Here is a 56,758-nt window from a genome sequence, read left to right as displayed (position 1 = left end):
GGTCGACCGCGCCGGGTCGCGCCGCACGGGCCGGCTCTCCGGCGCGGACCTGGACCGGCTGCGCCGGCTCGTCGCCGACCCCGCGCTCGCCGCCGAGGCCGGCCGCCCGTCGGCCCCCACGGCCTGCCACGACGCCTTCGACTACCGGCTGACCGTCGGGGCGGTCGAGACCGGCTACGTGGACTGCCCGTCCGACGCCGCCCCACCGCCGACGACCCGGGCGGTGGTGGAACTGCTGCTAGCGGCCACCGGCTGAGCCGAGCCCTCGCCGACCGGGCCCGCCCTTACCCCGCCCCGCATCGTCGATCATGCAATCGTGGTGGCCATTTCGGGGCGTTACGAGGCTCTTGCACCACACCACAACTGCATGATCGACGCGCACAAGGACGGGCGGAGCCCTCGCCCTCAGAACCGGTGGTCCGCCGGCAGGCCGGTGCCGCGCAGCTCGGGCGGCAGGTGGGCGGTGTCGTTGACGGCGATCAGGGCGGGCGGCCCGCCCGGTCCGTAGCGGATCACCGTCAGCCCGCAGTGATGCGCGTTGAACCCCAGCCAGCGCCGCTCCGGCGCGTCGAGCGCGTGCCGGACGAACCAGGCGATCAGGAACGTGTGCGTGACGACCAGGTCCCGCCGGTCCCCGTCCACCGGCACGGTGGCGAAGCGCCGCAGGGCCGCCGCCGTCAGCCGCGGCCCGTCGGCCCGCTCCGCCGGGGAGAAACCCGCCAGCAGCCGGGCGTACGCGGGCGGCAGGCCGGCCGGATCGGTGTCGTGCGGCAGGTGGTCGCCGACCTCCTCGGCGGCGTACACGCCGGGCCCGGGCAGCGACGCCGCGACCAGCTCGGCGGTCTCGACGGCACGCCGCAGCGGGCCGTGGTGGACGGCGTCGAGGGGCACGCCGCGCAGCCGCTCGCCGAGCAGGGTCGCCTGCCGTCGGCCCCGGTCGGACAGGCCGGTCTCCGGCGGGTCGACGCCCGCCGGGGTTCCCGGCGGGCGGTCCTGCTCGCCGTGCCGGGCCAGGTAGAGCAGGCGGGTCCCCACGTCGTCCCCTCCTACGCGATCGAAAGGCGTGCCACCGGCGGCACGCCTCCCGATCATGGCTACCCGCCGCCAGGTCAGCCCCTGGGGAACATCTGGCCGATGCGGATCTTGTTGCCGAACGGGTCGCGGATGCCGAAGTCGATCCCGTACGGGCGCTCCATCGGCTCGTCGGTGATCTCGACGCCCTTGACCACGAGGTCCTCGTACGTCTTCTGCGCGTCGTCGGTGGTCATGAAGAGGTACCCGCCCAGCGCCCCCTTGGTGAGCAGCTCACGGACCTGCTCGGCGGTGGCCGGGTCCAGCGCCGGCGGGCCCGGCTTCTCCAGCAGGATCTCGCGCTCCGGGTCGCCGGGCAGGTTCACCGTCAACCAGCGCATGAAGCCGAGGTCCTGGTCGGTGTTGACCTCCAGGCCGAGCTTGCCCACATAGAAGTCGAGGGCCTCGTCCTGGTCGAGCACGTAGATCTGGGAGCGGCTGATCGCGTTCATCGTCATGCCGGGAACGCTACGGGGCTCCCCTGACCTGCTGCTTATCCAAAACTGACCTCTGCTGCCCGAAGCTGCTGGGCCGGGTCCAGGCCTTGGTGAAGCACACCGGCACGGCGGCGGTCGGCGCCTTGCGCCTGCGGTACTCCGACGGCGACTCCCCGACGATCTGCCGGAACGTACGGCTGAACGTGCCAAGGCTGGCGAAGCCGACCGCGTAGCAGACGTCGGTGACGTCCCGGTCGGTGTGCAGCAGCAGGTACATGGCCCGCTCCACCCGCCGCCGCTGGAGGTAGCGGTGCGGGGTCTCGCCGAAGGTCGCCCGGAAGGTGCGGATGAAGTGCGCCTCGGAGACGTACGCGATCCGGGCCAGGGCGGGAATGTCGAGCGGCTGGTCGTACGCGCGGTCCATCGCGTCCCGGGCGCGCAGCATGGCCCGGTTCGACTCCTCCGTCGCCCTGCTCACGCAGCCCAGCATAGGCGCGCCGGTTACCGGCCCGCCGCATCCTGCCGGTCGGCGACCTCCCGCGCTCGCAGCGAGTCGATCACCCGTGTCGCCTTGGACGGGAGTCGCGCGGTGGAGCGGATCAAAAGCCGATGCCGATCGCCCACGCTGTCCTCCGCCAGGATCTCGACGTCCAGGTGGCCGATGGCAGCCAGGGCGCGATAGGAGAATTCGCCGATCTTGAGGCCGTCGACCCCCCGCTGCTGCGGAACGACCGGGGTGCGCCCGATCCACGTCAACTCGGCGTCCGCTTCTTCGATGCCACGACGCCGGAGCCGAGCGTCCAGATCGGGAAACCTGATCCACTCCGACGCGCCCGTCCGCTCCTCCCCGTGAAAGGCGATCCGGTAGAGGATCTGCGTCACCGTCGCGTGACCCGGCCCCGCGTTGAAGAAATAGAGGATCCAACGCCCACCGTCGCCCTCCTTCTGCATCCAGCCGTAACCGAAGTGGGGCCGGACCGTCTTGGCGAACTGCGCACGGGCGAGCATGAGCCCGCCGAACACGGCGAGCAGGTTCGCAGTGGTGGGAAGGTCCAGGACGGAAAGTCGCCACGGCAGTTCGCCCACGGGCACCTTCACGTTCGCCCGCACGGCTTCCCAGAGGAAGTTGCCCGCCAGAATCGACACGAGCGCGGCGGGGAGCGCCGTGAACATCTTGGATCGCCGCACCTGGTGCCAGTGCCTGTCATGCTCCGTCACGCCCTGACGCCAGCGCCGAACCCGCCCCGCACCAAGAGACTCCACCAGATCGGCTCCCGATCATCCTCGACGACAGGCGTATCGACCATCCTCGGAGGGAAAGCGTATCGACCCGAGGCAACCGGATGCGTAGTCGTCCGCTGCACGATGAGTTCGTCGATCGGCCGCCACGCATCCACCGGGCGATCTTGCATGATGACTGCGGGACCGTGGAACAATCGAGCCGTGAGCCAACCGGACGAATTAGACGAAAACTGGCTCAACGGTGAGGAAGTCGTCTGCCCGGAGTGTCAGGAGCGCCTCTACCGCGTCGACCACTCGCCGCTGTTGGACTGCTACTTTCTCTACTGCGACGGCTGCCCGATGCGGGTGGATGTCAGTTACTACGACAGCACGGCCATGGCCATCGCGGACGCGCTCCCTGCCCGGGACGAGACCCACCCCACGCTGATGGCGGCACTCGAGGCGCGGCTACGGCGATGCGACTGCGGCGGGCGGTTCCGGGACTCGGCCCCTCGGCGCTGCCACCGGTGCGCCACCGTCCTCGCGACCATCAGCGCGCCTTCCGGTGTCGATGTCTGGCCTGGCTGGTGGACGGACGAGACGGACACGGACTCCCTGGAAGAGGAGTTCACCGCCCGGTACTTCCGGGCGGAGGGCCTCTGGAAGCACTGACGCCGGGCGGTCGGGCGGTCGGGCGGTCGGCCGCGTGCGACAGCGCCCGGCGAAGGATGCCTGATGGAATTGGAGCCCCCGGCCGGGATCGAACCGGCGACATCTCGCTTACAAGGCGAGTGCTCTGGCCAGCTGAGCTACAGGGGCGTGTGGTGCCGACGCCAGCATAGCGACTGACGTCCGGATTTCCGCCGCGGCAGGCCTCCCGACCACCGGAAACGTCTCCGCCCCCCTGCGGCGGACCGACATTGACGGTCGATTGATGTCCGCCCGTGCCTGAGTGACCGGAATGTCTATGCGGTCCGTCCCATCCCGTGCGCCCCGCCTTGGCAGGTGGCGGAAAGCCGTTTACCGTGCAGTGACACGGACGACATCTCGATCACCGAGAGGCCGCCCGTGGGCCGGCGCGTCCCGTGCCGGCCGCTCCTTCACTCGGATCGTCCGGCACGTTCCTGCCGGTGAAAGGAAGCACCCCACCATGGCTACGGTCACCTACTCCAAGGCGTCCCGGATCTACCCGGGCACGGAGCGTCCCGCCGTCAACCAGCTCGACCTGGAGATCGGCGACGGCGAGTTCCTCGTCCTGGTCGGCCCCTCCGGTTGCGGCAAGTCCACCAGCCTGCGCATGCTCGCCGGCCTGGAGGACGTCGACCAGGGCTCGATCCACATCGACGACCGGGACGTCACCCACCTGCCGCCGAAGGCCCGCGACATCGCGATGGTCTTCCAGAACTACGCCCTGTACCCGCACATGACGGTGTACGAGAACATGGCGTTCGCGCTCAAGCTGCGCAAGACCTCGAAGGCCGAGATCGACCGGCGGGTCAAGGAGGCGGCGGCGCTGCTCCAGCTGGAGGAGTACCTGGGCCGCAAGCCGAAGGCCCTCTCCGGCGGTCAGCGCCAGCGGGTGGCCATGGGCCGGGCGATCGTCCGCGAGCCGCAGGTCTTCCTCATGGACGAGCCGCTGTCGAACCTCGACGCGAAGCTGCGTGTGCAGACCCGTACCCAGATCGCGTCGCTCCAGGCGAAGCTGGGCGTCACCACCGTCTACGTCACCCACGACCAGGTCGAGGCCATGACCATGGGTCACCGGGTGGCGGTCATGCTCGACGGCGAGCTCCAGCAGGTGGACACCCCGCGGGCGCTCTACGACACCCCGGCCAACGTCTTCGTCGCCGGCTTCATGGGCTCCCCCGCCATGAACATCAAGACCGTGCCGCTGAACGAGCGGGGCGCCGCCTTCGCCGACCTCCACATCCCGCTCACCCGTGAGCAGGTCGAGGCGGCCCGCGCCGACGGCGGCGACAACAAGGTGACCGTCGGCTTCCGCCCCGAGGACTGCGACCTGGTCAGCCCGACCGAGGGCGGCATGCCCGTCGTCGTCGAGCTGGTCGAGGACCTCGGCTCGGACGCCAACATCTACGGCCACGCCGCGCTCGAGGGCAGCAACGAGCGCTTCGTGGTCCGTACCGACCGGCGCACCATGCCGAACATGGGCGACACCGTGTTCGTCAAGCCGCGCGAGGGCCGCAGCCACGTCTTCAACGCGAGCACCGGCCACCGCATCTGACGTACGACGAGATGGGGGTGCCCGCCGACCGGCGGGCACCCCCATCGTCGTCTCTGGGCTGATTGCCCCCGGACAGGCGAGGGGGCGGCCCGCCATCGGCGGACCGCCCCCTCTCCGTGTCTGCGGATCAGCCCTCGGCGGCCCGGCGGCGCGCCACCTCGGCGAGGGTGACGGCCGCGGCGACGCTGGCGTTGAGCGACTCGACGTCGGAGACCATCGGGATGCTGACCGTCAGGTCGCAGGTCTCGCCGACCAGCCGGGAGAGTCCCCGGCCCTCGGAGCCGACCACCACGACCAGCGGGCCGACGGCGGCCTCCAGGTCGTAGAGGTCGGTCTCGCCGTCGGCGTCCAGGCCCACCACCAGGAAGCCGGCGTCCTGACAGGCCTTCAGCGACCGGGTCAGGTTGGTCACCTGGGCGACCGGTACCCGCGCCGCCGCACCGGCACTGGTCCGCCAAGCGGTCGCGGTGATCCCGGCCGCCCGCCGCTCCGGTACGAAGACACCCTGCGCGCCGAAGGCGGCGGCGGACCGGATCACCGCGCCGAGGTTGCGCGGGTCGGTCACCCCGTCCAGCGCCACCAGCAGCGGGGCGGTCTGCTCCAGCGCCGCCGCGACGAGGTCCTCGAAGGGCTCGTACGCGAACGCCGGCACCTGGAGCCCGATGCCCTGGTGCAGCACGCCGCCGGTCATCCGGTCCAGCTCGGCCCTGCTGACCTCCAGGATCGCGATGCCCCGGTCGGCGGCCGTCCGGACGATCTCGTTGATCCGGTCGTCGGCGTCGATGCCCTGGGCGGTGTAGAGCGCGGTCGCCGGCACCTGGGCGCGCAGTGACTCCAGCACCGGGTTGCGCCCGACCAGCAGCTCCGGCGTGTCCTTGGACGGGTTGGACTTGCGGCCCGGCGCGACCCGGGGGCCGCCACGACCGGTGGGCCTGGCGCCCCGGCCGCCCGAGCCGCGCCCGCCGCCGGTCGGCACGCCCCGGCCACCGCCCTTGCCCCAGGTGGTGTCCTTGCTGCCCGGCTGACCGATCTTGGGGGCACGCCCCTCCTCGGCCGCCGCCCGGCGCTCCTTGTCCTGCTTCCAGGCGGTGCGCTGGGGCAGCTTCTCGGTGCCCGAGTAGGCCTTGTGCCAGGGCCGCTCGTCGGCGGGCAGGGTCTTGCCCCGACCGGCGAGGGAGTCCTTGTTCTTGCCACCGGAGCCCTTCGGGGCTCCCGCCTTCGGCGTCAGACGCCGGCCACGGCGCTGCGAGTTGCCGGCCATCAGTCCTGCTCTCCAATAGTCCAACGGGGGCCCTGGGGGGTGTCCTCGACCACCACGCCGGCCTGCTTGAGCTGGTCGCGTACGGCGTCGGCGGCGGCCCAGTCCTTGCGACCGCGGGCCTGTGCGCGCTGCTCCAGGGCCAGCGCGACCAGCGAGTCCACCACGCCGCGCAGGTCGTCCGTGCGGCCGCCACCGGTCCACGCCGGGTCGAGGGGGTCGACCCCGAGGATATCCAGCATGGCGCGCGCGGAGGCCAGCGCCGTGCGGACGGTCACATCGTCGCCGCCGGTCAGCGCGGTGTTGCCGTCGCGGACCACCTCGTGCAGGACGGCGAACGCGGCGGAGGTGTTCAGGTCGTCGTCCATGGCCGCCGCGAACGCGCCCGGCAGCTCGCCGAGCTGGCCGGCGCCGACGCGCTCGACGGCCCGCTGCACGAAGCCCTCGATCCGGCGGTACGCGACGGCGGCCTCGCGCAGCGCGTCCTCGGAGTAGTCGATCCGGGACCGGTAGTGCGCGGCGGCGTAGTAGTAGCGCAGCTCCACCGGGCGCACCCCGAGCGAGTCGACGTACGTCAGGTCGAGGGCGTTGCCGAGCGACTTGCCCATCTTGGCGCCGCCGATGCTGAGCAGCCCGTGGTGCACCCAGTAGCGGGCGAACGGCAGCCCGGCGGCCTGCGACTGGGCGATCTCGTTCTCGTGGTGCGGGAAGGTGAGGTCCAGTCCTCCGCCGTGGATGTCGAACTCGGCGCCGAGGTAGCGCCGGCACATCGCCGAGCACTCGATGTGCCAGCCGGGCCGGCCCCGCCCCCACGGCGACGGCCAGTAGGCGTCCGCCGGCTCGTCGGGCTTGGCGCCCTTCCACAGCGCGAAGTCGCGCGGGTCGCGCTTGCCCCGGTCGGGGGCGTCCCCGGCCGACTGCATCGCGTCCGGCGACTGCCCCGAGAGGGAGCCGTACGCCGGCCACGAGCAGACGTCGAAGTAGACGTCGCCGGAGTCGTCGGTGGCCGGGTAGGCGTGCCCGTCGGCGATGAGCTTGGCGATCAGCTCGTGCATCTCCGGGATGTGCCCGGTGGCCCGCGGCTCGTACGTCGGGGGCAGCACGTTGAGCGCCCGGTAGGACTCGGCCAGGATCAGCTCGTTGGCGTACGCGATCGACCAGAAGGGCTGGCCCCGCTCCATCGCCTTGACCAGGATCTTGTCGTCGATGTCGGTCACGTTGCGGATGAAGGTGACCTCGTAGCCGGCGGCGAGCAGCCAGCGGCGCAGCACGTCGTAGTTGACGCCGGAGCGAAGGTGACCGATGTGCGGCGGGGCCTGGAGGGTGAGACCACACAGGTAGACCCCCACCTTGCCGGCTTCCCGCGGGACGAAGTCCCGCACCGATCGGGTGGCGGTGTCATACAGGCGTAGCGTCACCGTACAAGGGTAGCCGTCCCCGCATTCCTGGGTTGTCCGGAGCCGGGTCGTACGCTGCTGGGCGTGGAGACGACGGCGCGGGGCGGGGAGACGGCGCAGACGCTGGACCGAGGGCTGCGACTGCTGCACCTGGTCGCCGACGCGCCGGGCGGGCTGACCGTCACCGAGGCGGCGAACCGGTTGGGCGTCGGCCGGGCGGCGGTGTACCGGCTGGTCGGCGCGCTCGCCGCGCACGGCATGCTGCGCCGCGACGGCGAGGGCCGGCTGCGCCTCGGCGCCGGGGTGCTGCACCTGGCCCGGCGGGCCCAGCCGCTGCTCGCCGAGGGGGCACTGCCCGCGTTGCGCCGCCTCGCGGAGCAGGCCGGCGCGACCGCCCACCTGACGGTGGTCGAGGGCGGCGAGGGGGTCGCGCTCGTCGTGGTCGAGCCGAGCTGGACGTCGTTCCACGTCGCGTACCGGACGGGAGCGCGGCACCCGCTGGAGCGCGGGGCGGCAGGGCGGGCCATCCTCGCCGGCCGGGCGGGCGCCGCCGGCCCGGTGAGCACCGCCGGGGAGCTGCAATCCGGGGCGTACGGGGTGGCCGCCCCGGTGCTCGGCGTGCCGGGCCTGGAGGCGAGCGTCGGGGTGGTGGCGCTGGCCCCGCTGGACGCCGAGTTGGTCGGCGCGCAGGTCCTCACCGCCGCCACCGCCATCGCCGCCGCCCTCTCCTGAGCCGCCGCCCGTCCTCGGGTGCGGACGGGTGCTCTACCACATCCGCGCCCTGCCGTGCTGGTTGTCCACAGTCGGCATTCCTCGGGGCGGCCCCGGTTGTCCACAGGGCTGTCGGGCGGGACCGGACGGCGGGCACGCTGCCCACATGCCACCTCCACCGCACCGGCCCGGCGTACTGGCCTGGCAGGTCTTCCGCGGCTCAGACGCGATCCGACAGGGACTGGTCACCGAGCACCAGCTGCGCAGCTCGGCCTGGCTGCGCCTGCGCCACGACGTCTACGCCGACGCCCGGCTGGACCGGGACCACGCCCTGGCCTGTCGGGCCGCCGCCCTGCGGCTGCCGCCCGAGGCGGTCGTCGCCGGCCCTTCGGCGGCCTACCTGCACGGCGTCGAGCACGCCGCCTCCTTCGCCGACGACGTGCACGTCCTCGTTCCCAGGACGATGCGCCTCGGCCCGCAGCGGGGCCTGCGCGTGCACTCCATGGGCCCGGCCACGTCGCCGTCGTACGCGTCCGCCCGGTTTCGGAAGACGGGCGGCGGTCCGGGCACAGCGGTCGGCCAGCCTGACGGCGGTCCGTGCCCGGCGGTCCGCCCGCCCTCGGACGGCCGGCGCGCCGCGGTCCGCCCGCCCTCGGACGGCCTGCGGGTGGCGGACCTGCGGACCGCCGGCGTGCCGGTCGCCACGGACCCGACCTCGGCGGCGTGGGAGACGGCGGTCTGGTTGGAACCGCTCCGTGCGGTCGGCATCGTCGACTCGCTGCTCCGACAGGGGGCGACCAGCCGCGAGGCCCTCGCCGACGTCGCCGACCGCAACGCCGACCGGCCGGGCGGCCGCCGGGCGCGCTGGGTGTTCGGGTTGGCGGATCCGGGCGCCCGGTCGCCGGCCGAGTCCGAGTTGCGGGTGCGGCTGGTGCTGTCCGGGCTGCCACGCCCCGCCGCCCGGCACCCCGTCCGGGTCGCCTCCGGGCTGGTGCTGCACACCGACCTGGCGTGGCCGGCGTACCGCGTCGCCGTCGCCCAGGACGGGCAGCACGCCGAGGCCGGCGGCGGGCACCTCGACCGGATCGCCAGTTTGGCCGGTGCCGGCTGGCTCGTGCTGCCCGTGACCGGCAGGCGACTGCGCCAGGACTTCCCCGGTGTCCTGCGCGAGGTTCGCGCCGCGCTCGGGGCCCGGGGCTGGCGCCAGTGACCGGGGCTCTCCCGCCGCCGTCCGGCGGGTCGACCGCCACCGCCGGACATGCGAGGGGCCCGGCCGAACGAGTCGGCCGGGCCCCTGTCGTCCTGCCCTACGGGCGGGCGTTGGGCCTGAGCGGGGTCTTCACCGCCGCGTACGCGTCGACGATGCCGTAACCGTAGAAGCCGTTGAAGTTCAGCCCTCCGGCGCAGTAGGCGTCGAACTCCGCGTCCCGGCCCTCGTTGGCGTACGACTGCAGGCGCGGCTCCGGGCAGGCGTGCTCGGCCGCCGTCCGGTAGAGGTGCTGCTCCACCAGCTTCGGCGCCATGCCGAAGCCGCCGTGCCGCTCCTTCTTGCCGTGCTTGCTGACGATCAGCGCGGCGACGCCGGAGGCGTGCGGGGCCGCCATGGAGGTGCCCTGCAGGTAGGTGTAGTACCCGCACTCACCGTTGGCCTTGCACTGCTTGAAGACCGTCTCCTCGAACCCGGCGACGATGTTGCCGTTCGCGTCGACCGAGCCCTCCTCCTGGAGCACCTTCTTCGGGTACGTCGAGAGGATCATGTTGGCGTCGGTGCGGAAGGTGTCCGTGCCGAAGCCGTCACGGAACCAGCCGCCGGGGGCCGCCACGGCGGTCTGCTCGGTGCCGTAGTTCGAGAAGTCCGACTTCTTGCCCGACGGCCCGACCGCGGACACGCTGATCACGTTGGGGCCCTCGGTGGGCAGGTCCCAGCAGCTGTCGTTGTCGATCTCGCGCGGGTAGGGCGCGGTGTCGCCGTAGTCCGGGCTCGACACGTCGGTGCGCGGGGCGCCCAGGTCCTCGTGGTTGTTGCCCAGCGCGCCGACCAGCGTGACGCCCCGGTCGTGGGCGAAGTTCAACGCCCGCTTCATGGCCTTGATGGTGGCCCGCTGCTCGGCCTGGTCCTCCGGGGAGTCGGCCGGGTTGGCGGTGCAGTTGTAGAGCCAGGGGTCGACGTAGAAGGACATGTTGACCACGTCCAGGCCGACCTTGCCGGCGTGCAGCAGGCTGTTGACCACCGGCTCCAGGAAGAAGTAGCCGGAGTCCTGGCCGCCCTTGAGCTCGACCAGGGAGATGTTCGGGGCGACGCCGGAGAGGCCGAAGCCGTTGGCGGCGGCGCCGATCGTGCCGGCCACGTGGGTGCCGTGCCCGCCATCGTCGGTGCCGACCGGGTCGAGGCAGCTCGCCACCTCGCACGGGCCGTCGACGTCCACCATGTCCGGGGCGAAGTTGCGGGACAGCGCCCAGTTGAAGTTCGGCGCGATGTCGGGGTTGCTGGCGTCGACGCCGGTGTCCAGCACGCCGACGGTGACCCGGCGGTCGCCCGGCTCGACCTTGCGGGCCTTGTCCGCCCGGATCATCTCCAGGCCCCAGAGCTTGTCGTCGAGCGGATCCATCTTCTTGCCACGCTTGGCGCCCGCACCCTTGGCCGCGGCGGCGGCCAGCAGGTGCTCCTGCTCGACGCGGTCCAGCTTGGGCTTACGGCCGATGGCCTTCTGCTCGGTGGCGCCGATCAGCGCGGTCGCGGCGGTGGCCTTCGCCGCGAAGTCGGCCCGGTCGCTGGTCACCCGGAACATGCCGACGTCGTCGGAGCGGGAGACCACCGTGCCGCCGGCCGACCGGATGGCGGCGATCGCGGCGTCCGCCGAGACGCCGTCCTCGGCGACGACGGTGAAGGTACGGGCACTGCTCGGCTCGGCGCTGGCCGGCACGCTCATGCCTGTCACCGCAAGTGCCAGCGCCGTCGCGGACGCGACGGCACCGGCGGTGAAGCGCTTGCTCACCACATCGGATCCTCTCGTTGAGGGACGTGGCAGCCATCAGACAACACCGCGGCAGTTTCCGCCATAGCAACGTCGGCTATCGCGCGAATCTGGCTTTCATCCGTGGTGGGTGTCGCCGGACGGCCCGTTCGAGTCACGGCACTGCGGGCTCGGTGACCTGCGGCCGCGGGTCGTCGGCACGGGGAGCGCGCAGCTCGTCGACGCGTACCAGGGCGACACCGGCGACGATCAGAGCGCCGCCGATCAGTTGCACCACGGTGGGCAGTTCACCCAGCACCAGCCAGGCGATAAGCACGGCGAACATCACCTCGGTCAGCCCGACGAACGACGACAGCCGGGCGCCGAGGATCCGGGTGCCGGCGATCCCGGCGAGGTACGCGACGACGGCGGCGACCAGCGACAGGCCGACCACCGGCACCAGCCAACTGGTGCGCTGCCCGGCGAAGGTGACCTCGCCGAGGGACACGCGCAGCGGCAGCGCGCCGACCGCGCCGAGCAGCAGCAGGACGGCGGCCCCGACGGCCATGCCGCCGCTGGCCATGGCCACCGAGGGCAACTCCTCGTCGACCCGCCCCGCGAGCACGAAGTAGCCGGCGAGGCCGACCGCCGCCCCCAGCCCCCAGAGCACGCCCACCGGGTCGAGTCCGCCGGCGCCGGTCAGGTCCAGGACGAAGAACAGGCCGGCGAGGGCCGCCATCGAGCCGACGACGGTCAGCCGGCGGGGACGCTGCCGGTGGACCAGCCACATCCAGCCCACCACCAGCACGATCCCGAGGTACTCCAGCAGCAGCGCGACGCCGACCGGCAGGTAGCGGACCGCGTTGAAGAAGCAGACCTGGGCCGTGGCGACCCCGAGCAGCCCGAACACACCGATCGCGGCGAGGTTGCGGCGCAGCACGCCCCACCTGCCGCGCAGGGACAGCACGGCCGGGACCGCCACGACCAGCGCGGCGACGCCGACCCGGGCGGCCACGGCGGCTTCGGCCGACCAGCCGGCGTCGATGAGGGACCGGGCGAACGTGCCGGACGTGGCGAAGGTGACGGCGGAGAGCAGGGCGAGGCCGAGACCGAGCCCGGCGGCGGGTGGTTGACGCATCGATCCACTCCCACTGTCATGAGTAAACTGCCACTATGCTCATGACGCTAGGCGGGCGCCACGACAGGAGTCAAGTTGCTCTTCACCCATGACACGGAATGCTCCCTGACTGCCATGGCCGCGCTGGTCAACACCGACGGCCGCGCCGGTGAGGGCCTGCCCGACGTCGCCGCCCTGGACGCGTTCTTCGTCGCCCACACCTACAGCGGGCGGCACGAGCACAGCGAGGACGAACTGCGGGCGGTACGCGACCTCCGGCCCCGGCTGCGCCGCGTCTGGTACGCCGACACCGAGGGGATCGTCGCCATCGTCAACGGGCTGCTACGCGAGAACGACGCGCTGCCCCAGCTCATCACGCACGACGACGAGCCGTACCACATCCACGCCGTGCCGCGTGACGCGCCGCTGGCGACCCGGATGGCCGTCGAGGCGGCGATGGCGCTGGCGGATCTCGTACGCACCGGCGAGCTGCGCCGGCTGCGGATCTGCGACCATCCGGACTGCGAGAACGTGCTGGTCGACCTGTCGAAGAACCGGTCCCGACGGTTCTGCGACGCGGGCTGCGGCAACCGCGCCGCCGTCACCGCCTACCGCGCCCGCAAGACCGCCAGCCGGCACTGAGCCGACCACGCGCACCGCCGGCACTGCGCCGACGCGCCCTGCGGACCTCCGTCACCGGCACCGCCACCGGCACAGCACCAGCACCAGCACCAGCACCGATGGCACCCAGCCCTCGGCACGCACCCACCGGCACTCAGCCCCCGACGCACACCCGCCGGCACTGAGCCCCGGCGCCCACCGGAAGTGTTTCCACGCCCTGTCGAGCTGCCCCATCTGTGCGACCGGGCGGACCTGACACCACTGGCCGGTGCGGACACGGGCCGTCGTGCGTCGCGCGTCACCAAGGCGCAAGACGGACACCGACGGGCACACCGTCGAGAGACGCGCACGGCGCACGCGCACCACAACAGCAGTCCGAGCAGCCGCCACTGGCAGAAGCCGCGTCGGCATCATCAGGGATGACCGATTTCGCTGGACGAAGCCGCGTCGGCAACGCCAGGACCACCGGCGCCGCCAGGCGTAGGCGTATCCAACAGGTTCGGCAGGCGGAACGCGTCCAGCACAGCCAACGGCCACCGCTCGCCGAACGACCGTGCAGCCGTGACGACGATGAGATCCGGGGCCGTCGGCTCGACGAAGACCGCCAGTCACCCCACGCCTAGCCTGGCTCGGGAGCCAGCCCCGATCTGGCGAGCTGCCGCTCTGGTCCTATGCACGGGGCAGCTCGACAGTGAGGCGACACCCAGCCGCAGGCCGAGCCGAGCCGAGGCCCAGGCCAAGCCGAGCCAGGCAAAGCAAAGCAAAGCAAAGCAAGGCCGGGCCAGGCCAGGCCGAGCCAGGCCGAGCCAGGCCGAGCCAGGCCGAGCCAGGCCGAGCCAGGTCCAGCCGAGCCAGGTTTAGGGGTGGGTCATCCGGAGCAGGTCGAGTGCCTCGTCGAGCTGGGTCTCGCTCAGCTTGCCCGAGTCGACGTGCCCCCGGGAGACGATCACCTCGCGGATCGAGACCTGCTTGGCCAGCGCCTCCTTGGCGATCGAGGCGGCCTCGTCGTACCCGAGGTAACGGTTGAGCGGGGTGACGATCGACGGCGAGCCCTCCGCGTACGCCAGACAGACCTCGGCGTCCGCGACCAGGCCGACCACCAGTCGGTCGGCGAAGAGCCGGCTCGACGCGGCGAGCAGGCGGACCGACTCCAGCAGGTTGCGGCCCATCACGGGGAGCATGACGTTCAGCTCGAAGTCGCCCTGGGAGCCGGCGAACCCGACGGCGGCGTCGTTGCCGATCACCTGGGCGCAGACCTGCCGCACCGCCTCGGCGACCACCGGGTTGACCTTGCCCGGCATGATCGACGAGCCGGGCTGGAGGTCGGGGATGCGCAGCTCGCGCAGGCCGGCGCGGGGGCCGGAGCCCATCCAGCGGATGTCGTTGGCGATCTTGTAGAGACCGACGGCGACCGTACGCAGCTGCCCGGAGGTCTCCACCAGCGCGTCCCGGGCGCCCTGCGCCTCGAAGTGGTTGCGCGCCTCGGTCAGCGGCAGCCCGGTCGAGCCACGCAGCTTCTCGATGACCTTCGCGGCGAAGCCGAGCGGGGTGTTGATGCCGGTGCCCACCGCCGTGCCGCCCAGCGGCAGCTCGGCCAGCCGGGGCAGCGCCCCCTCCAGCCGCTCGATGCCGTAGCGGACCTGGGCGGCGTACCCGCCGAACTCCTGCCCGAGGGTGACCGGGGTGGCGTCCATCAGGTGCGTACGCCCGGCCTTCACCACGGTCTCGAACTCCGCCGCCTTGCCCTCCAGCGCCTCCGCCAGGTGGGCCAGCGCGGGCAACAGGTCCCGCGCCACCGCCTCGGTGGCGGCCAGATGGATCGAGGACGGGAAGACGTCGTTGCTGGACTGCGAGGCGTTCACGTCGTCGTTCGGGTGCACGTCCCGGCCCAGCTCCCGGCTGGCCAGGGTGGCGATGACCTCGTTGGTGTTCATGTTCGACGACGTGCCGGAACCGGTCTGGAACACGTCGATCGGGAACTGGTCGTCGTAGCCGCCCTCGGCCACGTGCGCGGCGGCGGCGGCGATGGCCGCGGCCACGTTCGCGTCGATCACGCCCAACTCGCCGTTGACCTCGGCCGCCGCCCCCTTGATCTGGGCCAGCGCCCGGATCTGGGCCGGCTCGATGCCCCGGCCCGAGATCGGGAAGTTCTGCACCGCGCGCTGGGTCTGCGCCCGCCACAGCGCCTCGGCGGGCACCTCCACCTCGCCCATCGAGTCGCGTTCGATCCGGTAACCCGTCGCCTCTGGAGTCGTCACGCGTACCATCCTGCCGCGCCGCGCGCCGACGTGCAGATGATCGCTCAGTGCGGTCAGCGGCGACCGACCGTCAGCACCGGCTTGGTGACCTCGGCGAAGAAGTCGTTGCCCTTGTCGTCGACCACGATGAAGGCCGGGAAGTCCTCCACCTCGATCTTCCAGACCGCCTCCATGCCCAGCTCCGCGTATTCCAGGACCTCGACGTGCTTGATGCAGTCCTGCGCGAGGCGGGCGGCCGGGCCGCCGATCGAGCCGAGGTAGAAGCCGCCGTGCTGCTGGCAGGAGCGGGTGACCTGGGCGGAACGGTTGCCCTTGGCGAGCATGACCTGCGAGCCGCCCGCGGCCTGGAACTTCTCCACGTACGCGTCCATCCGGCCGGCGGTGGTCGGGCCGAACGAGCCGGACGCGTAGCCCTCCGGCGTCTTGGCCGGGCCGGCGTAGTAGACCGCGTGGTCGCGCAGGTACTGCGGCATCGGCTCGCCGGCGTCCAGCCGCTCCGCGATCTTGGCGTGCGCGATGTCGCGGGCCACCACGAGCGGGCCGGTCAGCGACAGCCGGGTCTTCACCGGGTACTTCGACAGCTCGGCGCGGATCTCGTCCATCGGCCGGTTGAGGTCGACGCGGACCACCTCGGACGCGTCGAGCGTCTCGTCGGTGACGTCGGGCAGGAAGCGCGCCGGGTCGGTCTCGAGTCGCTCCAGCCACACGCCCGACGGGGTGATCTTGGCGACCGCCTGCCGGTCGGCGGAGCAGGAGACGGCGATCGCCACCGGGCACGAGGCGCCGTGCCGGGGCAGCCGGACCACCCGCACGTCGTGGCAGAAGTAGCGCCCGCCGAACTGCGCGCCGATGCCGAAGTTGCGGGTCAGCTCCAGCACCTCCGCCTCCAGCTCCAGGTCCCGGAAGCCGTGCGCGGTCATCGAGCCGGAGGTGGGCAGCGCGTCGAGGTACTTGGCGCTGGCGTACTTGGCGGTCTTCAGCGCGTACTCGGCGGAGGTGCCGCCGATGACGATGGCGAGGTGGTACGGCGGGCAGGCGGCGGTGCCGATCAGCCGCAGCTTCTCCTCCAGGAACTGCATCATCCGCGTGGGGTTCAGCAGCGCCTTGGTCTCCTGGTAGAGGTACGACTTGTTGGCCGAGCCGCCGCCCTTGGCCATGAAGAGGAACTTGTACGCGTCGGGCTGCCCGTCGGGGTCCTCCGCGTAGAGCTCGACCTGGGCCGGCAGGTTGCTGCCGGTGTTGCGCTCCTCCCACATGGTCAGCGGGGCGAGCTGCGAGTAGCGCAGGTTGAGCCGGGTGTAGGCCTGGTAGACGCCGCGCGAGACGGCCTCGGCGTCGCTGCCGTCGGTGAGCACGTGCCGGCCGCGCTTGCCCATCACGATGGCGGTGCCGGTGTCCTGGCACATCGGCAGCACCCCGCCGGCCGCGATGTTGGCGTTGCGCAGCAGGTCGAGCGCGACGAACCGGTCGTTCGGCGAGGCCGCCGGATCGTCGATGATCGCCCGCAGCTGGGCCAGGTGCGCGGGGCGCAGGTAGTGCGCGATGTCGTGCATCGCCTCGGCGGTCAGCGCGGTGAGCGCGGTCGGCTCCACGGTGAGGAACCGGCGACCCCCCGGCCCGTTGACGACGTCGACGCCCTCGTCGGTGACCAGGCGGTATTCCGTCTGGTCCGGGCCGGTCGGCAGCAAGGGGGCGTACGAGAACGCGGCGGCACTGCTCATGAGCGGAAAGCCTAGGGCAGAAGGGTCGATCAGTCCCACCCGCCGGGTGGGTCCTGGGACGACGCTCTCACCCGGGGCAGAGCTCCCGCTTCGGGCCGCAGCTGTCCTCCGGCCCGGGTACGCCCGCCGTGCCGCCGGGACCGGGTACGCCGCCGTCGCGCGGCGGGACGGGGGCGCCCGGCACCCCGCCGAAGCGGACGTAGCCGATCTCCCGCCCCTCGCCGATGATCATGCCCCTCGGGCCGACCGCGAGGGCGTTCGCGGAGGTGCGCAGGCTCACCAGTTCCCGCCCGGTACGCGGGTCCAGCGCCACCAGCCGGGACGGCTTCTCGTCGGCGATCACGGCCGCGTACGGGGTGAGCGCGGCGCCGGCCTTCGGCCCGGTCGGACGGGTCCACCGGACGCGCCCGGCGCCCAGCTCCCGGCCGACCACCGCGCGCTTGTCGGCCGGCCGGACCAGGGCGTACCGGTCGTCGACCGCGAGCAGCTTCTCCCCGGCGGAGGTGACCAGCAGCAGCCGCCCGTCGTAGCCGTCGAGGACCGCCTCGCGGGCGTCCGGGGCCACCCCGATCAGCACGTTGCGCGCGCCGTGCGGGTCCCTCCGCTGGACGCAGCCGGCGTTGTCGGCGGTCCGCAGGTTGATCCCGGCCCGCTGCCACGTCTCCTGGCCGGTCGCCGCGTCCCGGCCGGAGATGGCGAAGTAGCAGGTGCCGTCCTGGGAACGGGCCGTGATCCGCAGCAGCCGGCCACCGACCACCGACAGCCGTTCGTCCCGGCCGGGCTCGACGTCCTGGAGCACCCGCCCGGTGGCGGTGTCGAGGACGTGCACCCGGCCGTCGAGGGGGAAGCCGAGCAGCGGCGGTACGGGTTCCGGGCCGGCCACCCCGTCGTCGATGCGGACGGCGTCGAGCCGGCGGGTGTCGAGCAGCCCCGGGTTGTCGCCGAGCAGCCCGCTGCGCACCCCGGGCACGAAGGCCGTCCAGAGCGGGGCGGTGCCGCGCGCGTCCCAGGCGCTCACCGTGCAGTCGGTGGCCTCGACGCAGCGGGCGTCGAGCAGCATGTTGCGGTACGTCCAGACGGCCACCGCGTCGCCGTTGCGCCGCCGGGTGGCGCCGGTCGTCGGGTCCAGTACCTCGTAGCCCTTGACCAGCAGCTTGCCCACGACGACGACGGAGTCCCGGTCGCCGCCGGCCACCGCGGCCCAGTCGGCCTTGCGCTCCCACAGCTGGGCGCCGGTGGCCAGGCTGCGCGCCTCCACGCGGGTGCGCTGCTCGACCACGACGGTCTCGCCGGCGATGGTCACGCTGCGCGGGGTGCCGCCGACGCGCTGCTGCCAGACCACGTCCGGCTCGGAGATGGGCTGGCTCCGGTTCACCCAGTCCCACATCCCGGGGAACGGGTTCCACACTCCGGTCGCGGCGAGCGCGACGACGACGACGAGCGCGAGCAGCAGCCCGCCACGCCACCCCCCGAGGCCGCCCGCCTTCGCCACACGCACACGGTAGCGACGACCGCCGCGCCGCCGCCGTCCCGCGCCGCCGTGTCGCCACCCTTTCTCGCGCGCCCCGGGTGTAAGGAAGGGCCCCTTCCTATCCAAAAAACGATAGGAAGGGGCCCTTCCTTACACCCGCACCTGCTCAGCGTTGGGCGGCGGAGCGGATCAGGGGGAGGGTGCGGTAGGTGATCTGTTCGGCCAGGGCGATGATCGTCGAGGCGCGGCGGATGCCCTCGTACGAGACGATCTGGTCGATCACCCGCTGGAGGTCGGTGTTCGAGCGGGCCACGATCCGGCAGAGCAGGTCGCTGGAGCCGGTGATGGTGTGCGCCTCCAGCACCTCCGGGATCGCGGCCAGGTGCGCGGCGACCAGGTCGTGCCCGTCCCGCTGGCTGATCTCCAGGGTGACGAAGCTGGTCACCCCGAACCCGATCGCCGCCGGGGAGATCTCCGGCCCGAAGCCCGAGATGACTCCCCGCTCGACGAGCTTGTCCAGCCGGGCCTGCACGGTGCCCCGGGCGACCCCGAGGCGCCGGGAGCACTCCAGCACCCCGATCCGCGGTTCCTCGGCGAGCAGTTCGATCAACCGCGCGTCGAGGGCGTCGAGCTGTACACCCTGACCAGCACTCATGGCAGATCACCCTACTGAATGCGCAACCTGACCAGGCGTCGGCGTGACAGTTGCCCAGTGCGGCACTTCCCCGCGATCCTCGCCACAGCACCACCACCGCACAACAGCACACCGCACAGCAGCACCACCGCACACGACCGACGGCGGCGGCCACGGGGCCGACCGGAACTTGAGGGAGACCGCGATGACCCAGGCGATCGACCGACCCCAGACGTCCGAGGACGTCGACGTCGACGTGCTCGTCGGCGCCGTCGACCACGACATCAGCCGCGACCCGTTCCCGGTCAAGGGCCTCGACCACGTGCACTTCCTGGTGGGCAACGCCAAGCAGGCCGCGCACTACTACTCCACCGCGTTCGGCATGACCTGCGTGGCGTACCGGGGCCCCGAGCAGGGCTACCGGGACCACGCCCAGTACGTGCTGACCAGCGGCTCGGCGCGGTTCGTGCTGACCGGCGCGGTCCGCCCGGACGCCGAGGGCGCCGAGCACGTCGCGAAGCACAGCGACGGTGTCTCCGACATCGCGCTGGAGGTGCCGGACGTCGACGCCGCGTACGCGCACGCCACCGCGCAGGGCGCCACCGGCCTGACCGAGCCGCACGACGTCAGCGACGAGCACGGCATCGTCCGGATGGCGGCCATCGCCGCGTACGGCGACACCCGGCACACGCTCGTCGACCGCTCCCGCTACACCGGCCCGTTCCTGCCCGGCTTCGTGGCCCGCAAGCCGATCGTGGACCGGCAGCCGATGATCGACGCCGGCCTCCAGCCGAAGCGCTTCTTCCAGGCCGTCGACCACGTGGTCGGCAACGTCGAGCTCGGCCGGATGGACGAGTGGGTCGAGTTCTACAAGCGCGTCATGGGCTTCTCGAACATGGCCGAGTTCATCGGCGACGACATCGCCACCGACTACTCGGCGCTGATGAGCAAGGTCGTCGCGAACGGCACCCGCAAGGTGAAGTTCCCGCTCAACGAGCCGGCGATCGCCCGCAAGAAGTCGCAGATCGACGAGTACCTGGAGTTCTACCAGGGCCCGGGCGCCCAGCACATCGCCGTGGCCACCAACGACATCCTGGCCAGCGTCGACGCCATGCGCGCCGCCGGCGTCGAGTTCCTCGACACCCCGGACTCGTACTACGACGACCCGGAGCTGCGCGCCCGGATCGGCCAGGTGCGGGTGCCGATCGAGGAGCTGAAGGCCCGCAAGATCCTGGTGGACCGGGACGAGGACGGCTACCTGCTCCAGATCTTCACCAAGCCGGTGCAGGACCGCCCGACGGTCTTCTTCGAGCTGATCGAGCGGCACGGCTCGCTCGGCTTCGGCAAGGGCAACTTCAAGGCGCTCTTCGAGGCCATCGAGCGGGAGCAGGAAGCGCGCGGCAACCTGTAACACTGACGAGCGTGACGCAGCCTCCGACGTACCCGACGCCGCCGGCCGGTGGGCCTCCGCCCGCCGCCGGCGGCTTCGCGCCGCCTTCCGGTCCCTCCAGTCAGGGGTACGCGGTGCCACCGCAACACGCCCCGCCCGGTCAGGTCCCGCCCCCGGGCTGGACGCCGCCGCCCCCGGGCTGGGCCGGGCCGCCCCGTCCGGCCCCGGCGCTCGGGCCGGGCGGCCAGCCGCTCGCCAGCTTCGGGGACCGGCTGCTCGCCGCGCTGATCGACGGCGCGGTGAGCACGGCGGTGGCGATGGTCCTCTTCCTGCCGCCGATGCTGCTCCTGTTCTGGAACCTGATGGACGACCTGACCCGGACCAACCCGGACGGCACCCTCGCCGAGCCCGACCCCTCGTCGTTCCTGACCGACTTCATGCTGCCGATCCTGCTGCTCGAACTGGGCCTGATGGTGGTGATGCTCGGGCTCTACTGGCTCTACCACGTGGAGTACATGAAGCGCACCGGGCAGACGCTCGGCAAGCGGGTGATGAAGCTGCGGATCGTGCCGCTCGACCCGGCCGCCACGCTCGACCGGCGGATGGCCGGCAAGCGGTACGCCGTGCAGTACGTCGCCGCCATGTTCCTGCCCGGCCTCAGCTACCTCGACGGGCTCTGGCAGTTGTGGGACAAGCCCTGGCAGCAGTGCCTCCACGACAAGTTCGCCGGCACCGTCGTCGTTAAGGTGTCTGCGTGAGCGAGCGCAGCGAGGCCAGGCCATGAGTGTCGGACCGGGATGGTACGTCGACCCGGCCGATCCGGAGACCCGACGTTACTGGGACGGCGAGGGCTGGATCGGCGCACCGATCCCCGTCGACGCCACCCCGCCCGAGGGGCCGCCGCCGGCCGAGCCGCCACCCGCACCCGCCCCGACGTCGCCCGCCGCCCCGGCGCCCGCGTCGGGCGCCCCCACGGGCGGGCAGCCGCACCCGGGACAGGCACACCCCGGGCAGCCGCACCCCGGGCAGCCGCACCCCGGGCAGCCGCACCCCGGGCAGCCGCAGCCGGGGCAGCCCTATCCCTGGCAGCCGCCGCAGGGGCACGGCCACCCGCAGGGGCACGGCCACCCGCAGGGCCCTCCGCCCGGCTGGCCGCCCGGTGGCGGTCCGCCGCCCGGCTGGCCGCCCGGTGGCTGGCCCGGACGGCCGCCGGAGCCGCGCCCGCACGGGCTCCCGCTGGCCGGGTTCGGTGCCCGGCTGGTCGCCCGGCTGATCGACTTCACGGTCGTCTTCGCTCTGAACGCCGTGGTGAACGGCTGGTTCGTCTGGCGGCTGGTCGAGGAAACCACGCCGTACTGGCGGGAGGTGTTCCGGCGGGCGATGGCGGGCGACAGCTCCACCGACAACCTGCCGCAGCCCAGCGAGCAGGCCGGCGGCCTCCAGGTCGTCATCTTGCTGATCGCCACCGCCCTCTGGCTCGCGTACGAGGTGCCGACGACGGCCTCGGGCGGGCAGACCTTCGGCAAGCGGCTGGTGGGCGTCAAGGTGCTGCCGATGAGCGCGGACGAGCCGCTCGGCTTCGGCCGGGCGCTGCGCCGGTGGAACACCCTCGGCCTGCCCACCCTGCTCTGGTACTGCTGCGGCCTGGGCCTGCTGCTCCAGCTCGTCGACGCGCTCTCCCCGCTCTTCGACCACCCGCTGCGCCAGGCGCTGCACGACAAGCGGGCGCAGACCGTGGTGGTCCAGCTCCCCCGCGGCAACCGCGGCACCACGGGCGAGCGCGGCACGCCGGACGACCGCACCAGCACGCGCGAGCCCACCACCACGGACGACCGCACCCCCGACGACCGCACCGACCCCTCGGGAGACACCCCATGACCGACCCCGGACGTCACCAGCCGGAGCTGCGGCTGACCCGCCCCGACCTGGACGCGCTGCCCAACTACGTGCCCGGCCGCAGCCCGGCCGACCTGGCCCGCGAGCTCGGCCTCCCCGAGGCGATCAAGCTGGCCAGCAACGAGGTGCCGTACGGGCCGCTGCCCGGCGTGGTCGAGGCCGTCGCCGGGGCCGCCGCCGGGGTGCACCGCTACCCGGACATGGGCGCGCTCGCGCTACGCGAGGCGCTGTCCGAGCGGTACGGCGTGCACGTCGACCAGATCGCCACCGGCTGCGGGTCGGTGGCGCTGGCCGAGCACCTCGTCCGGACCACCTGCCTGCCCGGCGACGAGTTCCTCTACGCGTGGCGCTCCTTCGAGGCGTACCCGATCATCGCGGCGACCAGCGGCGCGACCAGCGTGCGGGTGCCCAACGACGCCGGGCACGGGCACGACCTGGCGGCGATGGCGGCGGCGGTGACCGACCGGACCCGGCTGATCGTGGTCTGCAACCCGAACAACCCCACCGGGACGTCGGTGCGCCGGGCGGAGCTGGACCGGTTCCTGGACACGGTCGGCGAGGACGTGCTGGTCGTGATCGACGAGGCGTACCGCGAGTTCGTCACCGACCCGGACGTGCCGGACGGCCTCACCTACCTCGACCGGCCGAACGTGGTCGTGCTGCGCACGCTCTCCAAGGCCTGGGGCCTGGCCGGCCTGCGGATCGGCTTCCTGGTCGCCCAGCCGGCGGTGGCGGCGGCGATCCGCAAGGTCGTCACGCCGTTCTCCAGCAACATGGCCGCGCAGGCGGGCGCGCTGGCCGCGCTGGCCCAGGAGGACGAGGTACGGCGGCGGTGCGCCCTCGTCGTCACCGAGCGCGACCGCGTGACGGAGGCGCTGCGCAAGCTCGTGCCGGACGTGCCAGACAGCCAGGCGAACTTCGTCTGGCTGCCGCTGGGCGACCGGGCGGTGGACTTCGGCAAGGCGTGCGAGGCGCGGGGCGTGATCGTCCGCCCGTTCGCGGGCGACGGGGTCCGGGTCACCATCGGCACCCCGGCCGAGAACGACGCCTTCCTGGCCGCGGCGGAGACCGCGCTGGCCTGAGGCAGGCGCCGGTCCGGTCCGCCATCCCCTCGCGGACCGGACCGGACTCTCAGGCGGCCTCCACCGGTTGCCGGATCCGGGCCCGACGGCGGTACGCGTAGACCGCGAACAGCAGCAGGACCAGTCCCGAGGTGGTCAGCCCTCCGGTGAGCACCTGTCCGGAGCGGTCGACGGCGCTGGTGGCCGCCACCGGTACGGGCCCGAAGCTGACCCGGCCGGTGGCGGAACGCTTCGTCCAGCCGCTGGCCAGGTCGAGCTTCGCCGCCCAGGGTCCGTCCGGCAGCCGGCGGTCCAGGGCGACCCGGACGGTGGTGCTGCCGTCCAGCGCGAGGGTGCCCGCCTCCACCTTCACCGGTCCCGCCGAGAGCCCGCCGGGCCCCTCGGCCAGCCGCAGCTCGCCTGCCAGGTCGAGCGCCCGCCTGCCGGTGTTGCGCACCTGCGCGGTGAGTACGGGGGTACCGTCCTTTTCCCGCTCGCCGGTCAACGGACCGATCTCGAAGCCGGAGGGCGGCTCGCCACCCGGCCCGACGGAGAGGTACACCCGGATCCCGGCCCGGCCGACGTTGCGCACGTTCTGCCCGTCCACGCCGGCGACCTCGGCCCAGATCACCGCGTACCGCTCGCCGGCCTCTGCCCTGCGCGGCACGGCGATGGTGACCAGGGCCTCCACCTCCTCGTCGGGGGCCAGCACCTCCTGCGCCGGCTCGACGTCGATCCAGCTGCTCAGCTCGTTCTCGGTACGGTCCGGGGCGAGGACGAACCCCTTGTTGGTGACGTCGGCGGCGGCGGAGTAGAGGGCGACCGTCCGGCGGATCTCCGAACTGTTCTGCACCATGATCCGCCTCTTGATCGTGGTGCCGGGGCGGACGTGGTCGACGATGTACTTGTGCGCCCGGGTGTCGTCGCGTCGCTCGACGGGGGCGTCGAGCAGGCGTATCCCGACCGTGGTCGACGGTGCGGCCGGGCTCGGCTGCGCCGAGGGCCTGGCGGAGGGTCTGGGCGAGCCCTTGCGTCCGTCCGGCTCGACGGCCGGCACATCCGCCTCGGGAACCTGCGGCTCGGCGAGCACCGGCGGGCGGCCGGCGAACGCCGGCCCGGGCTGCGCGGCCGACGCCGGTGCCCCGGCCGCGACCACGACGGTCACGGCCAGGGCGAGGGCGCGGGCCCGGTCATGCCACCGAATGGGTGATCACCCCCGTGTAGGTGCCGCCGACGGCGGTGTCCGGAACGGCGACCCGGATGTCCGGCGCCCAGCTGGCGGAGTTGTTGCCGCTGCCCGAGGTCTTCGAGAAGGCGATGCGGGGCACGCTCAGGCTGACCGCGTCGCTCTGGGTGGGCTGCCCTGGCACGAACACGCCGGTGCCGGTGGTGTTGCTCGCTCCGCCGGACCAGTACTCCACCAGCGCCGGCGAGATGGTCTCCTCGGGCGTGCCGCCGCCGGTGGCGAAGGAGCTGGCCGACACCGTGACGGTCCAGGTGGCGTTCAGGGCGGCCCGGCTGTCGGTGACCGTGACGGTGCCGAGTTCGCCGGTGATGACGCCGCCGGAGAAGACGGAACCGAGGTTCACCGACGCGGGGACGCTGATGTTGAGGTCGGCCGTGGCCACCGTGAAGGTCACGATGGTGTCGCCGGTCGGCGCGGCCGCGGCGGGCGCCGCCATGGCCACCACGGCGGCCGCGGCGGCGGTCAGGGCAAGAAGTGGCTTCTTCATGAGACGCACGCTAGGAGTCGTGTTGGGGACGACGATGCGAGTTTCGGGCAAATCACCCATCAGGTAACAGAATGGGTGATCGTGCCGCGGTAGGTTCCACCGACGACGCCGGCCGGGATGGCGATTCGAATGGTGGGCACCCAGGCCACCGTGTTGTTGCCATTGCCGGCGGTCTTGCGGAACGCCTCGCGGACGACGTTCAGGGTCACCGCCTGGGCGGAGGTGGGCTGTCCGGGGACCAGCGTGCCGCCGCCCGTGCTCCGCGTCACCGGCCCGGACCAGTAGGAGACCCGGTCGTTCGCGATCGTCCGCTGCGCTCCGCCCGCGCCGGTGACGAAGACGGTGGCGGCGACCGTGGCGACCCACACGTTGGGGTTGACCTGGCCGCGCGAGTCACGCACCTCGACCGTGCCCAACTGTCGGGTGAGCGTGCCGCCGGTGAAGCCGCTGCCGAGGTTGACGGAGGCGGGCACCGTGATGTCCACCCCCACCGTCCGGGCCAGCCGGACCGTCCGGCCCGACGGCGCGGCGTCGACCGGCGAGGCGGTGACGAGGATCAGGATCGCGCCCAACAGGGCTGCCAGGAGACGCACAGTGGGACTATAAATAACTTATGTCCGTTTTGTCGAGTAGCTGGACCGGGCCGGCGTTTCGCGGCGCGGCCCGGGTCGCCGCTCACGTCGCCGCGAGGATCAGCGCCTCCGAGGTCAGGTAGTAGCGCCGGTCGTCCGCCGTCGGGTCGACCGGCTTGCGGAGCCGCTCCACGGCCACGAACCCGCCGGCCGCGTAGACCGCGCCGGGCGCCCAGCCGATCCCGTCCGAGCCCACATTGAGCGCGAAGAAGGACCGCTGCGCCCCCGTCGCCGGGTCCAGCGTCAGCAGGTCGTTCGTCTCCGTCAGCAGGTGCACCCGGTCGGGCTGGACGGCGAGCAGCCGCGCCTGCGACAGGCCGGAACGGCGCCACAACTCCGCGCCCGTACGCGCCGAGCGGCCGACCGCCACCCCGTCCACGACCGCCACGGCCGTCCCGCCGACGAGTTCGGCGTCCGGCCGGTCCAGGGCCGGGGCGGCGACCGGTTCCCCGGCGCCGAGCAGCCAGCCCCGGGCCGCGTCGTCACCCGGCCTCGCCGTCCGCAACCCGGTGCACCCCGTCCTGCCGGTGCCGCAGCCCACCGGGGTCGCCACCAGTTCGTCGCCGGCATCCGGCGGCCGCCAACGCAGGCCCACCGCCCCGGTCGCGGCGTCGCGGAACTCCACCGTCGCCGGCCCCGCGCAGGAGTCGACGGTGATCAGGTGACCCGACGCGGTCGTGCCGAGCGCGTCCCGGCACCCGGCGACCGTGTCGCCCGGTGGCAGCGTGACGGTGACGTGCGACCGCCACAGTTCGCGGCCGTCGGCCAGGTCCACGGCACGCGCCCACTCCGCCCCGGCCGCCACCACCACCTGCCGCCCGTCGGGCGCGGGGGCCACGAAGATCCCCTGCGGATCCCAGACCGTCGCCGCGCCGGTGCGCCGGACCGCCCGTTCCCCGACCGGCGCCGGCCCGTCCGCCTGCCAGGCGACCCGGCCCGTCCGCGCGTCCAGCGCCACCAGCCGCCCGTCGGACCACCGGGTGACCACCGTCGTCCCGCTCGCCACGACTCCGTCGAGCGCCGCCGGCCAGCGGCGGTACGACCAGTACGGGGTCGTCCGGTGCCGGCCGTCGACCGGGCGGTCGGCGTAGACCTGGCGGTGGGCCGCGTAGACCCGCAGCCGGCCGTCCACGACGAGCGGGGCGACGGGGAGCCGGCCGATCACGCCGGCTGAGGGGGACGCGGCAGCCGGATACCCGGCCCGCGCGGGCGTGCTGACCTCGGCGGGGGCCAGCACCCGGTAGACCGTCGCCGCGACGGCTACGGTGCCGAGCAGCGCCGCGACCGCCACCGCGATCCGCCGCCGGCCGTTCGGGAACCCCATGCCGCACCTCCGCCCGGCACCCTACCCAGCGGAGCCGGTCAGGGCCCTGTCAGGTCACCGGCGCCCGGGCGCTCCGGCAGCGCCCGCCACGTAAGCACCCCGGCGTGCGCCTCAGGCCGCCTCGGTCGCGTTGGTGGCCGCCGCGGCGGCCAGGTCGGCGAGGTCCTGCCGCAGCGCGCGCTCGACCGCCCGGGCCGCCAGCCCGCCGAGCAGCAGCGCGACCACCCGGCCGTACGGGGCGGTCGGCACCGCCTCCTGCTCGACCGTGACGGCGGTGCAGCCCCGGCGACGCCGCTCGACCGGGCGCAGCGCCCAGGTGATCCGGTAGTCCACCCCGGCGCCGCGCGAGCCGAGCACCAACCGTCGGGGCGGCTCGGCCTCGATGACGACGAACTCCTCGACCAGCGCGGTGCCGTCGGGCTGGGAACGGGTCTCCCGCCACACGGTGCCGGGGCCGAACGGGCCGGGGGTGAGCACCTCCACCGGCCCGGTGAAGCGCCGGGTGCGGGTGGTCAGGTCGGTCAGCAGCCGCCAGAGGTCGAGGTCGTGCGCCTCCACGAACTCCGTGACCGCCACCGTCGACATGCCACCTCCCGTGGCCTCGACGGTACGCCGGGTGAGCGCGGATCGGGGCCCCCGGAGCGGAATTTCCACCGCCGGGAGCCCCGATCCGGAGCGGTCGACCCGTCAGCGACCGAACTGGCCGGCCCGGATCGCGTCGACGAAGGCCGCCCACCCCGGCGGGCTGACCGCCAGCGTGGGGCCCGCCTGGTCCTTCGAGTCACGTACGCCCACCACGCCGAGGGCGTCGACCAGGTTGTCCGCCACTTCCACGCAGAGGCCCTGGTCGTTGGAGCGGCTGCTGGTACGCCAGACCGCGCCCGGGAGATCGTTCATCGTCGTCACCTTCCTGTCGTCGGTACGCCAACCGGCGGCCGGGCCGGGACCGGAAGGGGGCGTCCGGCCCGGCCCCGGCGCGGCATGGCGACGGAATCCGCGACGATCAACGCGCAAGCAACGGTCCCCGGTCGCACCAACTGTGCGACCGGGGACCGTCGATGATCGGAAGGTGGGTCAGCGGGCGGCGAGGACCTGCCCGGTCACCTCGCCCAGGGCGATGGTGGTGCCGTCCGGGCCGGGCGCGGTGGCCGTGATCGTCACCGTGTCGCCGTCCTCCAGGAAGGTGCGGGTCCCGCCGTCGGCGAACTTCACCGGCTCGGTGCCGCCCCAGGTGAGTTCCAGGAACGAGCCGACCTGTCCCCGTTCCGGCCCGGAGACGGTGCCCGAGGCGTAGAGGTCGCCGGTGCGCAGCGAGGCGCCGTTGACCGTGAGGTGGGCCAACTGCTGCGCCGGCGTCCAGTACATGGTGGCGAACGGCGGCTCGCTGACCCGCTCGCCGTTCCACTCCACCGACAAACGCAGGTCCAGCCCGAGGTGCGGCACGTCGCGCAGGTAGGCGGCGACCGGCGGGTCCTGGTCGGGGGCGGGGACGAAGGCGTCGCCCAGCGCGTCCAGCGGCGTCACCCAGGCCGCGACCGAGGTGGCGAAGGACTTGCCGAGGAACGGGCCGAGAGGCTGGTACTCCCAGGCCTGGATGTCGCGGGCCGACCAGTCGTTGACCAGCACGACACCGAAGACGTGGTCGGCGAAGTCGTCGGCCGCGACCCGGGCGCCCAGCGGGCTGGGCACGCCGACCACGAAGCCGACCTCGGCCTCGATGTCGAGGCGTACGGACGGGCCGGTGACCGGGCCCTGCGGGGTGGCCCGCTGCCCGCTCGGCCGCACCACCGGCGTGCCGGAGACGACCACCGTGCCGGCCCGACCGTGGTAGCCGATCGGCAGGTGCTTCCAGTTGGGCAGCAGCGGCGGCTGACCGGGGCGGAAGATCTGGCCGACGTTGGACGCGTGGTGCTCGGAGGAGTAGAAGTCGACGTAGTCGGCGACCTCGAACGGCAGCTGCATCCGCACCTCGGCCAGGGGCACCAGCAGCGGCTCCACCGCCGGCCGGTGGGCGGCGTCGGTGAGCAGCTCGGTCACCCGCTGCCGGACGGCCGTCCACTGTGGGCGACCGAGGGCCATGAAGTCGTTGAGGGTGGGCCGACCCAGCGTCCCGGCGGCCAGCACCAGGCCGGCCTCCTCCGCGCCGGCCAGGTCGAGCACGAAGTCGCCGATGCGTACGCCGACGCGCGGCGCGCCCTCCCCGCGGCGGAACACCCCGTACGGGAGGTTGGCGACCCCGTACGACGAACCGTCGGCACCCGTCACCCAGGTCATGCTTGAAAGCCCCCGTTCACCAGCCCCAGCCGGATCAGATCGGTCAGTGGTTCCAGGATGCTGCACGAGCCGAAGCCGATCCACAGCGGGCGCGGGCGGTCCAGCCCGGCCTCGGCGTACTGCACCAGTGGGCGCGGGTCGGTCGCGGTGAGCAGTTCGGCGACCGACTCCACGGTGGCGCCCCCGGCGGCCGCCAGCGTGGCCGCCAGCACGTTGACGAAGCCGTGGTGGGTGAAGCCGGTCTCCGGGTCGAGGTGCCGGACCGCCTGGTGCAGCCCGGCGGTCAGCTTGAACGGCAGGTCCCGGTCCCGGCAGGCGCAGATCACGGCGGCCAGCTCCGCCGGGGTGGGGAACAGCTCGGCGGCCAGCCCGCCGGTGCGGAACTTCGCGGCGATCGGCAGCCCGTCGGCGCGGGCGGCGGCGAGCGCGTCCAGCGCCCCCATCAGCCCGAACGTGAGCGGCAGCTCGGCGTAGACGGCGTCGAGGGTGGCCGGACCGGCACCGGCGCGGCGGGCCAGCGTCACCAGCTCGGTCAGGCCGGGCAGTGGGTCCTCGCCGCGTCTGGCGACCGCCGCCTCCACCTGGCGCACACGGATGCGCGGGTCGGCTGTGGTCCGCACCTCGTCGAGCCGGTCGAGGGGCACGTCGCCGATCACCCCGACCGCGATCCGCTCGTCGGCGCCGAGCAGGCCCGCCACCTCGGGCAGCCTCGTGGCTGGGACCAGGAGCGGGCCGACCAGGCCGGCGTACCAGGAGGTGCGGTGCCGCCGGTGCGCGGCGACGGCGTCGGGCAGCGGCGCGCTGCCGGGCGGGAAGACGGCGGCGTCGTCGACGAGGCCGTCGACGAGCGCGGGCACCTGCGTTGACACGAGACAAGAATGTACGGGACGCTACAAGGAACGGACAACAGCGTCCGATTATCGGACGCCGTTGGATCGGTGAACGGGACGAACCGGGAGGCGAGATGCCGTACTACCGCAGCGTCGGCGAGGTGCCGCGCAAGCGCCACACCCAGTTCCGCCAGCCCGACGGCAGCCTCTACGCCGAGGAGCTGATGGGCCAGGAGGGCTTCTCCTCCGACTCGTCCCTGCTCTACCACCAGCACGCGCCGACCGCGATCGTGGCGGCCGAGGAGTTCACCCCGCCGGCGTTCACCCGGGTGCCGAACCTTCCGCTCAAGCCCCGCCACCTGCGCACCCACAAGCTCGACGGCACCGGCGCCGACCCGGTGCTCGGCCGGCAGTACCTGCTCGCCAACGACGACGTGCGCATCGCGTACGTGCTGGCGGACCGGCCGTCCCCGCTGTTCCGCGACGCCACCGGCGACCACTGCCTCTACGTGGAGTCGGGCACCCTGCGGGTCGAGTCCACGTTCGGCGTGCTCGACGCGGTGCCCGGCGACTACGTCGTCATCCCCACCTCGACCATCCACCGGCTGGTGCCCACCGGCGACGCGCCGACCAGGCTGCTCGCCGTCGAGGCGGCGGGGCACATCGGCCCGCCCAAGCGCTACCTCTCCGTGCGGGGCCAGTTCCTGGAGCACTCGCCCTACTGCGAGCGCGACGTCCGGGGGCCGGACGCGCCACTGCTGGTCGACGGCGAGGACGTGGAGGTGCTGGTCCGGCACCGCCGCGGCTGGACGCGCTACACCTACGCCCACCACCCGTTCGACGTGGTCGGCTGGGACGGGCACATGTACCCCTGGGCGTTCTCCATTCACGACTTCGAGCCGATCACCGGCCGGATCCACCAGCCGCCGCCCGTGCACCAGACCTTCCAGGGCCCCAACTTCGTGATCTGCTCGTTCGTGCCCCGCAAGGTCGACTACCACCCGGACGCGATCCCGGTGCCGTACAACCACCACAACGTCGACTCCGACGAGATGCTCTTCTACACCGGCGGCAACTACGAGGCCCGGCGCGGCTCCGGCATCGAGCAGGGCTCGATCTCGCTGCACCCGTCCGGCTTCACCCACGGCCCGCAGCCGGGCGCCGCCGAGCGGTCCATCGGCGCGGACTTCTTCGACGAACTTGCCGTCATGGTCGACACCTTCCGGCCGCTGGACCTCTGCGACGCCGCGACCGCGTGTGAGGACGACGGCTACGCCTGGACCTGGGCCCGCCGCCCCTAGGCGGACGGTTCCGGGTGGGCGGTGCCGCGGTCCCGCAGGGGCGGACCGCGGCATCTTCGTGCGTGGGGGTGTCGGGCCTCCCGCGCATCGGCCGCGTGATCGCGGTTCCTTCTGTTCGTCAGCCGACGGCCGTCGTACGGCCATCGGCGACTGGACGCTCGGACGAATAGTTCGCGGGCGGAGCTGACTAACATCTTGCGCACTGTCCATCTTGTCATCGACAAGTGCGCTTGTTCGTCGACGACATCCCCTGGAATCGGAGTACACGATGCGCGACATGACGGCCACGCTGGCCGACCTCGAAGACCTCAACCTGGCCGACCTGGAGGTGTCCGACCTGCTGGAGGTGCACGCCGTGCGCGACGCGGTGGCCCTGCCGGAGACCGGCGCCTCGGCGAGCACCTCCGCCGTCTGGCAGTGGCTGGGCTACTCGTCCTGCGCCGCCCAGCTCCCCCAGTAGTCGTACCGGACCGGGGCTGACCGGTGGGGCCGGGGACGCCGGCACCGGCGTTCCGCGGCCTCACCGGCTCGACCGGGGTCGGGGCCGACGACCGCGTACGGAGGAGACCGTGACAACCACCCGCCAATCCCCTGCCCCGCCGGTGTCCCCGGCACCGGGCGGCCGAGTCGCGCCGGAGGTCCAGGTCGCCCCGTACGTGCTGATCCGCAGGACGGCGGTCGACCTGCCGGCTGCCGGTCCGGCCGGACGGCACCTGCGTCGCCTCCAGGACCAGCTCGTCGATCGACTGGTCGAGTGCCGGGCCCTCGGACCCGAACTCACCGAGGAGCTGTACCGGCTCGGCGGTCAGGCGCCGACGGCGTACCGCCGGTCGGTCCTGCTACCGCTGCGGCGGGACGTACACAACGACCGGTCGCCGGCCAGCGACCTGCGCGTCCGGCTCGGCGACCTGCCCGACCGGCTGCCGGCGCTGGGGCGCTGGTTGCGGGCCCGGGCCGAGATCGACCGGCTCACCGGCGCCGTCGACGCCGGGTCGGCTGCGGCGCTGGCCGAGGAGCGCGTCGCACTCGCCGCCCTCTGTGGCAGCGAGCCGTTCGGCCGGGCGGTCGCGTTGACCAGCCCTGAGCTGCTGGCAGCGGTGCAGCGGACGGCATCGCGCGGCGGCGCGCCGGACGCCCGGGGTCGCAAGTCCGAACCCACCGTGCTCCGCTACGCGTTGCGGGCCACCACCCGGACCAGCCCGCTCTCCTGGTTCACCATCGTCGGCTGGGCCCCCTGGCCGGATACGGAAGCCGTCCCCGCCCCGCTGGCGTCCCCGCCCGACGGGGCCCTGCCGATCCACCTGGACCTCGCGGCGGGCCTGGACGTGACGGCAGCGGGAGAACCGGTGGCGCTGACCCGTCCCCCCGCCAGCCTGGTCGCCAGCCTCTTCCTGGCCGGGACCAGCCGCCCGGACCAGACGCTGCGCACCCCGCACCGGCTCGCGCCCGGCACCCGCGTGCAGGACGGGCACGTCGTGTTCTACCGCGAGCACCCGACGACCGGCGCCGACGGCATGCCGGTGATCCGGGAGGAACGGGTCCGGATGCCGCTGCGGCCCGCACTGGCCGCGATCATCCGGGTGCTCCGCGCCGCACCCGACGGACACCCGCCGGCGGAGCTGGTGGCGGCCCTCGGCCGAGGCGCCGCGCGCCCCGCCACGGACGCCGCCGAGGCCGAGCGGCTCGCGCGTCGTCTCGTCACCCAACTCTGCGACGAACGCCTGCTGATCCCGGTACCGCCGAGCACCGAGCACGACCCGGCGGCGCTGGCGGCGGTCGCCGACTGGCTCGGCGACACCGGTGCCCCCGCCCTCGCCGACCAGGTACGGCACCTCGACAGGGACATCCGGTCGCTGGCGGACGTCGACGCGGCGCGCCGCGGCCCGCTCGTACGTCGGATCGACGCCGGCTGGCACGAGGCCCTGCGGCAGCTCGGGGCCGCCGCACCGGCCCAGGCGCCCGTCACCGAGGATGTCGTGCTACCCGGGCCGGCACGCCTGACCCGCCGGCCCGCGGACACCGCCGACCTGACCGCGCTGACCAGCCTCGCGCTGCTGTTCGACGAGGACCAGGTGCTGCGCCGGCTCCTGCGACACCGGTTCGTCGAGCGCTACGGTCCCGGGGCCCGCTGTGCCGACCTGGGCCAGTTCTTCGCCGAGATCGGCGCCGGCTTCGACGACCTGCCGACGGTGACCCCGGAGGGGGCCCTGGTGGGCGGTCCGATCGCCCGGGTGCCCGAGCTGGCCCAGCTGGCCACGCTGCGGCGGGAGGTGGTCCGGGCGGTACGCGCCGACGGCGGGAACGACGGTGTGGAGACCGTCGTCGGGGCCGACCTGGTCGCCGAGGTGGCCGCGGCACTGCCCCGCTGGCTGCGGGCCCGGCCGGTGTCGTACGCCTTCTTCGGTCAGCACGGCCCGGACGGGTCGCTGCACCTCAACCACGTCTACGGCGGCTGGGGCCGGTTCACCAGCCGTTTCCTGGACCTCTTCGGCGACGCCGGCATGCGCGCCGCGGTGGCCGCCCAGCTCCGCCGGGTGCTGCCCGGCCGGGTGGCCCAGTTCCGGCCGGTGCACGGCTTCAACGCCAACCTGCACCCGCTGCTGCTCGGCGAGGACATCGGCGACGACCAGCGGTTGGGCGGGCTCGACCTCGCCTCGGTCGAACTGGTGCACGACCTGGCCGGCGACCAGATCCGGCTGCGCGATCCGGCCACCGGTGACCTGCTCGACGTGCTGTACCTCGGGTTCCTCTCGCCGCCGGCGCTGCCGGCCCGGGTGGCCGCGCTGCTCGGCGACCTGGGCAGCGGCGAGGTGGGGCTCCGCCACCTGGCCGCGACCCGGACGGTGGCCGGCCCGGGCGGGCAGGCCGTGGTCTCCGACCGGCTCCGCTGTGGCCGCGTCGTCCTCGCCCGCCGGAGCTGGCGCTTCGACGAGGGCGCCGAAGAGCACCTGCGCGGGCTCGGCTCGCCGTCGGTCGCCGCCGCCGCGGCGCTGCGGGCGGGCTGGGACCTGCCCGACCAGGTCTTCCTCAACCAGGGCGGCCGGCGCGACGGGCAGCCGCCCGCACCGGGCCACGCCGCGCAGCACCCCGGCGCCCAGGCCCGGCAGCCGTCGGAACGTCCATCCGCCCCGCCGCCTCCCCCGGCGATCGCCGGGCTCCGGGAGGCGGTCGCCCGACCCAAGCCGCAGTTCGTCGACCTGGCCAGCCCGCTGCACCTGCGCTGCGTGCCCCGATGGCTCGGGCGGATCACCGGCCGGCTGGTCGTCGAGGAGGCCCTGCCCCGTCCCGCCGGCCACGACCGGCCGCACCGGGTCACCGAACTGGTCGTCGAGACCTACCTCCCGGCGGCCCCCCGGTGACCGGCCCGGCGCCGGCGTCCGACCGCACCACCGAGCCGAGTGGAGTCCAGCCATGACCGAGCCGAGCACGACCGGACTGACTCCGACCACGGACGTCGTGTGCCACTACCACGAGGAGGCCAAGGCATCGCTGCTGCGCGACGCCGTCCTGCCCGTCGCGGAGCGGTTGCGCGGTGCCGGGCTGGCCGTCCACCTGGAACGGCACTGGTTGCACGGCCCGCACGTGCGCCTGCGGCTACGCGGCCCCGAGGCCCGACGGGCCACGGCCGCCGCCGAGGCCGCCGAACGGTTGCGTGGTCACCTGGCGGTGGCGCCGTCCCGGGCCGGGCTCGACGAGGAGCTGCTGCTGCGCCGGTCCGAGGCGGCCGGCCGGGCGGAACTCGTACCGCCCCCGTACGACCCGATCCACCCGGACAACACGGTGCTGGTGACCGACGGCGACCAGAGTGCGCTGGCCGCGCTGCTGGGCACGCCGGGCGCGGTCGAGTGCCGTGCCGACGTCCTCGCCGCCGGGCTGGCTCCGGTGCGGGTGTCGCTCGACCAGCTCGCCCTCGTCGGGGACGGCCAGGCCGCCCGGGTGGGCGTCGTGGTCACCGCCATGGCCGCGCACGCCGACACCTGGCCGGGACGGCTGCTGTCCGGCTACCACACCTTCCTGTCGCACCTGGAGGACTTCCTCTTCGGCGAGCGGGACGACCTCCTGCGCCCGCGCTTCGCCGCCTTCGCCGACCGGGCCGGCGGGAGGTACCACGACCTGGTCCGCCAGGCGTCCACGCCGGACACCGCCGAGCCGGTGGCGGCGGCGTGGCGGGCGTGGAGCGCGGCGGCGTGGCGGATCGCCGAGCGGGCGTACGACGCGGGCGCGCTCGACGGGGCGTTCTCCGCCGAGTTCCGGCGGCGCACCACCTCGTTCGACGACGCCACCGCGATCCGGTGGGACCTGAGCCGTCGCGGGGCGAGTGCCTACCACCAGGCGCTGGAGGCGTCGGGCTTCCAACGGGTCGCCGCGAGCCGCGAGTTCCAGATCTACCGGTTCTGCACGAACATGCTCTACCAACTGCTGACGCTCTGCGACGTCGCGCCGCTGGAGCGGTACCTCGGGGCCTATCTTCTCGCCGAGGCCACCCAGGAGATCCACGGCGTGACGTGGCAGGACGCCCTCACCGCCCGCACCGGGTGACCCGGGTGACCCGGGTGGAGGCGACGTGGGTGAGGTGACCCTGCGACCGGGCGCCCTGGTCCGGGCGGTCGAGGGCGGGCTCCTCGTGAGCGGCTGGCGGTCCAGTTCGGTGGTGACCTGCCCGCCGATCGCCGGCGAGCTGTGGCAACGGCTGGAGCCCTCCCTCCGCCGGGGGCTCGACCCGGCGACCGCCACCCTGGGACTGCCCGACCGGACCGCCCGGGCGGTGGGCTGGCTGCTCGGCCTCCTCGCCGAGCACGGGGTCCTGGTCGACGTCCGGGTGCCGCTGGACGGCCGTCCGTTGGCGGCCTGGCTGGCGGGGCTCGCGCAGGATCCGGCCGACGCGCTGGACGCGGTGTCGCGGTGCGCGGTCGCGGTCACCGGCGAGGGCGACCTTCCACCGGCCGTACGGGCGGCACTGGCCGCGTCCGGGCTCTCCCCCACGCGTGAAGAGGCTCTCCACGCCCTCCGGGAGGAGCATGGGGACGGCGGCGGCGCGGGCCTGGTCGTGTGGATCCGGACGGAGGACCTTGGCGAGCGTCGGGAGCCGCCCGGTTCCCCGTGGCCGGGGGCGGCACCGCTGCCGCCCGGCTCCCTGCGGCCCGCGGTGCTGCCGGTGACGATCCGTCCGGACGGCGCGCTGATCGGCCCGCTGGACCCGCCCGGCCACCCCGCCACCGCAGGCCGGACCGCCACAGGCCAGACCGCCACAGGCCAGGCCGTGCCGGCGACCGACCACCGGCTGCTGCCGTTCCTCGTGGCGCACGAGGTGGTACGCGTGCTGGCCGGGCTCGCCGACGGCACGGCGCTGGCGCTGCGCGGCGGGGTCGTCCAGCGCGTCGGCGAGCCGACCGGCCCACAGCCCTGGCCGCCCGCCACGCGGACCGGGGCACCCGCCACGCGGACCGGGACGCCCGCCACGCGGACCGGGACGCCCGCCGCGCGGACCGGGGCGCTCGCCGGTGACGGGGCGCCGGGCACCGGACCGACGGCGGGAGCGGTGCCGGCCCGCCCACCGGTCGACCCCGACACCGCGTCCCTCGGTCCGGGCGCAGCGGAGGACGGCCTGGTGCGGGTGATCGGGGACGACGACCACCTGGTCCGGGCGATCGCCGTCAGGGCCGCGACCGTACGGCGGACGGGTCGGCCCGTGGTGGTGGGCGTCGCGGCGGACTGGCCGGTGGCCCGGCACCTGGCCGAACAGCGGGCCGCCCACGCGGTCGGCAGGGCGTACCTGCCGGTGCGGGCGCGCGGGACGGCGATCGAGATCGGCCCGTTGAGCAGCCCCGGTGTCGGCGGCTGCCTGCGGTGCGCCGACGCCCGGCAGGAGGCCGTCCTCGGTGCCGGCAGCCCCGCCACGCTGCTCGCCGGCGGCCGGCCGCTGCCGCTGCCGCCGTATGGGCACGGACTGGTCGGCGAGCTGGTCGCCGGCCAACTCGCCGACGACGCCGACCCGCGCCTGGCCAGCGTGCTGGCGGTCCGCGACGGCACGATCAGTCGGCACCTGATCCGAGCGGTGCCGGACTGTCCGGACTGCGACGCCCTGCCACCCGACTCGGCCGGGGCCGCCACGATCGCCCTGCGCCCCCGCCGGCAGCCCGCACCCGAGTGCCTACGGGTCCGCCCCGGACCGCCGGACCTGGCCGTGCTCCGCGCCGAACTGGTCGATCCCCGCCACGGGCCGGTGACGCACGTCCACACCGACCGGCAGGGCCCGCTCGCGCTGGCGGCGGCCGAGATGCCCGTGCCCGGCCGCTCCGGTCGGGTCGGTGGATACGGGCGCGCGGCGGACCAATCGACCGCGCAGGTGCTGGCCCTGCTGGAGGCGGTCGAACGGGAGGCCGGACGCTGCCCGCAGGCCCGCCGGACGACCACGCTGGGCAGCTACCGGGAACTCGCCGCCGACGCCGTCGACCCCGCCCGGCTGGGCCTGCCGGAGCCGGACGCGGTCCGCCACCCCGGGTACCGGCTGGACCCCTTCACCCCGGACGCGGTGACGTCCTGGGTGTGGGCGTACGACCTGGTGGGTGATCGGCCCGTCCTCGTGCCGGAGCACGCCGCCTACTACGGGGTGGAGCGTGCCGGGGCCGCCCGGTTCCTCTACGAGTCCTCCAGCGGCTGCGCCGTCGGTGGCTGCCTGGAGGAGGCGATCCTGCACGCCTGCCTGGAGACGATCGAGCGGGACGCCTTCCTGCTCACGTGGTACGCCGGCCGTACGCCGCCGGCTCTGGCGCTGCCGCCCGACGTCGATCCGCTGACCCGGCACCTCGCGGACCGGATCGCGGCGGAGGGCTACCGGCTGCACCTGCTCGACATCACCAGCGACGTCGGGATACCGGCCGTCTGGGCCCTCGCCGTCACCGACCGACCCGGCCTGGGCGCGACCTTCTCCGCCGCCGGGGCGCATCCCGATCCCCGCCGGGCCGCCGCGGCGGCGGTCCTGGAGGTCGGTGTGAACGTGACGGTAGCGCCGAAGGTGGCCCGCCCACCGCAGGACCGGCTGCTCGCCATGCTCGCCGACGCCGACCTGGTGGAAGGACTGGGGGACCACGCCGCCCTGCACCTGCTGCCGCAGGCCCTGCCCCGGTTCGACTTCGCGCTGCGGGAGGCCGCCGCCGGCCCGGCGCGACCGTTCGACGAGCACTTCGCCGGCTGGCGCGAGCGGTGGCTGCACCCCGACCTGACCGAGGTGCTGCGCAGGGTCGTCGACGCGATGGCCGCCGCCGGGACGCCGCCGCTGGTGGTGGACCAGACCGGGGCGGCCGAACGCCGCCTCGGCCTGGCCGCCGCGAAGGTCCTCGCGCCCGGGGCCGTACCGATGACCTTCGGGCACCTCAACCGGCGGGTCGACCTGCCGCGCCTGTGGCGGGCCCGACTCGCCGCCCCCGACCACCTGATCCTGCCCCACCCGTTCCCCTGAAGGAGAGCCGAGCATGGCTCGCTGGTCCGCCCTGCACGTCCACCTGCACGCCGGCCCCGAGTGCACCGAGACGGTGCTGCGGGAGCACATCGTGCCGACCACGACGGACCTGCTCGCCCGGGGCGAGATCTCCTCCTGGTTCTTCGTCCGGTACTGGGAGGGCGGTCCGCACCTGCGCTGGCGGGTCGCCGACGCGACGCCGGAGACGGTACGGCGGATGCGCGCCGGGCTGGTCGAAGCGGTGGCCGCGCTGCCGCCACCGGCCCGGGAACTACGTCCGGCGGACTGGTACGCCCAGTTCGGAGTGCACACCTCCGACCGGTCCGGCGACACCGACGGGACCGACGGGACCGACCGGCCCGCCGAGAACGACCGGCCCGACAGGACCGGCGTGGCGCACGGGGCCGGCGATGGGCCGGAGCTGGGCTGGCACCCGCACGGCACCGTGGTCGAACAGCCGTACCGGCCGGAGGTCGACCGGTACGGCGGCCCGGACGCGATCGGCGCGGCCGAGGAACTCTTCGCCGCGTCCAGCCGGGTCGCCGCGGCCCTGCTCGGCGCGCCACCCGCCCGCCGCCGGTCGACGGCCGTGGACCTGCTGTTCGGGTTCCTCACCGCCAGCGGCCTCACCGGGCACGAGGCGGTCCGGTTCCTGCGCGGCTACGCCAACGGGTGGACGCTGGTGCCCGAGGCGAACGGCCGGGACCTCGGCCCGGCACTGATCGCGGCGGAACGCGACTTCCACGCCGACGCGTCCGGCTACCCGGCCCGGCAGCGGCTCATCGCCGACATCGTCACGCGTGGCAGGGGCGCCGCCACCTCCGTGAACTACTGGGCGGACGAGGTCGCCGCCTACGTCGAGCGGCTACGGGCGCTCGACGGGCAGGGCCGGCTGCACGGCACGGTGCCCGGCATCCTCGCGTCGCAGCTGCACATGCTGCACAACCGCCTCGGGCTGAGCATCCCGGCCGAGTGCCACCTCGCCTGGCTGGCGTCGCTGGCGTACGGCGCACCGGCCGCAACGCCGGACTTCCACGCCGACGGGACCGACGCCCCGGACCGCGCATACCACGAGGCGTCGAAGTTCGCCCGTACGCGGTGGCCGAGCCAGCGTCCCCGTACCGTCGAGCCCGCGCCGGGTCGCCCCCTCCCGGCCGACGCCGTGACCCTGGCACTGCCGGAGCCGACGCCGGGCGCGCTCGCCGACACCACGCTCGCCACGGTGTTGTTGGACCGCCGCACCCGGTACGACTTCGGCCGAGCGGAGACCGGCGTGGCGGACCTGGGCCGGCTGCTGCGCTACGCGGCGGGCGACACCGCGCCGGCGGTCAACGGCCAGCGACGACTGGCGTACCCGACGCCGGGCGCCCTGGCGACCACCCGGCTGCTGGTGCTTCCCCGCCGGATCGCCTCGGTGCGGGCGGCACTCTACGAGTACCTGCCGGAGCGGCACGCCCTCCGGCGGGTGGCACCGGATCCGGGCACCGACCGGCTGTCCCGGGTCGCCCCGCAGTTCGCGCCCACCGGTCCCGACATCGTCCCCGGCGCCGACGGGCTCGACGTCGAGACGGTGCCGCTCTGGCTGTTCGTGGTCGCGGACCTGCGCCGGGCCAGGGCCCGGTACGGGCTGCGCGGCTACCGGTTCTCCGCCATGGAGACCGGCCACCTCGCCCAGAACCTGCTGCTCGCCGCGACGGCCCTCGGGCTCTCCGCCGCCCCGCTCGGCGGGTTCTTCGACGACGAGCTCAACCACCTGCTGCTGCTCGACGGGCTGGACGCCAGCGTCTTCTACGCCCTCGCCCTCGGCTGAGGGCGGTCGCCAGGACCAGCCGACGGGCCAGCCGCCGGATCAGGTGGTCCCGTCAGGCCAGCCGACGGGCCGGCCGGTGCCGGCTCACGCCGTGGTGCGGGACAGCACGGCGAGTTCGGCGGCGACCGCGGCGAGGATGGCGAGCACCAGCGGCCACGGGGTGCCGACCAGGGCGTAGAGCAGGATCAGGGCCGGGGCGGCGGCCGCCGCGTAGACGGCCAGGGCCAGCGTGCGGTCGGAGCGGAGCAGGCTCGGCAGGATGGTCCGGGACAGGCCGGGCAGCCGGGCGGCGAAGCGCCAGACCACCAGCGCCCCGCCGAGCGCCGCGAACGCCGCCGCGACACGGGACAGCCCGGCGCTGCCCGGCGCCATGCAGGCGATCAGCACGGCGGTGATCATCGTCCAGCCCGCGCCGTAGACCACGAGCTGGCGCAGGCCGAGCGAGATGGTCCGGCCGGAGTCGACCCGCCCGGGGCTCATCGACGCCGCCTCGGCGAGGTGTTCCAGCGCCTCGCTCCAGCGCCGCTGCTCCAGCCGGAGCACGCCGATGTCGTGGCGGGCCTCGGCGAGCTGCGGGTCCAGCCGCAACGCCTCCCGGTAGGCGCGCTCGGCCAGGTCGAACATCTGCATGTTCGCCGCCACCAGCCCGAGCACCAGGTGCGCCTGGGGGTTCTCGGGGGCCAGCTCGACCCCGCGCCAGGCCGCGTTCAGCGCCGGCTGCCCGTTGCGGGAGCCGGCCAGGATCGCCGCGGCGCTGCTCTGCGCGTACGCGTCGTCGGGGCCCAGCGCCAGGATCCGGTCGGCGGTGCGGGCCGCCTCGCGGTACTCCTCCAGATCGCCAAGCGCGAGGGCGCGGGCGACCAGCGCCGGGACGCTGTCGGGGGCGGCGGCGACTGCGGCGTCGGCGGCGGTACGCGCCTCCGTCGGCCGGCCGGCCGCGAGGTGGACCCGGGACAGCATGGTCAGCGCCCCGGCGTCGGCCGGGTCCAGGGCGACGGCGTAGGAGACCTCGGCCGCGGCCTCGTCGTAGCGACCCAGCTCGGCGAGGAGCTGGGCGCGTTGGAGGTAGCCGTCGGCGGCGGACCGGTCTGAGGTGGCGTCGCTGGACATCGCGGCGAGCCTAGGCGGCCGGAGCCTCGTACACCAGGGCCACCGCGATGCCGGTGAGCCCCTCGCCGCGCCCGGGGAAGCCGAGGCCGTCGGTGGTGGCCGCGGAGACGGTCACCGGCGCGCCGACCGCCTCGGAGAGCACCCGCTGGGCCTCCTCGCGGCGCGGGCCGATCTTGGGCCGGTTGCCGACCACCTGCACGGAGACGTTGCCGATCGCGAAGCCGGCGGCCCGCACGCGGCGGGCGCTCTCGGTGAGCAGGGCGACGCCCGACGCGCCGGCCCACTCGGGCTGGCCCACGCCGAAGTTGGCGCCCAGGTCCCCGAGGCCGGCCGCCGAGAGCAGCGCGTTGCAGGCGGCGTGCGCGGCCACGTCGGCGTCCGAGTGCCCGGCCAGGCCGTCCTGGTCGGGCCAGTGCAGGCCGGCCACCCAGCACGGCCGGCCCGCCTCGAAGGCGTGCACGTCGGTGCCGATGGCCACCCGGGGAACGATCATGAGAAGAGGGTACGCGTCAGGCGCCCGTGGCGAGCAGGTGCTCGGCCAGCGCCAGGTCGAACGGGCGGGTGACCTTCAGCGCGTACTCGGAGCCGGGGACGCAGGACACCGGGACGCCCTGCTTCTCGACCAGGCCGGCGTCGTCGGTGAGCGGGTCACCGGCGGCGGCGTGCGCGGCCGTCAGCACCGCCCGGCGGAAGCCCTGCGGGGTCTGCACCGCGCGCAGGGCGGAGCGGTCGACGGTGCCGAGGACGACCTCGTCGGCGCCGACCTCCTTGATCGTGTCGACGACGGGCAGCACCGGGATCACCGCGTCGTGCCCGGCGCGGACGGCCGCCGCGACGGACTCCACCAGGTCGGGCGGGGTCAGCGCCCGGGCGGCGTCGTGCACGAGGACGATCTCCGGGCCGGCCGGCACCGCCGCGAGGGCGGCGGCCACCGACGCCTGCCGCTCGGCGCCGCCGGGAACCACGGTCACCGGGGCGACCGGGGCGAGCAGCTCGCGTACCGCCGCCACCTCGGCGGCCGGGGCGGCCACGACGATGGTGTGCACCGACGGCGCGGCGGCGAGCCGGCGGACCGCGTGCACCAGCAGGGGTTCCCCGCCGAGCAGGCGCAAGGCCTTGGGGCGGCCGGGGCCGAGCCGTACGCCGGCACCGGCCGCAGGCACGAGGACCGCGACGTCACCGCACGGATTGAGCTGCGCGGTCACGTCGCGGTCCTCGGTGGTTTGTTCGCTACGAATCGGGTACGACGATGCTGCGGGGACTAGGCCTCGGTCAGGACCTTGTCGAGCAGCGTCTCCGCCTCGTCCTTGGTGCTCTTCTCGGCCAGCGCGACCTCGCCGACGAGAATGTCACGGGCCTTGGCGAGCATGCGCTTCTCACCCGCGGAGAGACCCCGCTCCCGCTCCCGACGCCACAGGTCGCGCACGACCTCGGCGACCTTGAGCGGGTTGCCGGAGGCCAGCTTCTCCAGATTCGCCTTGTAACGCCGCGACCAGTTGGTCGGCTCCTCGGTGTGCGGTGCACGGAGCACGTCGAAGACCTTGCCGAGGCCCTCTTCGCCGACCACCTCGCGCACACCCACGATCTCGGCGTTCTCGGCGGGCACCCGGACCGTCAGGTCACCCTGTGCGACCCTCAGGACGAGGTATTGCTTAGGCTCGCCCTTGATCACCCGAGTCTCGATTGCCTCGATGAGTGCGGCCCCGTGGTGGGGGTAAACAACGGTCTCGCCGACACTGAAAACCATAGGTTCGAAACCCCTTTCGCTGTGTCTAGGGTAACACGCTCAGGCACCGATGTCTCACCGCTGTCCTGACCGTTGGCGCAGCTCAGGGGCCCTGTGAGAGGTCTTTCTTCAGCTTGACAGACCGCCAAACCAGTGGTTTGACCACGCTCCGTAACGCTCGGATGACGTCCCGGTACGAGTGACGCGAACGTCGAGATCAAGGGCTATGCGCTCCTCCCATGGTAGCCCGCCGGCCGGGTACGCGCCCAGGTGTAGCGGCAGCCCGCCCCGTGCGGGACGCTGGAGACCGAGCCGCTGTCCGCTCGCCGAGACGTCCTTGGGGGTCCGATGGGCAAGCCCGACGCAGACGGCCCCGGACTGCCCGACCTGCCACCGGAGTGGGGCCGGGTGGTCGTGCCGGACGACGCCTCCGCGCTGGCCGCCGAGGCCGAACAGCTCCGCCGTGAGCTGGGTGGCACGCCCCTGCGCGCCGTCCCGCCTCCGCCGGCCCGGTCCCCGTTCGCCCTCGCCCTGCTGGTGCTGCTGGTGGCGGTGCTGACCACCCTCGCCGGCCTCGCGGCGGTCATCTGGCCCCGGCCCGGCCGGTCCACCCCGGAGCCCTCCCCCACCCCGTACGCGCCGGCCGGGGCGGCCGGTCGACCGCTGCCCGCGCTGGACCTGGTCGACGCCGGCCAGTCACCGGTGCCCCTGCGCGGACTCGTGCCAGCGATGATCATCCTCGTGGACGGCTGCCCCTGCCCGGCCGACGTGGCCACCGCCGCCGCCCTGGCACCGGCCGGCGTCACGGTGGTCACCGTCGCCGGCACCCGACCCGTACGCGCCACGCCACCGCCCGCCGGGGCCACGGTGCGACCACTCGCCGACCCGGCCGGCGGGCTGCGCTCGTTCCTGCACCTGCCGGCCCGTCCCGGCGCCGTCACCGCGCTGCTGGTGGACCGGTCCGGCGTCCTCGTCAAGGTGGTCCCCGAGATCCACTCCGCCGAGGACTACCGCGCCGACCTGACCCGCCTCGCCGCCTGAGCCGCCCCGCCGGGAAGCAGGGGTCAGGGCAGGGCGACCAGTTGCGCCTCGACCCGCAGCGGCTCCGCGTTGGCGCTCGACAGCGAGACCTGGAACGGCCCGCCCCTGCCGGTGACCTCCGTCGACGTCACCGAGCCGTCGCAGGCGCTGGTGATCGGGTCGGCCGCCCAGGCCCCCTCCACCACGATCAGCAGCTCTCCCGGGCCGACGCAGCGGTACTGGAGCAGGTGACGCTCCCCGCCCTCGGCGGAGGCCCTCTTGAGGAGAACCTCCGCCGGACTGAGCACGGCCCGGGCGGTCCAGACCGTGTCGGGGAAGCTGGCCAGCCTGCCCCGACGCCCGTCGCCCGCCTGGAGCCGGTCGTCCCCGGCGCGGCGCTGCTCCGGGTCGTCGGCGTCCACCCGCACCGCCGCGCCCCCGCGCGGGTCCACCCGCACCGCCGCGCCCCCGCGCGGGTCCACCCGCACCGCCGCGCCCCCGCGCGGGTCCGTCCGCACCGTCGCGCCGCTGCGCGGGTCGACGAGCCAGAAGCTGGCGGGCCGTCCGGATCCCTCAGGGGGCACGACGAACCGGGCGTGGGCGTCCGGCGGAGCGGCGAGCCGGGCCCGGTCCGGCGGTGCGACGTTCGACAGGTCCGGCACGGGGCCGGTGCGGGGCGCGTCGGCCTGCCACCAGAAGCCGCCGCCGACCAGCGCGGCCAGCCCCGCCACGGCCAGTACGGCACCACGCAGCCGATCGTCGGCCGCGACACCAGCCGTGTGCCCACCCGCGTCCGGCCCGGTCTCCGACCGGTCTGCCGCATCGGCGTCCATCATCAGAGGGTAACCGCGCCGGGCGAACCGCCCACTCCTGTCCGTTCGAGCAACGCGGCGAAGAGGGTCAGGCCGGGGCCGAACGCCAGCATCACCACCCGCCGCGGCGGCGACGCGGCCCGGCGCAGCCGGTCCAGGATCAGCAGCACCGTCGGCGACGAGCAGTTGCCGTGCTCGTCCAGCGTCGCGCGGGACGCCGCCAGGCCCTCCGGCGGCAGGGCCAGCTCCCGCTCGACCACGTTCAGGATGCGCGGGCCGCCCGGGTGCACCGCCCAGCCGTCCACCTCGGACAGCGTCGTGCCGTGCCGGGCCAGCAGTCCCTCGACCAGGCCCCGGACGTGCGTGGAGAGCACCTGTGGCACCTTCGGCGACAGCCCCATCCGGAAACCCGTGTCGGTGACGTCCCAGGTCATGTGGTCGGCCGTCGAGGTGTCCGTGACGGAGGTGACCTCGCGCAGCGCGTACCCCCGGCCGCCGGGAACGACCACGGCGGCGACCGCGGCGTCCGAGAAGAGCGCGTGGGACACGATCTGCTGGGTGTCCACCCGGGCGCTGGAGGGCTGGATGTGCAGGCTGGTCAGCTCCGCGCAGAGCAGCAACGCGGGCCGGCCCCGGGCGGTGACGAAGTCGCTCGCCGCGCCCAGGCCCGGCAGCGCGGCGTAGCAGCCCATGTGCCCGACGAACAGGCGCTGCGTGTCCGGGGCCATGCCCAGGTCCCGGGCGAGCAGGATGTCCAGCCCCGGGGTGGCGTACCCGGTGCACGAACAGACGACGAACAGCCCGACGTCGCCGGCGGAGAGGCCGGCGGCCGTCAGCGCCCGGCCCACCGCCTCCTTGCCCAGCGGCAGCGCCTCGACCAGGTAGCGGCGCATCCGCCGCTCGGTGGGCCAGTCGGAGACGTCCTCCAGCAACGGGTTCACGGCGGCCTGCCGGCGGGTGACCCCCGAGTGCGCGAAGATCCGCTGCGCCAGCGCCCGCGTGCTGCCGGAGAAGTGCTTCGAGAAGAAGCCCTCCCACAGGTCGTCCTGCGCGGCCGACGGCGGGTGCGCCGTCCCCAGCCCCGCGATCACCGGTACGGCCACCATGCCCACCTCTCGTCCGGCCTTGCGCACCGGGCGGTCGAACCCGCCCCTGGAAGGGCCGTGCGCCCGCGCGTCCGCCGACCCGGCGGACCCCCCACGCTCACCAACGAGGCACCGTTCCGTCGCGGTCCGGGTCACCGCCCAGCGCGGCGACGCCCAGCCAGTCCGCGCAGACGTCCGACGTCGCCGGGTGCAGCGAGCCGCAGCGGGCGTCCCGGTAGAACCGCTCCAGCGGATGTCCCCGCCGGGTCGCGGACGTGCCGGCCGCCTCCAGCACGGACGCCGCCACGTCGGCGGCGGTGGTGCCGGCGAGCAGCTTCGCCCGCCAGACCCAGCGGTTGGTCTCCGCGTCGCCCGGCGCCTCGTCCACCCGGCGGGCCGCCTCCGCGACCACCAGGTGGGCCGCCGCCACCGCCGCGTCGGCCCGGCCCAGGCGGGACCGGACCGCCGGCAGTCCGGCGAGGTTGCGGGCGTTCAGGTGCTCGGCCGCCGCGTCGAGGGCCGCCCGGGCGACCCCGACGTAGACGGCGGCGTAGCTGGCCACCAGCCAGTGCGGCATGAGCTGGGCGACCACCAGGGCCAGCCCCTCCACGCCGCCGAGCAGCCGGTCGGCCGGCACGGTCACGTCCAGGTGCAGGTCGTGCGAGGAGGTCGCGCGCATGCCGAGCGAGTCCCACGTGGGCTCGACCGTCAACCCGTCGCCGGCCGGCACCAGGAACTGGGAGACCACCGACTGGTCGGCGGCGCTGCGGGCGGCCACCAGGTAGCCGTCCGCGTGCCCGGCCCCGGAACAGAACGTCTTGCTGCCCTTGAGGTGCCACCCGCCGTCGACCGGCTCGTAGACGGTGCCGAGCTGGGAGAGCCGGGCGCCGGCGCCGCGCTCGCTCATCGCCACGGCGTACCAGGAGCCCTCGGCGGCGGCGGTGAGCAGCCGGTCCCGGGCGGCCAGCGCCTCGTCCGGGACCCCGAGCGCCTCGGCCAGTTCCTCGGTCACCGCGCCGAGCGCACCGGTGACCGAGGCGTGCATGTTGAAGACCAGGGCCGTCGCGCCGTTGCCCCGGGCCAGCTCGGTGGCGACCGCGGCGTACTCGGCGAAGGTGGCGCCCATCCCGCCGAGGGCGGTGGGAACCATCAGGCCGAAGAGCCCGGCCTCGCGCAGGTCACGGAAGTCCTCGACCGGGAACGAGCCGTCCCGGTCGTGCTCGGCCGCCCGGGCGGCCAGCCTCGGTGCCAGGCGGCGAGCCGCCTCCAACGCGTGCTGCGTCATACAGCCCCCTTCTCGGCCCTCTCCCTACCCAGGGACGGGCACCGCTATCCGCTCCGGGTACCACGCCCCTGGTAGAGCACGGCCGTCGACCAGGTCGGCACGATCCGTGGCGGCGGGCCGGCGACCGTCGCCTGCGGACGGTCGGTCGGGACCGCGTACGGACGGTTGGCGGCGCGCATCCGGCGGACCAGCCAGCCGAGCAGGCCGGGCATCCCCGGCCGGATGCCCCGCAGGCGCAGGCCGACCCCGTGCCGGGCGCACTCCGCCACCAGCGCCCGGGCGTCCACGAACAACCGTGGATCGTGGATGCCCTTCGGCACCGTGGGCAGCCGCTCGGCGATCCGCACGGCCAGCAGACGGCTCAGCGCCGTGTCGTTCAACGTGTCCAGGACGAGCAGGCCGCCGGGCCGCAGCAGCCGGCACGCCTCGGCCACCGCGCGCCGCCAGTCCGGCACGTGCTCCAGCAACTCGCCCGCGGCGACCACGTCGGCGCAGCCGTCGGCCAGCGGTACGGCGGTCACGTCGCCGTTGACCACGGTCACCCCGTGCGCGGCGGCCTGCGTCAGGGCCGACCGGGTGAGGTCGACGCCCACGTGCCGGTAGCCCTTGCCGGCCAGGTGCGGGGCGAGCAGCCCGGCGCCGCAGCCGAGGTCGACGAGGAGCGCGCCGGGGCGGGACGCCGGCGGCACCAGGGCCGCGCGGGCCTCGGCCAGCCAGTGCAGCATTGCGAACGCCCCGTCCGGCCGCCACCACTCGCCGGCCAGGTCGTCGTACTGGCGCGGATCGTTGCGTGGCAGGGTGCGGCCCGCGTCTGGCATGGACCGAGCGTGGCACGACTGCCCGGTAACGACCAGACTTTCCCTATGTCGCCAACGGTGCTAGGGCTGGTCAGGGCGAGTCACCCGGAGCCGGCCGCCGCGGTCACCACGGTGGCCGGGCTGCTGGCGTGGGGCGTCGGGCACCGGCCGGGCGGGATCCTCGCCGTGGTGCTCACCGTGGCGGCCAGCCAGCTCGCCGTCGGCTGGGCCAACGACGCGCTCGACGCCGACCGGGACGCCACGGTGGGGCGTACCGACAAACCGGTCGCCGCCGGCGCGGTCGGCCGGCGCGTCACGGCCGTGGCCGCGGCGGTGGCCGCGCTCGCCACCCCGGCGCTGGCGCTGGCCACCGGCCCGGCCGCCGCGCTCTGCGCCACCCTCGGGCTGGTCTCCGCGCTGCTCTACGACTGGCCGCTGAAGTCGACCCCGGTCTCGGTGCTGCCCTACGCGGTCTCCTTCGGTTCGCTGCCCGCCTTCGTCGTGCTGGCGCTGCCCGGGGCGGTGGTGCCGCCGGTCTGGCTGGTCGCCGCCGCGGCCTGCCTGGGCGCCGGGGCGCACTTCGCCAACGTCCTGCCCGACCTGGCCGACGACGCCCGGACGGGGGTGCGTGGGCTGCCGCACCGCCTCGGTCCGGCCGGCAGCCGGGCCGCCGCCGCGCTGCTGCTGCTCGCGGCGACCGCCACGCTGGTCCTCGGGCCGCCCGGGCCGCCGTCAAGGGTCGGCCTCGCCGCGGTCGCGGCCGCCGTCGTGGTGCCGCCGCTGAGCTGGTACGCGGGACGCGCCGCCGCCCGCACCGGAGGCCGGCAGGTGGCCGCCTTCCGGGCCGTGATGCTGGTCGCCCTCATCGACGTCGTCCTGCTGGTCACGAGCGGCCGACTGGTGTGACGCGCGTCCCCCCGGGTGCCATCTCCGGGTCGGCGTGCGGGGGTGGATCAGGCCCAACTACCCTGGAGCGCGGTCTGCGCGGGCATGGCCACCACGCCCGGCGTGAGCACCGGGTGGGATCGTGACGAGGAGGACCGACGTGACGCGCTCGATCAGGGGTTCCCGGCGGGCGGCCCTGCTGCTGTCCGGGATGGCCGCGACGACCGGGCTGCTGCTGTCCGGCTGCGGCGCCGGCCAGGTCTCCGAGACCGCCAACAAGGAGCCGTCGGTCCAGGGCGTCAACCTGTCGGCCGGCAACGGCGCCTACGCGGTCCGCGGCCTGCTGGTCGAGTTCCCCGGCACCGAGGGCTACAAGGCGGGTGCCAACGCCGTCCTGAACGCCGTGATCTACAACGACTCGCGGAACCCGGTGACCGTGACCGTGACCACCGACAGCGCGCGCGAGTTGGTGATCACCGGCACCGGCGCCTCGGCCAGCCCGTCGGCGTCCCCGAGCGAGTCGGAGTCGCCCGCCCCGTCCGGGTCGCCCTCGCCGGCGGAGTCGGCCAGCCCGGGCGCCTCCGAGAGCCCGTCGGAGTCGGTCAGCCCCGGCGCCCCGGAGAGCCCGGCCCCCGAGAGCCCGGCCGCGCCGGCCGGCGAGCCGGCCCGGATCGAGATCCCGCCGCTGAGCTACGTGCAGCTCAACGCCCAGTCGAACCGGGTCTTCCAGCTCATCGGCCTGAACGAGGCGCTGCGCTCCGGCCAGAACGTCACCCTGACCTTCGATTTCGGCAACGGTGCCACGGTAACCGGCCCGGCCCCGGTCGCCGTGCCGCTCACCCCGGCCGCGCCCCCGTCGAAGATCGTCGAGCGCCTGGGCGGCTACGAGGAGAACGAGGGCGGCGGTCACTGACCCTCCGTCCCGCTGTTTCCGACGACACCGTCGGCGTGGTGACCGCCACGCCGGCGGTGTCTTCGTCGTACCGGAGGACTAACGTCCCGGTGTGACCACCTCCCGATCGAGCTCCCCCCGGGCCGGCGGGCGCGGCCGGGCCGCCGCCCGCGAGCCCCGGCCGGCCTACGAGTGCGACGCCTGCGGGCACCAGCCGCCGAAGTGGGTCGGGCGCTGCCCGGAGTGTGGCGAGTGGGGCTCGGTGGTCGAGTGCACGGTCACCGGCCCGACGGTCTCCGGCAAGGTGGTCAGCTCCCGGATGCCGGCCGAGCCGGCCCGGCCGATCGCCACCATCAGCGCCGCACCGGCCCGGGCCCGGCCCACCGGGGTCAGCGAGCTCGACCGGGTCCTCGGCGGCGGCCTGGTCCCCGGCGCGGTGGTGCTGCTCGCCGGCGAGCCGGGGGTCGGCAAGTCCACCCTGCTGCTCGACGTGGCCCAGCAGTGGGCCGCCGGCGCCGGCAGCCCCTCCCTGGTGGTCAGCGGCGAGGAGTCGGTCAGCCAGGTCCGGCTGCGCGCGGAGCGGATGGGTGCCCTGCACGACCAGCTCTACCTCGCGGCCGAGAGCGACCTCGCCGCGGTGCTCGGTCACCTCGACGCGGTCAAGCCGGGCCTGCTGGTGCTCGACTCGGTGCAGACCATCTCCACCAACAACGCCGAGGGCGTGTCGGGCGGGGTGACCCAGGTGCGGGCGGTCACCGCCGCCCTGGTCGCGGTCGCCAAGGAGCGGGGCATCGCCACCGTGCTGGTCGGCCACGTCACCAAGGACGGCCAGGTGGCCGGCCCCCGGGTGCTGGAGCACCTGGTCGACGTGGTGCTGCACTTCGAGGGCGACAAGCACTCGTCGTTGCGCATGGTGCGCGGCGTCAAGAACCGGTTCGGCGCCGCCGACGAGGTCGGCTGCTTCGAGATGCACGAGGGCGGCATCAGCAGCCTGGCCGACCCGTCCGGGCTCTTCCTGACCCGCTACTCGGAGCCGGTGCCCGGCACCTGCGTCACGGTGGCGATGGAGGGCCGCCGGGCGCTGGTCACCGAGGTGCAGGCGCTGATCGGCGCGACCGTGGCCGGTTCGCCCCGGCGGACGGTCTCGGGGCTCGACTCGGCCCGGCTCGCGATGGTGCTGGCCGTGCTCCAGCGACGCACCGAACGCCTGACCCTGCACGACCGGGAGGTCTTCGCGGCCACCGTCGGCGGCATCCGGGTGGTGGAGCCGGCGGCCGACCTCGCCGTGGCTCTCGCCGTCGCCTCGGGCGGGCTCAACCTGGCCATCGCACCGCACCTGGTGGCGATCGGCGAGGTCGGCCTGACGGGCGAGGTGCGCCGGGTCGGCGCCGTGCCGCGCCGGCTGGCCGAGGCGGCCCGGCTCGGCTTCCGGCTCGCGCTGGTGCCGACCGGCTGCGGCCCCGAGAGCACCGGCGTCACGCCGGAGCACATGCGGGTGATCGAGGTGACCGACGTACGCTCGGCGCTCCAGGCCGTCGCCCGGGCCTCCGCCGAGTGAGCGCCGGGGGTGGTCGGCGGAACGTCCGGCCCGATACCGGACAGCCCGGACGCCGGCCCACGGTCCGGGCGAGGTGGGGCATCGTGACACATCACAGTAACCACGACAGCACCCACCGCAGGGCAGTCCGTAGACTGTGTCCGTGCCGATCGACCGCGACACCGCCAAGCCTGCTGGCGCGACACCCCACGCCCGCACCGGCGCCGTGGGCTCCCCCGCCCGCGCGATCAGCGTGACCGTGACCGGCGGCGCCGGGGGCGCCGGTGACCCGTTGCGGGCGAACCTGGCCCTGATGGCCCCGGGCACCGCGCTGCGCGACGGCCTCGAGCGCATCCTGCGCGGCCGGACGGGTGCGTTGATCGTCCTCGGCTACGACAAGGTGGTCGAGGGTCTCTGCACCGGCGGGTTCCCGCTCGACGTCGAGTTCTCCGCCACCCGGGTGCGGGAGCTGTGCAAGATGGACGGCGCGGTCGTGCTCTCCAGCGACGGCACCCGCATCGTGCGGGCCGCCGTGCACCTGATGCCCGACCCCACCATCCCGACCGAGGAGTCCGGCACCCGGCACCGCACGGCGGAGCGGGTCGCCCGGCAGACGGGCTACCCGGTCATCTCGGTCAGCCAGTCGATGCGGATCATCAGCCTCTACGTCAACGGTCAGCGGCACGTGCTGGACGACTCCGCGGCGATCCTGTCCCGCGCCAACCAGGCGCTCGCCACGCTGGAGCGCTACAAGCTCCGGCTCGACGAGGTCTCCGGCACCCTCTCCGCCCTGGAGATCGAGGACCTGGTCACCGTACGGGACGCGGTCGCGGTGGTGCAGCGGCTGGAGATGGTCCGCCGGATCGCCGACGAGATCGCCGGCTACGTGGTGGAGCTGGGCACCGACGGTCGCCTGCTCGCCCTTCAGCTCGACGAGCTGATGGCCGGCGTCGACGCCGACCGCACCCTGGTGATCCGGGACTACCTGCCGGCCGGCCGGAAGTCCCGCACCCTCGACGAGGCCCTGGTGGAGCTGGATCTGCTCGGCGCGACCGAGCTGATCGACCTCGTCGCGGTCGCCAAGGCCATCGGCTACCCGGCCGCGTCCGACGCCCTCGACGCGGCGGTCAGCCCGCGCGGGTTCCGGCTGCTGGCCAAGGTGCCCCGGCTGCCGGTCGCCGTGGTCGACCGCCTCGTCGTGCACTTCGGCAGTCTCCAGCGGCTGCTGGGCGCCACGGTCGAGGATCTCCAGGCCGTCGAGGGGGTCGGCGACGCACGCGCCCGGGGCGTCCGCGAGGGGCTGTCCCGGCTCGCCGAGGCGTCGATCCTCGAACGCTACGTCTGACCCGGCCCGTACGCCGGTCGCCGGCCCGGCAGGCCGCCTGCCCAGGTGTGGTCAGTCGGTGACGGTGAGCTTGACCGGCTCGCTGAGCTTGGTGCCGACCCGGGCGTAGACCTGGTAGGTGCCGGCCGGCGGGTTGGGGCCCGCCGCCACCCCGTTGGCGCACTTGGTGGTGTCGCGGCCGTTCCAGCCCACCTGGTAGGCGCGTTCGAAGCCCGGGGTGAAGGACTGCACGTCGGAACCCTGGGCGGTGCCGCAGGTGTCGGACGACCAGATCTTCTCGGCCCCCGACTTGATGAACAACTCCTGCACGGAGGCGCCGACATCGCGGCTGCACGTCCGCTCGGACCGGTTCTTGATCTTGAGCTGGAGGTCCACCACGGCCCCCCGGACCACCGAGGCGGGCTGGGCCACCGGGATCACCGTGATCTCGGCGTCCGTGCAGGCGCCGTCGCCGGCGGCCGGCACGACGGGCGCCACCGGCGGCGAGTCGGTGGTGACCGGCCCGCCCGACGGGTCGTCGGCGTCAGGGCCATCCGCCGCACCCGGCGAGGGCCCCCCGGTCTGCGGGGCGAGCACCGAACCGGTGGGTTCCGGCGAGGCGCCGGACGACGTCGCGCCCGGAGTGGGCTGCGCGTCACCGCCCTTCTTCGCGTTCCGGTCCGATCCGGTGCACGAATAGAGCAGGACAATCAGGAAGAGAAGCCCCGCTCCGAATACGACGGCGCGACGCCGCCAGTACACGGCGGGGGGCAGGGGGCCGACCGTCAGACGCATGATGCCCCCACCGTAGCGGCGCGGGGCATGCCAGCCCCGCACGACGCGCCGAGTCGCCCCCCGCTCACCGCACCGACCCTCCACATGCGACGGCTCCGACTGCCGACCGTGTCCCGCCGGCGACGCTGGGTCGCCGCGTCGTCGACGCTCAGAGGTACACCTTGCGCTGGTAGATGGCGTGGGCACCCGCGACCCGGTCCAGGAAGAGCAGGCCGGCGCAGTGGTCGATCTCGTGCTGGAGGGCCCGCGCCTCGAACCCGTCCGTCACCAGCCGCACGGGCCGGCCGGTGCCGGGCAGGACGCCCTCCACCACCAGCCGGCTCGCCCGCTTGACGTCCCCGGTCAGGTCGGGCACCGACATGCACCCCTCGCGCGCCACCTTCCACCGGCTCGCCTCGACGACCCGGGCGTTGCACAGCACGAAGGTGCCGTGCACGGTCAGCGCCTTCGGGTGGCCCGTCACGTCCACCGCGAAGACCTGCGCACCCACGCCGACCTGCGGGGCGGCCAGCCCCACACAGCCCGGGGACACCCGCATGGTGGCGATCAGGTCGGCGGCCAGCCGTACCGTCTCCGCCGCCGTCGGGTCCACCTCGCCGCCGGAGCGGCTGAGCACCTGCTCCGGCGCGGACACCACCGGTCGCACCTCCCCCGGCACGGCCAGGGACTCCGGGGTCCAGTCGCCGAGGCCGACGTACGCCTCGATCTCCGGTCCGCGCCCGGCGCCGGTCACAGCAGGTCCGGATCGGCCGGCCGGAGGGTCACCCCGACGCCCAACTCCTCGGCCGTCGCCGCCAGCCGCCCGGCCAGCCCGTCGGCCGTTCCGGGCGGCAACTCCACCTCGGCGACCACCACGTAGAGCGAGCCGGTGAGGCGGGTGCTCAGGTCGGTGACGTTGCCGCCGGCGCCGGCGAGCACCCGGGTCATGGCCGCCACGATGCCCATCCGGTCCGCGCCGTGCACCGCCATCACGTACGGCTCACCGGCGGGAGCCGTCTCGCCGTCGGGGGTGACCGCGCGTACGGTGGCCAGCAGTTGGCCGTCGGCGGAGAGCGGCGCCAGCGCGGCCTCGACGTCGGCGGCGGCCGGGCCCACGCAGATCAGGGTCATCGCGAAGTGCCCCCGCAGCCGGGTCATGGTGCTGTCGGTGAGGTTCGCGCCGAGCCGGGCGAGCAGCTCGGCGACGTCGGCCACGATGCCTGGCCGGTCCCGGCCGATGACGGTGATCGCGAGCTCGTTCATCCGGGCATTCTGCCCGATCCGTCCGCCGCCGCCGCAGCGCCCCGCCCGGACCGCCCAGCCAGCGGGACGGTAGTGGTGCCCGTCCTGGCACCGTCGCCCGCGCCGCCCCGGCGGTGGGCCGCGTGACATCATCGGCGACGCGATGTCTGAGCCCACTTTCGCCACCCTGGTCAGCCGGTGGTACGAGGAGAACGCCCGCGACCTGCCATGGCGCGGACCCGACGTGAGCCCGTGGGCCATCCTGGTCAGCGAGGTCATGCTCCAGCAGACGCCGGTCGTACGCGTGCTCCCCGCCTGGGAGGCCTGGCTGGCGCGCTGGCCCGAGCCGGCCGCGCTGGCGGCGGACAGCCCCGCCGAGGCCATCCGGATGTGGGGGCGGCTCGGCTATCCCCGTCGGGCGGTGCGGCTGCGCGACTGTGCGCTGGCGATCGTCGAGAGGCACGGCGGGCAGGTCCCCGACCGGCTGGACCAGTTGCTGGCGCTGCCGGGTGTCGGCACGTACACGGCCCGGGCGGTGGCCGCGTTCGCGTACGGTCAGCGGCACCCGGTGGTCGACACCAACGTGCGGCGGGTGGTCTGCCGGGCGATCGCCGGCGAACCCGACGCCGGCCCGGCGACCCGCCCGGCCGACCTGGTCGCCACCGAGGAACTGCTCCCCGTCGAACCGGCCGCCGCCGCCCTGGCCAGCGCGGCCTTCATGGAGCTGGGCGCGGTGGTCTGCGTCGCCCGGTCGCCCCGCTGCGGCGTCTGCCCCGTCGAATCGGTCTGCGCCTGGCGCGCGTCCGGCCGCGAGGCGCCCGCGGGTCCGACCCGCCGCCCCCAGCGGTACGCCGGCACCGACCGCCAGGTACGCGGGCTGCTGCTCGGCGTACTGCGGGAGGCGACCGGGCCGGTGCCGCACCAGCGGCTCGACCAGGTGTGGGCCGACGACGTCCAGCGGTCCCGGGCGCTCGCCGGACTGGTGCGGGACGGTCTCGTGGAACCGGTCGGCGAATCCTCGTTCCGCCTCGTCGGCGACGGGCCACCGGTCCCGGTGGGCTGACCCGGCAAAGACGCTGGGCGGCGTGGGCGCTGGGCGGTGCCGGGGCGGCGTGCCAGCCCCGGGCGTGACGAAAGGGCCGGCCCCTTGTGGGGGCCGGCCCTTGTCGTTGTCGCTGGGTGGTGCGTGTTGCTGGGTGGTGTTGGGTGTGCCGTTGTTGGGTCAGGCGGTGTAGCCGCGGGTGGCGATCCAGTCGGCGAGGTTGTCGACGCTCATCCGGTAGGAGGCCTGGTTCGGGTCCGCGGAGTCGGCGATCGTCACGGTGTTGCCGTTGTCGCGGTAGCCGACGACGCTGATGTAGTGCCCGCCTTCGAAGGAGTGGGTGGTGCCGTCGGTGTCGGTGGCGGTGCCGGCGATGTTGGCGACGATGGCGTGGCCTTCGTCGA

At 74.3% G+C, this 56,758-nt stretch carries 54 protein-coding genes and 1 tRNA gene (1 of these 55 cut by a window edge); 22 read left to right on the top strand and 33 right to left on the bottom strand.

All coding sequences use genetic code 11. The features are described 5' to 3' along the window. Positions 1-256, top strand: the 3' portion of a protein-coding gene (locus RM555_RS11410; protein WP_311411711.1) for a protealysin inhibitor emfourin. The gene continues 248 nt to the left of window position 1, outside the view; 256 of the gene's 504 nt are visible here — the last part of the coding sequence; its start codon lies beyond the left edge, outside the window; it ends in the stop codon at positions 254-256. Between the two features lie 149 nt (positions 257-405). On the opposite strand, the gene RM555_RS11405 is transcribed toward RM555_RS11410, so the two are convergent. The 4 genes from RM555_RS11405 to RM555_RS11390 form a co-directional block, all read right to left on the bottom strand. Then, positions 406-1,035: a histidine phosphatase family protein gene (locus tag RM555_RS11405; protein ID WP_311411710.1), complete on the bottom strand. Its 630-nt coding sequence runs from the start codon at positions 1,033-1,035 to the stop codon at positions 406-408. Positions 1,036-1,109: 74 nt separating this feature from the next. After that, a complete protein-coding gene (locus RM555_RS11400) occupies positions 1,110-1,529 on the bottom strand; it encodes a VOC family protein (protein WP_311411709.1) in 420 nt (139 codons plus the stop codon). A gap of 10 nt (positions 1,530-1,539) precedes the next feature. Further along, positions 1,540-1,986 carry an AraC family transcriptional regulator gene (locus tag RM555_RS11395; RefSeq protein ID WP_311411708.1) on the bottom strand — a complete coding sequence of 149 codons (447 nt, stop codon included), beginning with the start codon at positions 1,984-1,986 and terminating at the stop codon, positions 1,540-1,542. Positions 1,987-2,009: 23 nt separating this feature from the next. Further along, positions 2,010-2,726, bottom strand: coding sequence for a hypothetical protein (locus RM555_RS11390; RefSeq protein ID WP_311411707.1), 717 nt, complete (start codon positions 2,724-2,726; stop codon positions 2,010-2,012). A 225-nt stretch (positions 2,727-2,951) separates the two neighbouring features. On the opposite strand from RM555_RS11390, the gene RM555_RS11385 reads away from it, so the two are divergent. Beyond that, a complete protein-coding gene (locus tag RM555_RS11385; protein WP_311411706.1) occupies positions 2,952-3,401 on the top strand; it encodes a hypothetical protein in 450 nt (149 codons plus the stop codon). A 70-nt stretch (positions 3,402-3,471) separates the two neighbouring features. On the opposite strand, the gene RM555_RS11380 is transcribed toward RM555_RS11385, so the two are convergent. Then, positions 3,472-3,548: transfer RNA gene (locus RM555_RS11380), tRNA-Thr, on the bottom strand. Positions 3,549-3,879: 331 nt separating this feature from the next. On the opposite strand from RM555_RS11380, the gene RM555_RS11375 reads away from it, so the two are divergent. Further along, positions 3,880-4,971: an ABC transporter ATP-binding protein gene (locus tag RM555_RS11375; RefSeq protein ID WP_151455306.1), complete on the top strand. Its 1,092-nt coding sequence runs from the start codon at positions 3,880-3,882 to the stop codon at positions 4,969-4,971. Positions 4,972-5,098: 127 nt separating this feature from the next. On the opposite strand, the gene rlmB is transcribed toward RM555_RS11375, so the two are convergent. Beyond that, positions 5,099-6,232 (bottom strand): 23S rRNA (guanosine(2251)-2'-O)-methyltransferase RlmB, encoded by a 1,134-nt coding sequence (gene rlmB, locus RM555_RS11370; protein ID WP_311411705.1) that lies wholly within the window; start codon positions 6,230-6,232, stop codon positions 5,099-5,101. Next, positions 6,232-7,647 (bottom strand): cysteine--tRNA ligase, encoded by a 1,416-nt coding sequence (gene cysS, locus RM555_RS11365; protein ID WP_311411704.1) that lies wholly within the window; start codon positions 7,645-7,647, stop codon positions 6,232-6,234. Before cysS ends, rlmB begins: the two co-directional genes overlap by 1 nt. A 63-nt stretch (positions 7,648-7,710) precedes the next feature. On the opposite strand from cysS, the gene RM555_RS11360 reads away from it, so the two are divergent. Further along, positions 7,711-8,358, top strand: a complete 648-nt coding sequence (locus tag RM555_RS11360; protein ID WP_311411703.1) for an IclR family transcriptional regulator — start codon at positions 7,711-7,713, stop codon at positions 8,356-8,358. Between the two features lie 145 nt (positions 8,359-8,503). Continuing rightward, complete coding sequence (locus tag RM555_RS11355; protein WP_311411702.1) at positions 8,504-9,547, top strand: hypothetical protein; 1,044 nt, start codon at positions 8,504-8,506, stop codon at positions 9,545-9,547. A 97-nt stretch (positions 9,548-9,644) separates the two neighbouring features. Here RM555_RS11355 and RM555_RS11350 read toward each other — a convergent pair whose 3' ends face one another. Together RM555_RS11350 and RM555_RS11345 are read right to left on the bottom strand one after the other, a co-directional pair. Further along, entirely contained in the window at positions 9,645-11,333 is a 1,689-nt protein-coding gene (locus RM555_RS11350) for a S8 family serine peptidase (protein WP_311411701.1), read from the bottom strand. A 133-nt stretch (positions 11,334-11,466) separates the two neighbouring features. After that, positions 11,467-12,429: an EamA family transporter gene (locus RM555_RS11345; RefSeq protein WP_311411700.1), complete on the bottom strand. Its 963-nt coding sequence runs from the start codon at positions 12,427-12,429 to the stop codon at positions 11,467-11,469. Between the two features lie 75 nt (positions 12,430-12,504). On the opposite strand from RM555_RS11345, the gene RM555_RS11340 reads away from it, so the two are divergent. Further along, positions 12,505-13,050: a CGNR zinc finger domain-containing protein gene (locus tag RM555_RS11340; RefSeq protein ID WP_311411699.1), complete on the top strand. Its 546-nt coding sequence runs from the start codon at positions 12,505-12,507 to the stop codon at positions 13,048-13,050. A gap of 836 nt (positions 13,051-13,886) precedes the next feature. Here RM555_RS11340 and RM555_RS11335 read toward each other — a convergent pair. The 4 genes from RM555_RS11335 to RM555_RS11320 all read right to left on the bottom strand — a co-directional run bounded on the left by RM555_RS11335 (position 13,887) and on the right by RM555_RS11320 (position 19,134). Next, positions 13,887-15,296 (bottom strand): class II fumarate hydratase, encoded by a 1,410-nt coding sequence (locus RM555_RS11335; RefSeq protein WP_311411698.1) that lies wholly within the window; start codon positions 15,294-15,296, stop codon positions 13,887-13,889. Between the two features lie 44 nt (positions 15,297-15,340). Further along, positions 15,341-17,008 (bottom strand): fumarate hydratase, encoded by a 1,668-nt coding sequence (locus RM555_RS11330; RefSeq protein ID WP_151455297.1) that lies wholly within the window; start codon positions 17,006-17,008, stop codon positions 15,341-15,343. A gap of 67 nt (positions 17,009-17,075) precedes the next feature. Next, positions 17,076-18,500: an outer membrane protein assembly factor BamB family protein gene (locus RM555_RS11325; protein ID WP_311411697.1), complete on the bottom strand. Its 1,425-nt coding sequence runs from the start codon at positions 18,498-18,500 to the stop codon at positions 17,076-17,078. Positions 18,501-18,645: 145 nt separating this feature from the next. Then, positions 18,646-19,134 carry an Lrp/AsnC family transcriptional regulator gene (locus RM555_RS11320; RefSeq protein ID WP_132239914.1) on the bottom strand — a complete coding sequence of 163 codons (489 nt, stop codon included), beginning with the start codon at positions 19,132-19,134 and terminating at the stop codon, positions 18,646-18,648. 184 nt (positions 19,135-19,318) lie between these two features. Between RM555_RS11320 and hppD the strand changes: the two genes are divergently transcribed. The 4 genes from hppD (at position 19,319) to hisC (ending at position 23,481) form a co-directional block, all read left to right on the top strand. Beyond that, a complete protein-coding gene (gene hppD / locus RM555_RS11315; RefSeq protein WP_311411696.1) occupies positions 19,319-20,524 on the top strand; it encodes a 4-hydroxyphenylpyruvate dioxygenase in 1,206 nt (401 codons plus the stop codon). Between the two features lie 113 nt (positions 20,525-20,637). Continuing rightward, positions 20,638-21,261: an RDD family protein gene (locus tag RM555_RS11310; RefSeq protein ID WP_311411695.1), complete on the top strand. Its 624-nt coding sequence runs from the start codon at positions 20,638-20,640 to the stop codon at positions 21,259-21,261. A 22-nt stretch (positions 21,262-21,283) separates the two neighbouring features. Beyond that, the gene (locus RM555_RS11305) at positions 21,284-22,381 is read left to right on the top strand and encodes an RDD family protein (protein ID WP_396888732.1); all 1,098 of its coding nucleotides are present in this window, start codon (positions 21,284-21,286) and stop codon (positions 22,379-22,381) included. Further along, the gene (gene hisC, locus RM555_RS11300; RefSeq protein WP_311411694.1) at positions 22,378-23,481 is read left to right on the top strand and encodes a histidinol-phosphate transaminase; all 1,104 of its coding nucleotides are present in this window, start codon (positions 22,378-22,380) and stop codon (positions 23,479-23,481) included. The genes RM555_RS11305 and hisC overlap by 4 nt, the downstream gene beginning before the upstream one ends. Positions 23,482-23,530: 49 nt before the next feature. Here hisC and RM555_RS11295 read toward each other — a convergent pair whose 3' ends face one another. The 8 genes from RM555_RS11295 to RM555_RS11260 all read right to left on the bottom strand — a co-directional run bounded on the left by RM555_RS11295 (position 23,531) and on the right by RM555_RS11260 (position 30,292). Next, a complete protein-coding gene (locus RM555_RS11295) occupies positions 23,531-24,625 on the bottom strand; it encodes a hypothetical protein (protein WP_311411693.1) in 1,095 nt (364 codons plus the stop codon). Positions 24,626-24,650: 25 nt separating this feature from the next. Continuing rightward, complete coding sequence (locus RM555_RS11290; protein ID WP_311411692.1) at positions 24,651-25,193, bottom strand: hypothetical protein; 543 nt, start codon at positions 25,191-25,193, stop codon at positions 24,651-24,653. 59 nt (positions 25,194-25,252) lie between these two features. Further along, positions 25,253-25,786, bottom strand: a complete 534-nt coding sequence (locus RM555_RS11285; protein WP_311411691.1) for a hypothetical protein — start codon at positions 25,784-25,786, stop codon at positions 25,253-25,255. An 82-nt stretch (positions 25,787-25,868) separates the two neighbouring features. Beyond that, positions 25,869-27,149 (bottom strand): outer membrane protein assembly factor BamB family protein, encoded by a 1,281-nt coding sequence (locus tag RM555_RS11280; protein ID WP_311411690.1) that lies wholly within the window; start codon positions 27,147-27,149, stop codon positions 25,869-25,871. 111 nt (positions 27,150-27,260) lie between these two features. After that, a complete protein-coding gene (locus tag RM555_RS11275; protein WP_311411689.1) occupies positions 27,261-27,734 on the bottom strand; it encodes an SRPBCC family protein in 474 nt (157 codons plus the stop codon). Positions 27,735-27,836: 102 nt separating this feature from the next. Next, positions 27,837-28,046 carry a DUF397 domain-containing protein gene (locus RM555_RS11270; RefSeq protein WP_311411688.1) on the bottom strand — a complete coding sequence of 70 codons (210 nt, stop codon included), beginning with the start codon at positions 28,044-28,046 and terminating at the stop codon, positions 27,837-27,839. Positions 28,047-28,223: 177 nt separating this feature from the next. After that, positions 28,224-29,423 carry a fumarylacetoacetase gene (fahA, locus tag RM555_RS11265; protein WP_311411687.1) on the bottom strand — a complete coding sequence of 400 codons (1,200 nt, stop codon included), beginning with the start codon at positions 29,421-29,423 and terminating at the stop codon, positions 28,224-28,226. Further along, positions 29,420-30,292, bottom strand: a complete 873-nt coding sequence (locus RM555_RS11260; protein ID WP_311411686.1) for a hypothetical protein — start codon at positions 30,290-30,292, stop codon at positions 29,420-29,422. The genes fahA and RM555_RS11260 overlap by 4 nt, the downstream gene beginning before the upstream one ends. A gap of 95 nt (positions 30,293-30,387) precedes the next feature. Here RM555_RS11260 and RM555_RS11255 point away from each other — a divergent pair, with 95 nt between their 5' ends. From RM555_RS11255 to RM555_RS11230, 6 genes are all read left to right on the top strand, one after another. After that, on the top strand, positions 30,388-31,554 hold the full coding sequence (locus RM555_RS11255) for a homogentisate 1,2-dioxygenase (protein ID WP_311411685.1): 1,167 nt from the start codon (positions 30,388-30,390) through the stop codon (positions 31,552-31,554). 277 nt (positions 31,555-31,831) lie between these two features. Then, positions 31,832-32,014: a thiopeptide-type bacteriocin gene (locus RM555_RS11250; RefSeq protein ID WP_151454126.1), complete on the top strand. Its 183-nt coding sequence runs from the start codon at positions 31,832-31,834 to the stop codon at positions 32,012-32,014. 109 nt (positions 32,015-32,123) lie between these two features. Continuing rightward, positions 32,124-34,913, top strand: coding sequence for a lantibiotic dehydratase (locus RM555_RS11245; protein WP_311411684.1), 2,790 nt, complete (start codon positions 32,124-32,126; stop codon positions 34,911-34,913). A gap of 52 nt (positions 34,914-34,965) precedes the next feature. Beyond that, on the top strand, positions 34,966-36,093 hold the full coding sequence (locus RM555_RS11240) for a lantibiotic dehydratase C-terminal domain-containing protein (protein WP_311411683.1): 1,128 nt from the start codon (positions 34,966-34,968) through the stop codon (positions 36,091-36,093). Between the two features lie 25 nt (positions 36,094-36,118). Then, positions 36,119-39,013 (top strand): TOMM precursor leader peptide-binding protein, encoded by a 2,895-nt coding sequence (locus RM555_RS11235; RefSeq protein ID WP_311411682.1) that lies wholly within the window; start codon positions 36,119-36,121, stop codon positions 39,011-39,013. A 13-nt stretch (positions 39,014-39,026) separates the two neighbouring features. After that, entirely contained in the window at positions 39,027-40,823 is a 1,797-nt protein-coding gene (locus tag RM555_RS11230; protein WP_311411681.1) for a thiopeptide-type bacteriocin biosynthesis protein, read from the top strand. 84 nt (positions 40,824-40,907) lie between these two features. On the opposite strand, the gene RM555_RS11225 is transcribed toward RM555_RS11230, so the two are convergent. From RM555_RS11225 to RM555_RS11210, 4 genes are read right to left on the bottom strand one after another with little or no spacing between them, the layout of a single operon-like run. Then, positions 40,908-41,933 carry a tetratricopeptide repeat protein gene (locus RM555_RS11225; RefSeq protein WP_311411680.1) on the bottom strand — a complete coding sequence of 342 codons (1,026 nt, stop codon included), beginning with the start codon at positions 41,931-41,933 and terminating at the stop codon, positions 40,908-40,910. A gap of 10 nt (positions 41,934-41,943) precedes the next feature. Continuing rightward, positions 41,944-42,426 carry a 2-C-methyl-D-erythritol 2,4-cyclodiphosphate synthase gene (gene ispF, locus RM555_RS11220; RefSeq protein WP_089003124.1) on the bottom strand — a complete coding sequence of 161 codons (483 nt, stop codon included), beginning with the start codon at positions 42,424-42,426 and terminating at the stop codon, positions 41,944-41,946. A gap of 16 nt (positions 42,427-42,442) precedes the next feature. Then, on the bottom strand, positions 42,443-43,138 hold the full coding sequence (gene ispD / locus RM555_RS11215; protein WP_132239894.1) for a 2-C-methyl-D-erythritol 4-phosphate cytidylyltransferase: 696 nt from the start codon (positions 43,136-43,138) through the stop codon (positions 42,443-42,445). Positions 43,139-43,194: 56 nt separating this feature from the next. Continuing rightward, complete coding sequence (locus RM555_RS11210) at positions 43,195-43,680, bottom strand: CarD family transcriptional regulator (RefSeq protein ID WP_007073334.1); 486 nt, start codon at positions 43,678-43,680, stop codon at positions 43,195-43,197. Between the two features lie 327 nt (positions 43,681-44,007). Here RM555_RS11210 and RM555_RS11205 point away from each other — a divergent pair, with 327 nt between their 5' ends. Then, the gene (locus RM555_RS11205; RefSeq protein ID WP_311411679.1) at positions 44,008-44,700 is read left to right on the top strand and encodes a hypothetical protein; all 693 of its coding nucleotides are present in this window, start codon (positions 44,008-44,010) and stop codon (positions 44,698-44,700) included. Positions 44,701-44,723: 23 nt separating this feature from the next. On the opposite strand, the gene RM555_RS11200 is transcribed toward RM555_RS11205, so the two are convergent. The 4 genes from RM555_RS11200 to RM555_RS11185 form a co-directional block, all read right to left on the bottom strand. Further along, positions 44,724-45,512, bottom strand: a complete 789-nt coding sequence (locus tag RM555_RS11200) for a hypothetical protein (RefSeq protein ID WP_311411678.1) — start codon at positions 45,510-45,512, stop codon at positions 44,724-44,726. A 2-nt stretch (positions 45,513-45,514) separates the two neighbouring features. Continuing rightward, positions 45,515-46,603 carry a type III polyketide synthase gene (locus RM555_RS11195; protein WP_311411813.1) on the bottom strand — a complete coding sequence of 363 codons (1,089 nt, stop codon included), beginning with the start codon at positions 46,601-46,603 and terminating at the stop codon, positions 45,515-45,517. A gap of 91 nt (positions 46,604-46,694) precedes the next feature. After that, positions 46,695-47,861: an acyl-CoA dehydrogenase family protein gene (locus RM555_RS11190; RefSeq protein ID WP_311411677.1), complete on the bottom strand. Its 1,167-nt coding sequence runs from the start codon at positions 47,859-47,861 to the stop codon at positions 46,695-46,697. A gap of 44 nt (positions 47,862-47,905) precedes the next feature. Then, positions 47,906-48,679, bottom strand: coding sequence for a methyltransferase domain-containing protein (locus RM555_RS11185; protein WP_311411676.1), 774 nt, complete (start codon positions 48,677-48,679; stop codon positions 47,906-47,908). Positions 48,680-48,724: 45 nt separating this feature from the next. Here RM555_RS11185 and RM555_RS11180 point away from each other — a divergent pair, with 45 nt between their 5' ends. The 4 genes from RM555_RS11180 to disA all read left to right on the top strand — a co-directional run bounded on the left by RM555_RS11180 (position 48,725) and on the right by disA (position 53,317). Continuing rightward, the gene (locus tag RM555_RS11180; protein ID WP_311411675.1) at positions 48,725-49,564 is read left to right on the top strand and encodes a UbiA family prenyltransferase; all 840 of its coding nucleotides are present in this window, start codon (positions 48,725-48,727) and stop codon (positions 49,562-49,564) included. A 139-nt stretch (positions 49,565-49,703) separates the two neighbouring features. Continuing rightward, a complete protein-coding gene (locus RM555_RS11175; RefSeq protein WP_311411674.1) occupies positions 49,704-50,456 on the top strand; it encodes a hypothetical protein in 753 nt (250 codons plus the stop codon). A gap of 91 nt (positions 50,457-50,547) precedes the next feature. After that, on the top strand, positions 50,548-51,993 hold the full coding sequence (gene radA, locus RM555_RS11170) for a DNA repair protein RadA (protein WP_311411673.1): 1,446 nt from the start codon (positions 50,548-50,550) through the stop codon (positions 51,991-51,993). A 142-nt stretch (positions 51,994-52,135) separates the two neighbouring features. Next, positions 52,136-53,317, top strand: coding sequence for a DNA integrity scanning diadenylate cyclase DisA (disA, locus tag RM555_RS11165; protein ID WP_151454105.1), 1,182 nt, complete (start codon positions 52,136-52,138; stop codon positions 53,315-53,317). A 51-nt stretch (positions 53,318-53,368) separates the two neighbouring features. On the opposite strand, the gene RM555_RS11160 is transcribed toward disA, so the two are convergent. The 3 genes from RM555_RS11160 to RM555_RS11150 all read right to left on the bottom strand — a co-directional run bounded on the left by RM555_RS11160 (position 53,369) and on the right by RM555_RS11150 (position 55,333). Next, positions 53,369-54,091: a hypothetical protein gene (locus RM555_RS11160; RefSeq protein WP_311411672.1), complete on the bottom strand. Its 723-nt coding sequence runs from the start codon at positions 54,089-54,091 to the stop codon at positions 53,369-53,371. Positions 54,092-54,239: 148 nt separating this feature from the next. Then, entirely contained in the window at positions 54,240-54,797 is a 558-nt protein-coding gene (locus tag RM555_RS11155; protein WP_396888740.1) for a peptide deformylase, read from the bottom strand. A 23-nt stretch (positions 54,798-54,820) separates the two neighbouring features. Further along, positions 54,821-55,333, bottom strand: a complete 513-nt coding sequence (locus RM555_RS11150; protein ID WP_311411671.1) for a glycine cleavage system protein R — start codon at positions 55,331-55,333, stop codon at positions 54,821-54,823. Positions 55,334-55,475: 142 nt separating this feature from the next. Between RM555_RS11150 and RM555_RS11145 the strand changes: the two genes are divergently transcribed. Continuing rightward, positions 55,476-56,375 carry an HhH-GPD family protein gene (locus tag RM555_RS11145; protein WP_311411670.1) on the top strand — a complete coding sequence of 300 codons (900 nt, stop codon included), beginning with the start codon at positions 55,476-55,478 and terminating at the stop codon, positions 56,373-56,375. Between the two features lie 159 nt (positions 56,376-56,534). Here the strand turns inward: RM555_RS11145 and RM555_RS11140 are convergent. Continuing rightward, the coding region (locus RM555_RS11140; RefSeq protein ID WP_311411669.1) for a C39 family peptidase at positions 56,535-56,758 on the bottom strand (224 nt) is incomplete at its 5' end.

It is taken from the genome of Micromonospora reichwaldensis, from assembly GCF_031845925.1.
GTDB lineage: Bacteria > Actinomycetota > Actinomycetes > Mycobacteriales > Micromonosporaceae > Micromonospora > Micromonospora reichwaldensis.
This window is presented reverse-complemented; position numbering and strand designations above follow the sequence as displayed.

Bases quoted from the DNA above. Each gene is read 5' to 3' on its own strand.
- RM555_RS11210 (WP_007073334.1), bottom strand. From the start codon at position 43,680: ATGGTTTTCAGTGTCGGCGAGACCGTTGTTTACCCCCACCACGGGGCC.
- RM555_RS11345 (WP_311411700.1), bottom strand. From the start codon at position 12,429: ATGCGTCAACCACCCGCCGCCGGGCTCGGTCTCGGCCTCGCCCTGCTC.
- RM555_RS11160 (WP_311411672.1), bottom strand. From the start codon at position 54,091: ATGCGTCTGACGGTCGGCCCCCTGCCCCCCGCCGTGTACTGGCGGCGT.
- RM555_RS11305 (WP_396888732.1), top strand. From the start codon at position 21,284: ATGAGTGTCGGACCGGGATGGTACGTCGACCCGGCCGATCCGGAGACC.
- RM555_RS11355 (WP_311411702.1), top strand. From the start codon at position 8,504: ATGCCACCTCCACCGCACCGGCCCGGCGTACTGGCCTGGCAGGTCTTC.
- RM555_RS11375 (WP_151455306.1), top strand. From the start codon at position 3,880: ATGGCTACGGTCACCTACTCCAAGGCGTCCCGGATCTACCCGGGCACG.
- RM555_RS11270 (WP_311411688.1), bottom strand. From the start codon at position 28,046: ATGAACGATCTCCCGGGCGCGGTCTGGCGTACCAGCAGCCGCTCCAAC.
- fahA (WP_311411687.1), bottom strand. From the start codon at position 29,423: ATGACCTGGGTGACGGGTGCCGACGGTTCGTCGTACGGGGTCGCCAAC.
- RM555_RS11230 (WP_311411681.1), top strand. From the start codon at position 39,027: ATGGCTCGCTGGTCCGCCCTGCACGTCCACCTGCACGCCGGCCCCGAG.
- RM555_RS11320 (WP_132239914.1), bottom strand. From the start codon at position 19,134: ATGAGTGCTGGTCAGGGTGTACAGCTCGACGCCCTCGACGCGCGGTTG.
- RM555_RS11180 (WP_311411675.1), top strand. From the start codon at position 48,725: ATGTCGCCAACGGTGCTAGGGCTGGTCAGGGCGAGTCACCCGGAGCCG.
- RM555_RS11255 (WP_311411685.1), top strand. From the start codon at position 30,388: ATGCCGTACTACCGCAGCGTCGGCGAGGTGCCGCGCAAGCGCCACACC.
- RM555_RS11290 (WP_311411692.1), bottom strand. From the start codon at position 25,193: ATGAAGAAGCCACTTCTTGCCCTGACCGCCGCCGCGGCCGCCGTGGTG.
- RM555_RS11150 (WP_311411671.1), bottom strand. From the start codon at position 55,333: ATGAACGAGCTCGCGATCACCGTCATCGGCCGGGACCGGCCAGGCATC.
- RM555_RS11225 (WP_311411680.1), bottom strand. From the start codon at position 41,933: ATGTCCAGCGACGCCACCTCAGACCGGTCCGCCGCCGACGGCTACCTC.
- RM555_RS11145 (WP_311411670.1), top strand. From the start codon at position 55,476: ATGTCTGAGCCCACTTTCGCCACCCTGGTCAGCCGGTGGTACGAGGAG.
- rlmB (WP_311411705.1), bottom strand. From the start codon at position 6,232: ATGGCCGGCAACTCGCAGCGCCGTGGCCGGCGTCTGACGCCGAAGGCG.
- RM555_RS11190 (WP_311411677.1), bottom strand. From the start codon at position 47,861: ATGACGCAGCACGCGTTGGAGGCGGCTCGCCGCCTGGCACCGAGGCTG.
- hppD (WP_311411696.1), top strand. From the start codon at position 19,319: ATGACCCAGGCGATCGACCGACCCCAGACGTCCGAGGACGTCGACGTC.
- RM555_RS11280 (WP_311411690.1), bottom strand. From the start codon at position 27,149: ATGGGGTTCCCGAACGGCCGGCGGCGGATCGCGGTGGCGGTCGCGGCG.
- RM555_RS11185 (WP_311411676.1), bottom strand. From the start codon at position 48,679: ATGCCAGACGCGGGCCGCACCCTGCCACGCAACGATCCGCGCCAGTAC.
- hisC (WP_311411694.1), top strand. From the start codon at position 22,378: ATGACCGACCCCGGACGTCACCAGCCGGAGCTGCGGCTGACCCGCCCC.
- ispF (WP_089003124.1), bottom strand. From the start codon at position 42,426: ATGATCGTTCCCCGGGTGGCCATCGGCACCGACGTGCACGCCTTCGAG.
- RM555_RS11335 (WP_311411698.1), bottom strand. From the start codon at position 15,296: ATGGTACGCGTGACGACTCCAGAGGCGACGGGTTACCGGATCGAACGC.
- RM555_RS11200 (WP_311411678.1), bottom strand. From the start codon at position 45,512: ATGGACGCCGATGCGGCAGACCGGTCGGAGACCGGGCCGGACGCGGGT.
- RM555_RS11330 (WP_151455297.1), bottom strand. From the start codon at position 17,008: ATGAGCAGTGCCGCCGCGTTCTCGTACGCCCCCTTGCTGCCGACCGGC.
- RM555_RS11240 (WP_311411683.1), top strand. From the start codon at position 34,966: ATGACCGAGCCGAGCACGACCGGACTGACTCCGACCACGGACGTCGTG.
- RM555_RS11205 (WP_311411679.1), top strand. From the start codon at position 44,008: ATGGGCAAGCCCGACGCAGACGGCCCCGGACTGCCCGACCTGCCACCG.
- RM555_RS11250 (WP_151454126.1), top strand. From the start codon at position 31,832: ATGACGGCCACGCTGGCCGACCTCGAAGACCTCAACCTGGCCGACCTG.
- RM555_RS11275 (WP_311411689.1), bottom strand. From the start codon at position 27,734: ATGTCGACGGTGGCGGTCACGGAGTTCGTGGAGGCGCACGACCTCGAC.
- RM555_RS11400 (WP_311411709.1), bottom strand. From the start codon at position 1,529: ATGACGATGAACGCGATCAGCCGCTCCCAGATCTACGTGCTCGACCAG.